Raw genomic sequence first — 54614 nt, forward strand, 5'->3', positions numbered from 1 at the left:
CCCCCCCCCCCCCCCCCCCCCCCCCCCCCCCCCCCCCCCCCCCCCCCCCCCCCCCCCCCCCCCGCGCGAGTGAAGATGGCTCGTCGCGCATGCCCCCACCCCAGCCCTCCCCCAAAGGGGGAGGGAGGAAGGCAGCGAGCCCATCACGCCACCTCTTCCGGCTTCAACAACTCCACCGCCATGTCCCGCGTCAACGCAGCCACATCCTCCCGCTGCTTGAACAGGATGCCGGCGGTGTCGGCGACCACTTCCGGGTCGACCTCGAGCGTGTCGAGGGCCACCAGCGCCTTGGCCCATTCCACGCTTTCGGCAATGCCGGGCGCGCGCTGGAACGCGTTGGCGAACGGCTGGCTGCGCAAGCGGCCGACGAACAGCGCCACCTGCGCCGACAAGCTCTCGCTGGCCTCGGGCACGCGCGTGCGCACGATGGCCAGCTCGCGCTCGCGCTCCGGGTAGTCCAGCCAGTGGTACAGGCAGCGCCGCTTGACCGCGTCGTTCAGCTCGCGCGTGCGGTTGCTGGTGAGGATGGTCACCGGCACGGCGCGCGCGGCGATGGTGCCGATCTCGGGGATGCTCACCTGGTACTCGCCCAGGTACTCGAGCAGGAAGGCTTCGAACGGCTCGTCGGCGCGGTCCACTTCGTCGATCAGCAGCACGGCGCCGGGTTCCGGTGTCTGCAGCGCCTGCAGCAACGGGCGGCGGATCAGGTAGCGGTCCTGGTAGACCTCGCGCTCGATCTGCTCGGTGCTTTCCTTGCCCTCGGCCGCGCGCATGTGCAGCAGTTGCGCGGCGTAGTTCCACTCGTACAGCGCCTCACGCAGTTCCAGGCCGTCGTAGCACTGCAGGCGGATGAGGGCACGCTGCAACGCCACAGCGAGCGACTTGGCCAATTCCGTCTTGCCGACACCGGGCTCGCCTTCCAGCAGGAGCGGGCGCTGCAGCTTGAGCGCGAGGTAGACGGCCGTGGCGAGGCGGCGGTCGGCGAAGTAGCCGGCGCCGGCCAGGGCTTGCTGCAATGCGTCGATGGAGGGGAAGGGAGTGGTCATCGAGGGATGGATGGCTCCCTCTCCCGCTTGCGGGAGAGGGTTGGGGTGAGGGTGCTGGCGCGCGTGCCCCTCACCCCAGCCCTCTCCCCAGAGGGGAGAGGGAGTTTCTCTTGCGTCAGCCCAGCGCCTTCGCCACCGCCCGCTGCGTCATCACGCTCACGAGGTTGGCGCGATATGCGGCGCTGGCGTGCAGGTCGCTGGACATCGTGGCCGGGTCGACCTTCACGGCAGCCGCGGCCTCCGGCGTGAAGCTCTTGGCCAACGCATCCTCCAGCCCCTTGTGCCGGAATACGCCATTGCCGCCGCCGGTGACCGCGACGCGGACGCCGCTGTCGGTCTGCGCGACGAACACGCCGATCAGCGCGAAGCGCGACGCGGGCTGCTTGAACTTGATGTAGGCCGCCTTCTTCGCGGTGGGAAAGCTCACGCCCGTGATCAGTTCGCCATCCTTCAGGGCCGTCGTGAACATGCCCTGGAAGAAATCGTCGGCCGCGATCTTGCGCTGGTTGGTGATGACCGTCGCGCCCAGCGCCAGCAAAGCCGCCGGGTAGCAGGCCGACGGGTCGTTGTTCGCGACCGAACCGCCGATGGTGCCCATCGCGCGAACCTGACGGTCGCCAATGCCGCCGGCGAGATCCGCCAGCGCCGGCAACGCGGACTTGACGTCCGCGTTCGTCGCGACTTCGGCGTGCCGGGTCATCGCGCCGATGACCAGCGCGTTGCCGTCCTTGCGCACGCCGGACAATTCGGCGATGCCGCCCAGGTCGACGAGTTGCTCGGGGTTCGCCAGGCGCAGCTTCATCGAGGCCAGCAGGGTCTGCCCGCCCGCGAGCAGTTTCGCGCCGCCGTTGCCGGCGAGCTTCACCGCATCGGCGGTGGAGGCGGGACGTTCGAAGGTGAATGCGTACATGTGATTTTCTCCTTCTGTTCGTTCAGGGCCGGGCGGCCTGGATGGCTTCCCACACCCGGCTCGGGCTGGCAGGCATGTCGAGGTCTTTCACGCCCAGCGGTTTGAGCGCATCCAGCACGGCATTGATGACCGCTGGCGGCGAACCGATGGCGCCGGCCTCGCCACAACCCTTGGTGCCCAGCGGGTTGTGCGTGCAGGGGGTGCAGACCGTGTCGAGCGTGAACTGCGGCAGGTCGTCGGCGCGCGGCATGGCGTAGTCCATGAAGGAGCCGGTGAGCAGCTGGCCGCTGTCCTTGTCGTACACGCAGTTCTCCATCAGCGCCTGGCCGATGCCCTGCACCAGGCCGCCATGCACCTGGCCTTCGACGATCATCGGGTTGATGATGGTGCCGAAGTCATCGACCGCGGTGAAGCGATCGATGCGGACCACGCCCGTCGCCGGATCCACTTCCACTTCGGCGATGTAAGTGCCTGCGGGGAAGGTGAAGTTGGTCGGGTCGTAGAAGGCCGTCTCGTTCAGCCCGGGCTCGAGCTTGTCCAGCGGGTAGTTGTGCGGCACATAGGCCGTCAGCGCGACCTGCCCGAAAGCCACCTTCTTGTCGGTGCCCTTGATCGTGAACTCGCCGTTCGCGAACTCGACGTCGCCGTCGCCGGCTTCCATCAGGTGCGCCGCGATCTTCTTGGCCTTGGCCTCGATCTTGTCCAGCGCCTTCATGATGGCCGCCCCGCCCACGCTGATGGAGCGCGAGCCGTAGGTCCCCATGCCGAACGGCACGCGGCCGGTGTCACCGTGCACCACGTCGACGTTCTCGACCGGGATGCCCAGCCGCGCCGCCACGACCTGTGCGAATGTCGTTTCGTGGCCCTGGCCATGCGAGTGCGAACCCGTGAACACGGTGACGCTGCCCGTCGGGTGCACGCGGATCTCGCCGCATTCGAACAGGCCGGCGCGCGCACCGAGCGCACCCGCGATGTTCGACGGCGCGATGCCGCAGGCCTCGATGTAGCTGCTGTAGCCCATGCCGCGCCTGAGGCCCTTGGCCTCGCTGGCCTTGCGGCGCGCGTCGAATCCCTTCACGTCCGCCAGCGCGTTGGCCTTGTGCAGCGCGCCGACGTAGTCACCCGTGTCGTACTGCAAGGCCACCGGCGTCTGGTACGGGAACGTCGTGATGAAGTTGCGCTCGCGGATCTCGTCCTGCGACAGGTTCATCTCCCAGGCGCAGCGCGTCACCAGGCGCTCCAGCATGTAGGTGGCTTCAGGGCGCCCGGCGCCGCGGTAGGCATCGACCGGCGCCGTGTTGGTGAACCAGGCGTCGACTTCCACGTAGACCTGCGGCGTCGTGTACTGGCCCGCCAGCAGCGTCGCATACAGGATGGTCGGCACCGCGGTGGAGAACGTGGAGAGGTAGGCGCCCAGGTTGGCGTCGGTCTTCACGCGCAGCGCCAGGAACTTGCCCTGCGCGTCCATCGCCATCTCGGCGTGGCTCACGTGGTCGCGGCCCTGCGCGTCGCACAGGAAGGCCTCGCTGCGGTCGCACGTCCACTTGATCGCGCAATTGAGCTGCTTGGCGGCCCAGGTGAGCGCCACGTCCTCCGCGTACAGGAAGATCTTGGCGCCGAAGCCGCCACCCACGTCGGGCGCGATCACGCGCACCTTGTGCTCGGGCAGGCCGAGCACGAAGGCGGTCATCAGCAGGCGTTCGACGTGCGGGTTCTGGTTGGAGACGTACAGCGTGTATTCGTCATTGGCCCGGTTGAACGAGCCGATGGCCGCGCGCGGCTCCATCGGGTTCGCCACCAGGCGCTGGTTGGTGAGGTCCAGCTTGGTGATGTGGTGCGCTTTCGCGAACACCGCGTCGACGGCGGCCTTGTCGCCGATGGCCCACTTGTAGCAGCGGTTGTCCGGGGCGGCCTCGTGCAACGCGGTCGCTGTCGCCGCGTCGCGCACGCTCACGACGGCGGGCAGCACGTCGTAACTGACATCCACCGCTTCGGCGGCGTTCTTCGCCTGCTCCAGCGTGTCGGCCACGACCATCGCCACGTGGTCACCCACGTAGCGGACCTTGCCCTGGGCCAGGATAGGGTGCGGCGGCTCCTTCATCGGCTGGCCGTCCGTGCTGGTGATCAGCCAGCCGCACGGCAGCCCGCCCATCTTGCCTTCCACGTCCTTGCCGGTGAAGACGCGATGCACACCCGGCATTGCCGAGGCCTTGGCGGTATCGATCGCGGTGATGCTCGCATGCGCATGCGGCGAACGCACGAACACGGCATAGCGCTGGTTCGGCAGGTTGATGTCGTCGGTGTACTGGCCGGCGCCGGTCAGGAAGCGGTAGTCCTCCTTGCGGCGGACCGATTCACCGATGTGCGGCAGCTTGGAGAAGTCGGATGCACCCATGGCGGTTCCCCTTTCAGGCCTTGGCCGTGGCGGCTTGCGCCTGCTGCACGGCCTTGACGATGTTCTGGTAGCCCGTGCAGCGGCAGAGGTTGCCTTCGAGCTGCTCCCGGATCTGGCTTTCGTTGGCGGTCGGGTGCCGTTTGCACAGGTCCACCGCGCTCATCACCATGCCGGGCGTGCAGAAGCCGCATTGCAGGCCGTGGCATTCCTTGAAGGCCGCCTGCATCGGGTGCATGGTGCCGTCGGCGGCGGCCAGGCCTTCGATGGTGGTGATCTCGGCCCCCGGATGCTGCGCGGCCAGGGTGTTGCACGACTTGATCGCCCGCCCGTTGACGAGCACCGTGCAGGCGCCGCACTGGGCGGTGTCGCAGCCGACGTGGGTGCCGGTGAGCCGCAGGTTCTCCCGCAACGCAGTGACCAGCAGCGTGTTGGGCGCGACGTCGACCTGCGACGCCTTGCCGTTGACCTTGAGTTGGACGAGCATCTCTCTTGTCTCCTGGGGATGACCTGGGGGCGTTCATTGTTGAACCCGGTCCGGGGCCCCTCCCTAGGCGAAACCCTAGGTTGCAATCGGGCCGGACAGGAAATTCTCAAAATGGAACAATGCGCCGATGCAAGTGCCCGCCACCACGCCAACGCGCCTGTTGCAGATCGCCACCGCGCGCCGCTCCGTCATGGAGGAAGGGTTGCCAGCCCTTGGTTCACCGCCCTGGATCGAACGCTCCTGGCGCCGCTGCCTGGAGAGCGGCCAGCGCCCGGATGACCGGGTCGGTTTCGACGTGCTGCCGGTCGAGCAACTTCGCCGCGTGAAGGAAGCCAACCACCAGCTGGTGGCCGCGGCGCGGCCGGTGCTGGAGCAGCTCGGCCGTGCGATCGCCAGCAGCCGCTACTTCGCCATCCTCACCAACGAAGCCGGTGTGGTGGTCGATGCGCACGGGCCGATCGACCGCGCCGATCCGCGCGCGACCCTCATCACCCGCATCGGCGTCGACCTGTCGGAGCGCAGCGTGGGCACCTCGGCCATCGGCGCCGCGTTGACCGAACTGCAACCGGTCTGGTTGCACCGCGGGGAACACTTCTACCAGGACACCGGCTGCTACAGCTGCGCCGGCGCGCCGCTGTTCGACCCGGATGGCCGCTGCGCCGGCATGCTGGACCTGACGGGCATCGACGCCGCCGAACGGCCGGAACTGAAGCACCTGGTCGCGCAATCGGCGCGCAGCATCGAGAACGCGCTCACGCTCGCCCGCCCGCACCGCCTGGTGCTGCGGCTCAATTGGCCGGGTCGGCCGTTGGGCGACGACGGCGATGGCCTCGTTTGCCTGGACGGCGACGGTTGGGTGACGGGCAGCAATGCCGCCGCGCGCGAAATGGCGCCGGCCTTGGCGCAAGGCATGCACGCCCCGATCCACTGCAGCGAACTGTTCGCGCAGGCCTGGGAGCCGCTGTTCGACCGCGCCCGCGACGCCGATCCGGCCGCGCTCGAAGTGGCGCTGTGGTCCGGCCTGCGGCTGGCGGCCCTGCCGCAGCCCGCGGGCGAACGGCCGGGCGCTTCCAGGCTGCCGTTGCGCGATGTCGAGATCGCCCTCATCCGCCAGGCCGTCAGCGACGCACGGGGCAACGTGATGGAGGCGGCGCGGGCCCTTGGTATCAGCCGCGCAACGGTTTACAGGAAACTGGCACAAAAGTCGCACTCGAACGAGTGAGAACGGCGCGGCCTCGCATAGAATTCGGCCGAAAGTTCGCAGCCCGAAACGGTGCGTGCGAGCCTCACAAACGCCGGTTCCCAGGCCCCTTGGGAACTCCTTCACCGCTTTCCACGCTGCAGAAATGCAGGACGGCAAGCTGTTGCCCGAGACGCATGTTCGACCTGAGAAAGCTCTTCCTCCGCGAGTTACGCGCCCGCAAGGTGCAAGACCACCAGGACCCGGACAGCGACTACCATCCCTCCGACCGGCGGGGTGAAGGCCTCGAGGTGGAATATCAGACCCTGATCGCGCAGCAATTCCGGCGCTGGGGCATCGCCACCGGCTGCGTCACCATCGAAGTCCGCCAGATCGGACGGGCACCGGACGGCTTCGATGTATTCGTGGGCATGGTGCGGCTGGCGCAGTGGGACCGCCCCTCCGCCTTGCGCGTGCTGCTGGGCCTGCCGCTGCTCGAAGCGAAGGTGCGCAAGACGGTCCGGGCCACGTGGCTGGCCGACTTCAGCCATTTCGGCGGCCTCTGGCTCCATGCCTCGGAGCAGTTGCATCACTCGCCGGCGATGGGTGAATTGCGCGAGCTGATGCTGCAACTGGTGCCGCCGTCGCCTTCGGCCGGCGGCCAGGACGACGGGCCGGCCTCCTCCGGCTACTCGAGCTCCAGCCTGCCACCGCTCACGCCGGTGCCCGTGACCGCTTCGAGCCTGTCGCCAACCTCGGGCGCGATGCCACTGGCCAGCATCAGCGCGGGCGACGACACACCGGCGCCAACCTAGCCCGCCAACGCGATCACGATCGCGGCGTCGCTCACCAGCGCTGCTGCCTCGTCCCCTGGCCGCAACCCGTGCCCGCCCGCGGCGAAGCCGACCAGGCTCTGCCCGCCGTCGAGCGCCAGCGCGAACTCACCGCCGCCCGCTGCGCGTGAGATCCGGGTGACGTGCCCTTGCAAACGGTTCCCAGCCTCTTCGCCGATCGCCAGTCCGACCGCCGTGGCCTTGCACAAGGCCAGCACCGGCAGCCCGGCCGCCAGGCCCAGCAACTGGGCGCTCTCCCGCGTGATTCGAGAATCAAGCGATTGCCCGCCGGGCAGGCGCAACAAGACCCGCATGGCGCCCGCATGCGCCTGCACCTTCTCGACGACGGCTGGCAGCTGGTTGCGCATGCTCGTGCGCAGCGCCAGGCCCGCGACGGCCTGGGCCGGCGGACCCTTGCCCGCCAGCTGCGCCAGCACCTGGCGGCGCGCCTGGCCGACCTCATCGGCCGCCTGCAGGACTTGCAGGCCGGCCGGCGTGAGGCGCGCGCCGCCCCCGCCCGCGCCGCCGACGGCGCGCTCCACCAACGCCGCACCGGCCAGGTTGTTCAGCGTGTCCAGGGCCTGCCAGGCCGCCTTGTAGCTCACGCCGGCGTCGCGCGCGGCCTGCGAGATCGAGCCGGCCTCGGCGACGCGCCGGAGAATCTCCACACGCTTGTCGGCGCCGGCGTGCCCCAGGGCGCCGGCCAGCTGCAGGGCATTCGGTTTGCGGGGCATGCGGCGATTGTGCCGCTCCGTCTATACTTTCGCTATTCCATTTTTGAATAGCGGTCGATGCGCATCTGCCTGCTCCTGTTGCTGTTCGCCGTCGGCACCGCCCGCGCGGCGGAAGTCCAGGTGGCCGTCGCCGCCAATTTCGCGGCGCCCATGCAGAAGATCGCAGCGGCCTTCCAACGCGAGACCGGCCACAGGGCCCTGCTCGCCATCGGTTCCACCGGACGCTTCTACGCCCAGGTGAAGAACGGGGCGCCGTTCCAGGTGCTGCTCGCGGCCGACGACGAGACGCCCGCGAAGCTGGCGGCCGAAGGGCGGGCGGTCGCTTCTTCACGCTTCACCTATGCGATCGGGCGGCTGGTGCTCTGGAGCGCGCAGGCCGGCGTGGTCGACGCAGAGGGGAAAGTCTTGCGCGACGCCGGCTTCGAGCGCCTCGCCATCGCCGACCCCAAGGTCGCGCCCTACGGCGCCGCCGCCATGGACGTGATCACCCGCATGGCGCTGCCCCGCGGCGTGATCGCCCGCATCGTGCAAGGCGAGAGCATCGGCCAGGCCTTCCAGTTCGTCGCCACCGGCAATGCGCAACTCGGCTTCGTCGCGCTGTCGCAGGTGATGGTGGACGGGCGCATCGAGAAGGGCTCCGCCTGGGTCGTGCCGGCCAACCTGCACACCCCGCTCCGGCAGGACGCAATCCTGTTGAACACGGGCCATGGCAACGCCGCCGCGACCGCGCTGCTCGAATTTTTGCGCGGTGATGCCGCGCGCGCGATCATCCGCGCGCACGGGTACCAGTTCCAGGCCAAGTGATGCCCTTCAGCACGGAGGCCCTGGGCGCGATCCGCCTCACGCTGCAGCTGGCGGCGGCGACCACCCTGCTCCTGCTGCTCATCGCCACCCCGCTCGCCTGGTGGCTGGCCCACACGCGCTCGCGCTGGCGCCCGATCGTGGGTGCCGTCGTGGCGTTGCCGCTGGTGCTGCCGCCCACGGTGCTGGGCTTCTACCTGCTGGTGAGTTTCGGCCCGCAAGGCGCAGGCGGGCAGCTGACGCAGGCACTGGGCCTGGGCCTGCTGCCCTTCACCTTTGGCGGGCTGCTGCTGGGCTCGGTCGTGTACTCCCTGCCGTTCGCGGTGCAACCGCTGCAGCACGCGTTCGAGGCCGTGGGGACCCGCCCGCTGGAAGCCGCCGCCACCCTGCGCGCCTCGCCCTTCGACGCGTTCTGGCATGTGGCGCTGCCGCTCGCGCGGCCCGGCTTCGTCACCGCGGCCATCCTCAGCTTCGCGCACACGATCGGCGAGTTCGGGGTCGTGCTGATGATCGGGGGCAACATCCCGGAGAAGACGCGCGTCGTGTCCACCCAGATCTATGGCCACGTCGAGGCCATGGAGTACACGCAGGCACACTGGCTCGCCGGCAGCATGGTGCTGTTCTCTTTCGCCGTGCTGCTGGCGCTCGGCTTGCTGAACCGGCGCACGGCCCGCGTGCTCGGATGAACACGCAGCTGCGCCTGCGGCTCGCGCGTGGCGAGTTCACGCTCGACGTCGACCTGGCCTTGCCCGCCTCCGGCATCACGGCCGTCTTCGGGCCCTCCGGCTGCGGCAAGACCACGCTGCTGCGCTGCGTCGCCGGACTGGAGCGTGCGCCGGCGGGCCGCGTTGAGGTCGAGGGCGAGCTGTGGCAAGACGAATCCCGGGGCCTCTTCGTTCCGACGTGGCGGCGGCCCCTCGGCTACGTGTTCCAGGAGGCCAGCCTGTTCGACCACCTCGACGTGCGGGGCAACCTGGCGTTCGGCGCGCGGCGCGCTGCATCGCGGGAAGCGATTTCTGCCGAAGCGGTCATCGACCTGCTGGGCATCGCACCGCTGCTGGGGCGACGCCCGCACCAGCTCTCGGGCGGCGAACGCCAGCGTGTCGCCATCGCCCGCGCGCTCGCGGCGCAGCCACGCATCCTGCTGCTGGACGAGCCGCTGGCCTCGCTCGACCTCGCCCGCCGCCGCGAGATCCTGCCCTGGCTGGAAAAGCTGCGCGACGAGCTGCGCGTTCCCATGCTCTACGTCACGCATGCGGCCGACGAGGTGGCGCGCCTGGCCGATACGCTGGTGCTGCTGGACCAGGGCCGCGTGGTGGCCGCCGGACCGCTGGCCGGGACCCTCGCGCGGCTCGACCTGCCGCCGCTGTTGGGGGACGACACCGGCGTGCTGCTGCAAGGCACGGTGCGGGCGCTGGACGCCCGCTGGCATCTCGCGGAAGTGGCGTTCGAAGGCGGCGCACTGTGGCTGGCCGACAGCGGCCTCGCGGTGGGCCAGGCGGCCCGGGTGCGTGTGCTCGCGCGCGACGTCAGCATTGCGCTGCAGCCACCCGCCGGCACCAGCATCCAGAACCTCCTGCCTTGCGACGTCCGCGGCATCGCCACCGGTGAGGGGCCCTCGCAGGCGATGGTGCAACTGGCTTGCCGCGGCGGCAGCGCGGGTATCGCAAGCGAGTCACTCCTCCTGGCCCGCATCACGGCGCGCGCCGCCGACCAGCTGGCGCTCGCACCGGGCATGCGGGTGTGGGCGCAGGTGAAATCCGCGGCCCTGGTCCGCTAGGCGACCGTCGACGTGCGTGTAACATTCCGCACATGTTCCGCACATGCGCCATCGTGCTGGCCCTGGCGGTCACCCTCGGCGGTGTCGTGCGCGCCCAATCGGCGGGGGTGTGGTTCACGGTGACGGGCCACCAGGACGACCCGGCCGTCGACACTGTCCAGGTCGACCCGCTGCCGATCGACGCCAAGGGCGACCAGCGGGTGATGCGCATCCGGGTGAGCCGCGCCACGGAACGCAGGAACTGGGAAGGCGTGCCCTATCGCTCCTACGTCGCGCGCGTGCTGATCGACTGCAAGGAGCGCAAGGCACGCTACCTGCAAGGCGAATTCCACCTGCAGCCCCTGTGGCGCGGAACCCCCCACACCATCACGGACTACAGCAAGCCCCCGGTGCGCCAGATGCTGTTTCTCGACGCGCAGCCGAATCCGACGCAGCGGATCATCCGCGCGGCGTGCGGCGGCTGAGGCCGCATCTGCCGGCGCTCACTTCACGGCATTGGGAAAGAACAGCTGCTCCCCGCCGATCTTGTAGGCGGCGATGGTGGCCTGCCCGGCCGGGGAAACGACCCAGTCGACGAAGCGCTGCGCTTCGGCCGTCTTCACGTGCGGATGCTTCTGCGGGCTGACCGCCATCACGCCGTACTGGTTGAAAAGCTTCGTGTCGCCCTCCACCAGCACCACCAGGTCACCCCGGTTGCGGAAGCTGAGCCAGGTGCCGCGGTCCGTGATGGCATAGGCGTTGGACGACGACGCGATGTTCAGTGCCGGACCCATGCCGCAGCCGCATTCCCTGTAGCCGGCGCTCTTGTTCGCCGCGGCGCCGGCCTGGGCCCAGTAGCGAAGTTCGGCGGCGTGCGTGCCGCTCTTGTCGCCGCGCGACACGAAGGGCGCGTTGGCGCCGGCCAGCTTCTTCAGGGCGTCGACGATGTCCTTGCCCTTGGTGGTGGCCGGGTCCGCCTTCGGCCCCACCAGCACGAAGTCGTTGTACATGACGGGGTAGCGTTTGGACGCGAAGCCATCGGCCACGAACTTCTCCTCCGCCGCCTGGTCGTGCACGAACAGCACGTCGGCATCCCCGCGGCGCGCCATGTCGATGGCCTGGCCGGTGCCGACCGCGACGACCTTGATGTCGATGCCGGTGGCCTGCTTGAACGCCGGCAGCAACTGGCCGAAGAGGCCGGACTGCTCGGTGGAAGTGGTCGAGGCCATCGTGATCGATTGCGCCGCTGCACCGGCGGACAGCGCCAGGCCCAGCAGCACAGCTGCACAAACTCTCATCCGATTTCTCCTCTGACGAACAGCTCCGCCTCGCGCGAGGTCGCGCCCAGAGGCCCGTTGAAAAATGCGTGCACCGGCAAATCGGCGAGCACACGGCCCTGCTCCAGGTAGATCACGCGCGTGGCGAGCCGCTTCACCTGCCCGAGGTTGTGGCTGGCGAAGACCAGGGTCATGCCGGCCTGCGCGAACTCCGCCATCAGCGCTTCGACCTCGCGCTTCGCATGCGGGTCCAGGCTCGAGGTCGGCTCGTCCAGCAGCAGCACCTGCGGCTGCAGGCTCCACGCGCGCGCGAGCGCCAGCCGCTGCTGCTGCCCGCCGGACAAGGTGCGGCCGTTGCGCAATGCCACGTCGGCCAGGCCCACCCGCCCCAGCGCCGCCAGCGCCTGCTCGCGCGCCTGTTTCCAGGGCGCGCCACGCAGCCACAGCCCGAGCGCGACGTTGTTCATGGCCGAGAGGCGCAGCATGAACGGCCGCTGGAACACCATGGCCTGGCGCGCGTTGCCATCGCGCAGGACGATGCCTGCGCTGGGCGCCAACAGGCCGTGCAGCACACGGAGCAAGGTGCTCTTGCCGCTGCCATTGGCGCCGATGAGCGCGACCCGTTCGCCGGGAGCGATGCGCAGGTCGACGGCATGCAGGGCGGCGACACCTCCGAAGCGCAAGTCCACGCCCTTGAGTTGGACCCAGGCACTCATGCAGTCGCTCCGCGCATGAGTTCGCCCCGGTCGACCGCCGCGCCGCGCCAGCGCGCCACCGCCGCGATCAGCACGTTCAGCAGCAGCACCACGGCCAACAGCACGATGCCGAGCGCCAAAGCGAGCGGCAGGTCGCCCTTGCTGGTCTCCAGCGCGATGGCGGTCGTCATCACGCGCGTGAAGCCGTCGATGTTGCCGCCCACGATCATGACGGCGCCGACCTCCGAGATGGCGCGGCCGAAGCAGGCCAGCAGCACGGTGAGCAGCGCATAGCGCTCGTCGAACGCCAGCAGCAGGCTGCGCAGCAAGCCGCGCGCGCCGAGGGAGCGCAGCTGCTCGCCGTGCGCGCGCTCGGCGTCCTCCACCACCTGGCGCGTCAGCGCCGTGCAGACCGGCAGCACCAGCACGGCCTGCGCCAGCACCATGGCGGGAAACGAGAAGAGCCAGCCGAGGAAGCCGAGCGGGCCCGAGCGCGACAGCAACAGGTAGACCACGAGGCCGACGACCACGGAAGGGATGGCCAGCAGCGTATTGAGGGAGGTGATCACCGCGCCGCGGCCGGCGAAGCGCGACACGCCCAGCCAGGCGCCGAGCGCCAGGCCAAGCGAACAGGCGATCAGGCAGGCCAGCCCGCTCACCGCCAGCGAGCGCGCGACGATGGACAGCAGCATCGAGTCGGCGCCGGCGATCAACTGCAACGCGCGCGCCGCGCTGTCCTGGAAGGTGTTCATGCTGTTGGCATGCTACTCAGCGAACCACGGTCCCGCCGCTGGGAAAAGCGAGCTATGAAGCGCGTTGCATACGCTGGCGGGACGGGTGCCGGCACATGCCCGATACTCGTCCGCATGCGCCGGGTGGAACTCTCGTACTCATTCGCGGACCGCGCCCGCGGCGGCTGGATCCGCAATGCGCTCATGGACCTGCTGCATGCGGTGCAGGAGCATGGCTCCATCTCGCGTGCCGCGCAGGCGCTGGGCCTGTCCTACCGCCACGTGTGGGGCGAGCTGAAGCGCTGGGAGACCGAGCTCGGCCAGCCGCTCATCGTGTGGGACAAAGGACAGCCGGCGCGCCTGGCGCCTTTCGGCGAAAAGCTGCTGTGGGCCGAGCGGCAGGCGCAGGCCCGGATCGCGCCGCAGGTCGAGGCGCTGCACGCGGACCTGGAGCGCGCGTTCGCGGTCGCCTTCGACGCCAGCGCGCAGGTGCTGACGCTGTTCGCCAGCCACGACGAGGGCCTGTCGCTGCTGCGGGAAAGCGCGGGCGCCCAGGCCGGCCTGCACCTGGACATCCGCTTCTGCGGCAGTGTGGACGCCATCAGCGCGTTGAACGAAGGCCGCTGCACGCTGGCCGGCTTCCACAGCTCGCGGCAACCGGGGCTGGGCAGCCACACGCAGCGCGCTTACCAACCCCTGCTGCAACCGGGACGGCACAAACTCATCGGCTTCGCGCAGCGCAGCCAGGGGCTGCTCGTGGCGCCGGGGAATCCGCTCGGCCTGCGGACCCTCGGCGACGTGGCCCGCCGGCGGGCGCGGTTCGCGCACCGCGCGATCGGCAGCGGCACGCGCTTGTTGTGCGAAGAGTTGCTGGCCGAAGAAGGCGTGGCCGCCGCCGATCTATCGCCGGGCGAAGCGGCGGAACCGTCGCACGGCGCGGTCGCGCACGCGGTGGCCAGCGGCGCGGCCGACGCCGGGCTCGGCATCGCGGCCGCCGCGCAGGCGCGCGGGCTGGACTTCGTTCCGCTGGTGGAGGAGCACTACTTCCTGGCTTGCCTGAAGGACACGCTGGAGCAGCCGGCGACGCGCGCATTGCGCGAAGTCCTGCAGTCCGCCACTTGGCAGGCACAGCTGGGCGCGTTGACCGGCTACCAGCCCTGGCGCAGCGGCGAAGTGCTCAGCCTGCGCCAGGAGTTGCCGTGGTGGGACCTGCCGCCGAAACGGATCAGACCGCGCAAGTCCTGAAGCCGACGAATCCGTCGTCGCGTTCCGGCAAGGCCCATCCCCGCGCCCGCGGATGCTTCATGCGCGCCCGCGTGCCGAACGACGCGCCGCGCAGCACGCGCGCGCTACCGAAGAGCGGCTGAGGATCCATCTCCGCATGCCGGCCCCAGGCATCGGGCCGGTAGCCCGCCCAGGGCTGCAAGGTGCCGGCGGTCCATTCGCGCACGTCGCCCCAACGGAAGCCGCGCCGGTGCGCCACGTGCACCGCGATCTCCCATTCGACCTCCGTAGGCAGCCGCCGCCCCGCCCAACGCGCGTAGGCGTCGGCCTCCCACCAGTTGACGTGCATCGCGCACTGGCCGCCGCCCATGCGCGTGGGCTTGCCGAACAGGTTCTGCAGCACCGCGCCGCTGGCCACGCCGATCTGCTCCACGTGGCGCGGGCCGCGCCGGCCTTCGCCCTGCGCCTCGCGCTCCAGCCACTGCCAGCCCGCGGGCGACCAAAGTTCGGGCCTGTCGTAGCCGCCGTCGTCGATGAACTCGACGAACTGCGCCCAGGTCACCGGCTGCGCGTCGATCTCATATTCGGGCACCGCCTCCGTCTCGTGGCCGCACTCGATGCCGAGCGCGAAGCCGGGGCCGGGCCAGCCCAGCGTCCAGCGCGTGGCGGGCACGGCCAGCGGCTCGCGTGTCCGCGCGCCGGGCGGCAGCGCCAGCGAGAGCGGCACCCCCAGCGTCTGCGCCATGGCCAGGAGTTGTTCGCCCCGCAAGTCTTCGTGAAACAGCGCCATGCGGAAGAAATAGAGCGAGGCATCGCTGTCCTCGGCCTTTTGCAGGAGGTCGAGCAGCGTCTCCAGCGTGTCCAGCAGGTAGGCCCTGACGGCGGCCACGTCGGGCAGGTCCGCCGACCAGCGCTCGTCGTGCGGCAACACCGACGGATCGAACCAGCGGTCGGCCTGCGGCTCCACCGAGCCGATGCGCACGGCATCGGCCGGGCAGGCCGGGCCCAGGCCGCGCTGCGGATTGCGCGCCGTCCAGTATTCGGCCAGCCAGGCGACATGGCCGGCCAGCCAGAGCGGCGGCACGAGATCGGGGGCTTGCGGCACGGCCAAGCCGGGCCCGAGGTCTTGCTCGAACTTGCCCAGGAGGTGCAGGGTGTGGTTGCGCGCATCCATCAGCGCCAGCGAAAGGCGGTCCCGGCCGGCGCACCGCATGTCGGGATCGTCGATGGTGGCGGCGGACTGGGTCATGGCCGCATTATCGGCAGCTCGGCCGGGTACAAACCCCAATGTCCTCCGAGCCCGACCGTCACCAAGCTGTCAGGCTTGCCCGAAAGGCGACTCCTAGAATTTCCTTCTTACTCGCCCAGCCAGTTGGGGGCCTTTCGCTATAGCGGAGACAAAATGCGCGGCTTACTGAAGTTCTCGAATGCGGTGGACTGGCTCAACAGCCAGGTGGGCAAGTGGGTCATCTGGCTGATCCTGGCATCCACGGTGATCAGCGGCGTGAACGCCATCGTCCGCAAGGTCTTCAACGTCAGTTCCAACGCCTACCTGGAAGTGCAGTGGTACCTGTTCGCGGCGGCCTTCCTGCTGGCCGCCGGCTACACGCTGCTGCAAGGCGAGCACGTGAAGATCGACGTGATCTACACGCGGTTCTCCAAGCGCAACCAGATGTGGATCGACGTGTTCGGCTTCATCTTCTTCCTGATGCCGATGTGCGCGGCCATCCTCTATTACGGCACGCCCTTCTTCCTGCAGGGGTTCCGCTCCGGCGAGATGTCTTCCAACGCCGGCGGCCTGATCCGCTGGCCGGTCTACCTGATGATCCCGATCGGGTTCACGTTGCTGATGCTGCAAGGCCTGTCGGAGCTGATCAAGCGCCTCGCCTTCCTGCAGGGCCTGATCCCCGATCCCACGCTGAAGGCCGTGGCCAAGACCGCCGAGGAAGAACTGGCCGAAGAGATCCGCCGCCAGGCCGAATTGCAGGGCAAGGCCTGAGGCCGGAAAGCACACCATGTTCGACCTCATCGCCCACAACCTCGCCCCGATCATGTTCGTGGGCCTGTTCGTCTTCCTGCTGATCGGCTTTCCGGTGGCCTTCAGCCTCGGCGCCTGCGGCCTGGCCTTCGCGGTCATCGGCATCAGCATGGGTGTCCTGCCCGAATCGCTGATGCAGGCCCTGCCCTTGCGGCTGTTCGGCATCATGCAGAACGACACGCTGCTGGCCATCCCCTTCTTCACGCTCATGGGGCTGATCCTCGAGCGCAGCGGCATGGCCGAAGACCTGCTGGACACCATCGGGCAGCTGTTCGGCCCGTTGCGCGGCGGCCTGGCCATTGCGGTGATCCTGGTGGGCGCCCTGTTGGCCGCGACCACCGGCGTGGTGGCCGCCTCCGTGATCTCCATGGGCCTGATCTCGTTGCCCATCATGCTGCGCTACGGCTACGACCGCCGCATCGCCTCCGGCGTGATCGCGGCTTCCGGCACGCTGGCGCAGATCATCCCGCCCTCGCTGGTGCTGATCGTGCTGGCCGACCAGCTGGGCCGCAGCGTGGGCGACATGTACAAGGGCGCCTTCATTCCCGGCTTCATCCTCACGGGGCTGTATGTGGGCTATGTGGTGCTGGTCGCCGTGTTCAAGCCGGCCCACACGCCGGCCCTGCCGCTGGAAGCCCGGGTCTTCCGGGAAACCAACGGAAACAGCGGGACGCCCTCCCTGCTCGTGCTGACCATCATCTCGACGGCCGCGGCCGTGATGTTCGGCAAGAACTACGCGCAGATCCAGACCTGGTGGAAAGGCACCGAGGTCACCAGCGTGGCCACGGACGAGACCATCGTGGTGTCGATGGTCGTCGGCGTCGGCCTGGCATTCATCATCGCCGTGATCAACAAGGTCGCCCGCCTGGGCCTGCTCTCGCGCATCGCCGAACGCGTGACCTTCGTGCTGATCCCGCCGCTGTTCCTGATCTTCCTGGTGCTGGGCACCATCTTCCTGGGCATCGCCACGCCCACGGAAGGCGGCGCCATGGGCGCGCTGGGCGCCTTCGCGATGGCGATGGCCCGCAAGCGCCTTTCGTTCTCGCTGCTCAAGCAGGCCCTGAACACCACCACCAAGCTTTCGTGCTTCGTGCTGTTCATCCTGATCGGCGCCACCATGTTCGGCCTCACCTTCCAGGGGGTCGATGGCCCCAAGTGGGTGGAGCACCTGCTGACCGGTCTGCCGGGCGGGCAGCTCGGTTTCCTGATCGTGGTGAACATCCTCATCTTCGTGCTGGCGTTCTTCCTGGACTTCTTCGAGCTGTCCTTCATCGTGGTCCCGCTGCTGGCGCCGGTGGCCGACAAGCTGGGCATCGACCTGGTGTGGTTCGGCGTCCTGCTGGCCGTGAACATGCAGACGTCGTTCATGCACCCGCCGTTCGGCTTCGCGCTGTTCTACCTGCGCAGCGTGGCCCCCGACAAGCCCTACGTCGACCGCATCACCAAGCAGCCGATCGCACCAGTCACCACGGGCCAGATCTACTGGGGCGCAGTGCCGTTCGTGTGCCTCCAGATCATCATGGTCGGCCTCATCATCGCGTTCCCCGACATCGTGTCGCGCGACAAGGAAGTGAAGTACGACCTGGACAAGGTGAAGATCGAGATGCCGGTGGAAACGCCCCTTGGAACGCCCGCGATGCCAGGTGTGCCGGCTTCCGGCGCACCATCGGTCGACCTCAAGCCCGAACCGCTGCCCGGCTCCGCGGAAGCCGACAAGAGCGCGGAAGAAGAGCAGAAGAAGATCGACGAGCTGTTCAACAAGAAGTAGGCGCCGCAGGCGGCTGACATCTCATGTTCCGGGCATGAATCCAGTCGCGGTCCGTCAGGCAGTCCTGGCCGATCTCGAGGTGGCCGCCGGACTGTTCGATCAGTACCGGCAGTTTCAAGGCAAGGCGGCGGATCTCCCCGCCAGCCGGACCTTCCTGCATGACAGGTTCAACCACGCGGAGTCGGTGGTGTTCCTCGCGACGGTCCAGGGCGAAGCCGTAGGCTTTGCGCAGCTCTATCCCAGCTTCTCGTCGACGGCGCTGGCCCGGGTGTTCATCCTGAACGACTTGTTTGTCGCCAAGGCCGGCCGCCGGGCGGGCGTTGCCTCGGCCCTGCTCGCGGCGGTTGAAGCGTACGCGTGGTCTCTGGGCGCCTGCCGCGTCAGCCTGAATGTCGCTCAGGGCAACGTCTCCGCCCAGGAGCTGTACGACGCCGCGGGTTGGGCGCGGGACGCGGAGTTCTTCATGTACCACCGTTATCCGCCGAAGCCTTGAGACTTGCGCCCTGCGCGCGGCCTCTTTTCCTCAGATCGGCGTCATGGCCGAAAAGTCCGGCTTCACTCCACTCGCGAACCCCGGCGCCGCGAGCGATGCCAAGCGGATTTCGCCACCCGCGATCCGCAGCCGCACCGCCCCGTGGGAGCGCTCATAGACGTCCGGGTGCGCCGCGAGAAACGCATCCTGCTCCGCCGCCGGCAACGCCGCCATCCCGTCGACGTAGTGGTGCCCGTTGCGCTCCACGTGCTGGATGCCCAGCAGGTTCACCAGCGCCAGGTCCTGCTGCACGGAAAGTCCCGCTTGCGTGGTCAAGTCTTCGGCGGACATGAAGTAGCGCGTGCCGCCCTCTTCCCTGTTCCATGCGGCACAGCGGGCGGCATTCAGGACAGACTTGTAGAAGCCCTTGCAAGTCTTGGACGACACGCCCGCGTAGCCGCGCTCACGGGCCTGCACGAAACTGTCCAGTTCGCCATCGGACTCGTCGATGATGACCGGCTTGCCGAAATCGGTTGCGCGCAGGTCGACGTCGAGCGCGACCTTGCGCGCGATGGGCTGCTCGATGAAGAGGATCGATGACCAGAGTCGGGCGAGCAGCGGCCGGGAGCGGATGCCGGCGACCAACGCCAGCACGCCCGCCGCGTCCTGGTATTGCTCGTTGCCATCCAGCGAGGCGAAGTACGGCGCCTCCGCACGATCCAGCACCGCCGCGATCGCTTGCAAACGATCGAGGTCCGCCGCCACGTTGCCGCTCACCTTCAGCTTGAAGTAGCGATGGCCATGCGCGGCGATCACCTCCTCCAGCGTTTCGGGCAAGCCGTCGCCCACGCGCTCACGCAGATCGGCCGCTGTGATCGCATCGAGGAGACCGACGGTGTGGCGCGCATGGATGCTGGCGGCGGGCCGCAGCGCCGAGAGAAACTCGTCGATGCCCAGGCCGTCGAACTCGGCCCTCACCGGCCCGATCCCGGGCAGGTTGCGCTGCATCGCTTCGTAGAACGAAACACCCTGGGCGCGACAGACCGCATCGAGGATGGCACGGTCCAGCAATGCGGGCCCGTAGCTCGCCAGCAGCGGATTGAAGCCCCGCTTCGCACCCTCCACCGCGTGTGCGTCGTGCTGGCGCGCGAAGTGGCCGAATGGGCTGGCACCCGACGCATCGGAGAGATACGCCTCACGGGCCAGCCGCAGCACGGCCCGCAGGTGGTCGAAGTTGTCCTCGTTCGACAACGCCAGGTTCTTGTCGAACCACTTGGGCGCCATCAGTTCCGCAGCGGCACCCCAGTGGCTCGTGCCGTCGGCCGCCTCCACCCGCACGCGCGCGAAAGCCTGCGGGCATTCGGTGAGCGTGACCACGCCGAAGCGGAACGGCAGGCGCAGCTTGACGGGCCGCTCGTACAGCGCGACTTCATGCAGCTTGAATTTCGGCGCCTCAGACACGGTGGCGCAGCCCCGAGACGATGCCGCGCAGGTAGCCGATGGCGCGTGCCGCGCTGCCCGGCCCGTCTGGCACGTAGTCGAAGGGTTCCACGGCCACGATGCCGGGGAAGTAGCCCAGGTCGTGCATCTGCAGCAGGGTGCGCACGATGGGACCGAAGTCCAGCTCGCCCTGCCCTGGCCCGCGCCGGTTGGGGTCGTTCACCTGCACATGACCGATGACGTCCTGGGGCATCCACTTCGACATCAGCGCATGCACTTCTTCCGTCTCAGCCAGCCCGGCGGCGCTGCAGTCGATCATGGTCTTGAACGCGGGGTTGTCCACTTCGCGCACCATGCGGGCGGCGTCCGCGACGGTGTTCAGCAGGTCGGTCTCGCGCTGCGCCAGCGGCTCGATGCAATAGGTGACGCCGCATTCGCGCGCGGTGAAGGCCGCGGTGGCCAGGCACTCGCGCGCCCGGTCCCAGGCTTCGCTGCCGGTCGAGCCGGGCGGCACCGACCTCTGCTTCGGGGAGCCATGCACCAGGTAGCTGCCGCCCAGCAGCTTGCACAGTTCGCACAGGCGCTCCATCACGTCCATCGTGCGGCCGCGCACCTTGTCGTCGGCGTCGACGATCGAGAGGCCCGTCGGTGCCACCAGCAGCCAGTGCAGGCCGAAGATCGCGAGGCCATGATCCGCCGCCGTCTTGCGGAAGGCCGCGGCATCGGCATCGGTCAACGTCATGGGGTCGGCGGCCAGCGTGAAGGGCGCGACTTCCAGGCCGTCGTATCCGAGGTCGGCGGCCAGCTTGCATTGCTGCGCGAACGACAAGGGCTGCAGGACTTCGTTGCACAGGGCGAACTTCAAGCTCATGCGGACTCCGTGGCCGGCCGCCGGGTGAACAGCCGCCGCAGCATCGGCAGCCGCAACAGGACCACCAGCACGATCAGCCCAAACATCACACCGGAGATCGGCCGCGTGAAGAACGGCGAGAGATCCCCGTCGGACAGCACCAGCCCGCGGCGGAAGTTCTTTTCCAGCAGATCGCCCAGCACGATGCCCAGCACCAGCGGCGCCATGGGGTAGCCGAAGCGCCGCAGCACGAAGCCCAGCACCCCGAAGAACACCATGACCCAGATATCGAAAAGGCGCGAGGCGAGCGCGAAGGTGCCTACCGTGCAGAGCACGAGGATGATGGGCACGATGATGGTGGTGGGCACGCGCAGCACCTGCACGAGGAACTTGGTCAGGGTCAGACCATAGATCAGGATGCCGATCGTGGCCAGCATCATCATCGCGACGATGTCGTAGACGAATTGCGGCGACTCGATCATGATCATCGGGCCCGGCTTCACCCCATGGATGAGCATGGCCGCCATCAGCACGGCCGCCGGCGCCGAGCCGGGGATCTGCAGCGTCAGCACGGGAATGATGGCGCCCGGTACGCAGGCGTTGTCACCGGTCTCGGCGGCCATCAGGCCTTCCACCGAGCCCTTGCCGAAGAGCTCCTTCTCCTTGCTGGCGCGCTTGGCCGCCGCGTAGGACGACCACGCGGCGACATCTTCGCCAACGCCGGGCACGATGCCGATGAAGGTGCCGATGACGCCGCTGCGGATGATGGTGCGCCAGTACTGGAACACGTCGCGGATCTTCGGGATCACCGAGTCCAGCGCGTTGATCTTCACCGGCGGCCGCTTCTCACTCATCGCAACCAGGATTTCGGCAAAGCCGAAGGCGCCGACCAGGGCTGGCACTAGGGACACCCCGCCGGCCAGGTCGCGGTTGCCGAAGTTGAAGCGCTCGAAGGCATGGATGCCGTCCTGCCCGATGGTGGCGATGAACAGCCCGGCGAAACCGGCAATCCAGCCCTTGAGGGCATCGCCACCGGTGAGCGTGGCGGAGATGATCACGCCGAAAACCGCGAGCCAGAAGAATTCGTAGGCGCCGAACTTGAGTGCGAACTCGCCCAGCAGCGGCGTGAACAACGCCAGGAAGAACATGCCGATCAGTGTGCCCATGACCGACCCGCTGGTGGCGATGCCCATGGCGCGGCCGGCCATGCCCTGGCGCGCGAGCGCATAGCCGTCCAGGCACGACGCGGCCGAGGCGGGGGTGCCGGGGATGTTGAGCAGGATGGCGCTGCGGCTGCCGCCGTAGATGGCGCCCACGTAGGTGCAGATCAGCACCAGCAGCGCCTGCGACGACGGCAGCTTCAGGGTGAGCGTGGTCATCAGCGCCACACCCATGGTCGCGGTGAGGCCGGGCAGCGCGCCGATGACGACGCCCACGAAGGTGGAGGCCAGCACCAGCCCGATGGCGGACGGGGTGAGGAAGCCGGCCAGCGAATGGCCGAAGGCGACGAGTCCCTGGAACATCAGGGCAGGCGGACGTAGAACACGTTCTGGAACACGAGGGTCACCACGGCGCTAGTGGCGACGCCGCAGGTGAGTGCCAGGACCGCCTGCCTCGCGGTGGTCCGGCCCAGGGCCGTCTGCCGCGCGCGGTCGAAGAAGAAGATGAAGGCCGTGACGAAGGCTCCTGTGGCCAGCCAGAACGGCAGGCCATGGCCGACCAGCACGACGGCATAGAGGAGCATGGCGCCGAGCACGACCAGGATGTAGCGGCGTGCGCCGGCTTCGACGGGCGCCGGCGCGCCGGCCGGCCCCAGCGCACCCCGCGCGATGGAACGGGCAGCCAGTGCCAGCCCCAGCGCGAGGATCGCCGCTCCGAGGAGACCGGGGACCAGGCCCGGAATCTCGTACTTGTTGATGTGGAGCTTTTCCAGCCGGTCCATGCGCCAGGCTCCGACGGCGATGGCACCACCGAACACAACCCAAACCAGCGCGGACACGAAGTCCGCGCGCGGCGACACCTGCCCTTCGGGCCCGGACTCGATGCTCACCGGTGCGTTAAGGCTTGGCGATGCCCACGGTGTCGGGCGCCACCTTGGTCTTGCCCGTCGAGTGCAGCAGCCAGGCGTTGGCCTGGATGGCCGGCATCGCGGCGTTCAGCGCCGCGTCGCCCGCGACCGGCGCGAACAGCGCGCCGCGGTTGACCGCGTAGGCCTTGATCGCGGCGTTGTTGGCGATGTTTTCGGCCCAGACCTTCTGCACGGTCGCCACCACGTCGGGCGGCACGCCCTTCGGGATGAAGATCCCGAAATAATTGGCCGGCGACTTGAAGCCGGGGATGTACTTGCTGATGGGTTCGATGGTGCCGTAGCCCTCGATCTCCAGCGGGCGGTCGCTCACCGTGGCCAACGGCCGGATGCGCTTGCCACGGATCATTTCGGCCTGCTCCACGGCCAGCTGCGTGGTGAGGTCGGTCTCGCCGGACACCGTGGCGACCACCGCGGGGTTGCCGCCGTCATAAGTGACATGGCGGTACTTGACCCCGGTGGCGCGGGAGATCGCTTCCATCGCGTTGTGGCCTCCGGAAGTGACCCCTGCCGTCGCGACCTTGATTTCGCCCGGCTTGGCCTTCATGGCGTCGAGCAGTTGCGTCATGTTCTGGTAGGGGGTGGACGCGCCCACGCCGACCACCGGGATGTTGGCCACCGACAGGAACAGGTGCCAGTCCCTGGCCGGCACATCCAGCATGCCCAGGGCCTGGTAGGTGCCGAGGTCCTGCGCCGCGCCGGCGGCCCAGGTGTAGCCGTCCTTGGCCGCTTCCCAGGCGTTCTTGGTGCCGATGGAGCCGGAGGCGCCCGGCTGGTTCACCACGATGATCTTCTGGCCCAGCACCTTCTCGAGTTCACCGGCCGTCACGCGCGTGATCTGGTCGGTGGATCCGCCGGCGGCCCACGGCACGATCAGGTTGATCGGCTTGGTCGGTTTCCAGGCCTGCGCGGCGGCGGGCAGTGCGAAGCCGGCGGCGAGGGCGGCCGCGGCAGCGGCCTGGAGGAGGAAGCGCTTCTTCATGGTGTGTCTCCGGTTTAATTCCCTAAACGGTTAATTAGCACTTTAGGGTTTGGCGGTCGGGCTGTCAACGCGGGTTGCCCCCAGCATCAAGCCAGCCACCGCTCCCGATGCGCCGCCACGAACCCATCGTCCGCCAGGTGCGGGTAGTCCGCTTGCACCCGCGTGAGCTCGGCCGCCTGCCCGGGGCTCAAGCCCTCCGCCGGATCCAGGCACCACGTGCCCTCCAGCAACCCCTGCCGCCGCAGAACCTCGTGGCAGCCCGCGATGCAGCCGTGGAAATCGTGGGCCACGTCGAACAGGGCCGCATTGCAATCGGTCACCTGCGCGTCGAGGGCCAGCAAGTCGGGCGGCACGCTGCCCTGCTCGATGGCGGCATGGATCCGGTCCAGCAGTTGCACGGCCTTCTGCGTCCACACGCTCCAGTGCCCCAGCAGTCCGCCGCGGATGCGCACCGTCACGGGGTGGCCGCCGCGCATGAAGGTGAAAGGCGAGAGCAGGTCGAGCACGATGTGGTCGTCGTTGCCGGTGTAGAGCGTGACGCGCTCCTCGGCTCGGGCCGCCACCACACCGCGGATCACGTCCAGCGTGCGGTAGCGATGGAACGGCGCCATCTTGATGGCCACCACGTTGTCGATTTCAGCGAAGCGGCGCCAGAACGTCATCGGCAGGTGGATGCCGCCCACGGCAGGCTGCAGGTAGAAGCCGACCAGGGGCATCACCTCCGCGACCGCACTGCAGTGGGCGACCAGTTCGTCTTCGCTCGCACCGCGCATCGCGGCGAGGCTGAGCAAGCCGGCGTGATAGCCGAGCCCGCGCGCGATGCCGGCCTCGCGCATCGCCTGCTGCGTCTGGCCGGCCAGTCCCGCCACCATGAAGAGCGGGCGCTTGCCGCCGATCGGTTCCCATTCGTGCGCGGTACGCATCGCGAGTTCCAGCACCGGCTCGTATAGGCCGACGTCGCGGATCGCAAACTGGGTCGAATGCACGCCCACCGCGACGCCGCCGGCGCCCGCATCGAGGTAGTAGCGGGTCATGGCGCGCTGGCGGCGGGCATCGAGTTGCCGGTTGGCGTCGAGCGCGAGCAAATGCGCGGGGATGCAGGCGCCGCGGCGCAGCACGGCGAAGCTTTCAGAAGGCAGTTCAGTCCAATGCATGTCGATCCTCGTTGCCCTTCCAGTGCCACCGCGGAACCGGCTTTGCCGGGCCGCCGGTGGCGCCCCCTGGGGGGAGGCGCCGCAGGCGCTTCGGGGGGGTCAATATTTCCCGTCGCGGGCTTCATAGTGCGTGGGCTTGCCCAAGGTGGCACCGCCCCTTTGCACCCAGTCCGCCGTCCAGTCGAGCATGGTTTCCAGGGACACCTTGGGTTCACCGAACAGCCGGAAAGCCTCGGCGCAATCCACCAGCCAGGCGGTCTCCGCCTCCTTGCCGGTCAGCACCGGTTCCACGCCCAACCGCCGGCCCAGCGCCTGCGCCACATCGCGGATCGCCACGCGCGGCCCACTCAGGTTCAGCGGGGACACCGGCGTCTCGCAATGCGCGAGCGACCGCAGCGCCCATTCGTTCGCTTCCCCCTGCCAGATGATGTTGGCGTGGCCCATGGCCAGGTCGATGGCCTCGCGCGCCAGCACCTTCCGCGCGACGTCGTGCAGCACACCGTAGCGCATGTCGATGGCATAGGACAGGCGCAGCATGCGCCCGGGCGTCTGGTGCGCATGCGAGAAGTGCTGGAACATGCGCTCGCGCGCCACGCATGAGTTGGCGTATTCGCCCGATGGCGCCGTTGGCGGCAGCGACTCGGGCGCTCCAGGCCCCGTGACAGGCACAAATGGATAAACGCACGCCGTCGAGAAGCTCACGATGCGCGAGCGCGCATAGCGTTCGGCGACCAGGGCGGGCACGTGCGCATTCATGGCCCAGGTGAGCCATTCGCTGCCGGTCGACCCGAATTTGCGGCCGGCCATGAAGACGACGTTGGGCGCATCGGGCAATTTCGCCAGGGCTTCGCGTGACAGCAAGTCGGCCTCGACGCAATCGATGCCCTGTTCTTCCAGCTTGCCGCGCAGGCCAGGCTCGGAGAAGCGCGCGACGCCGATCACGCGACGGCCGGGATCCGCCCGCTTGGCCATTCGGGCCAACGTGGGGCCCATCTTGCCCCCGACGCCCAGCACCAGGACGTCCCCTGGAACGCGCGCCAGGTCGGCCGCCAGCGCGGGCGATGGCCGGCTCATCAACTCCTCGAGGGCTCCGATGTCGGCGATGCGTTCGGGCAGATCCATGGGGCGACTCCTCCAGCGAGGCACTATTCACTATCTGGTGAATTGCCGCAACACGCGAAACCCTTAGAACGGAAGCCTCAAGCTTTCAGGCCTTGCAGCGTGCGAGCACGTGGCGGGTCATCGCCAGCGCCAGTTCGTTTTCACCGACGAACACGCGGCTGTTGATCTCCGCCTCGAAGCGCTGAGCCTCTTCCTCGTTGTGGGAGCGGACCACGATCTCGATGCCAGGGTTGAGCAGCCGGGCGTTGATGGCCATCTGGCGCACCCCCAGCATGTCCGGCGTGGCGATGACGAGCATGCAGGCGCGCGCCACGTGCGCCTGCACCAGCACTTCGGGCAGGCTGGCATCGCCGTACACCGCCGGAACGCCCTGCACGCGCAGGTTCTCCACGATCTCGCGGTTCTGCTCCGCCACGACGAAGGGCACGCCGTCCGCGGCCAGCGCGGCCGCGAGCTTGCGGCCCACCCGCCCGTAACCCACCAGCACCACCTGGCGCGAAAGGTACTTGGGGTCGGTGGTCATCGGCAGTTCGGCCAGCGGATCGTCGCGCGCGGCCAGATCGCGCGCGAGCTGCGAACGCGCCAGCAGCCAGCGCTGCGCCGGCGCGATCGCCTTGAACAGCACGGGGTTGAGGGCGATGGAGATCAGCGCACCCGCCACGACCAGGCTCTGGCCTTCGACCGGCATCACGCCAAGGGCGACGCCCAGGCCGATGAGGATGAACGAGAACTCGCCGATCTGGGCGAGGCTCGCGGAGACCGTCAGCGCCGTGTGCAGCGGATAACGCAGCAGCAGCACCAGGACGGCCGCGGCCAGCGACTTGCCGATCACGATGATGCCGACCACGGACAACACGCGCAGCGGCTGCTCGAGCAGCACCATCGGGTTGAACAGCATGCCGACGGAGACGAAGAACAGCACCGCGAAGGCGTCGCGCAGCGGCAGCGTTTCCTCGGCGGCGCGGTGGCTGAATTCCGACTCGCGCAGCACCATCCCGGCAAAGAACGCGCCCAGGGCAAATGACACGCCGAACAGCTTGGTGGCGCCGTAGGCGATGCTCACCGCGGCGGCCACCACGCACAGCGTGAACAGCTCGCGCGAGCCCAGCTTCTGCACCTGCCACAGCACCCAGGGGAACAGGCGCCGGCCGACCACCAGCATCAGCGCGAGGAAGATGCCCACTTGCAGCAGCGTCTTGCCGATGGACGTGAGCAAGCTCGCGGCGTCGGCCCCCGCATCCCCGTTCATCCACAGCGCCAATGGCGGCAACAACACCAGCACCAGCACCATGGCGAGGTCTTCCACCACCAGCCAGCCGACAGCGACCCGGCCGTTGAAGCTGTCGACCAGGCCCAGGCTTTCCAGGGCGCGCAGCAGCACCACGGTGCTCGCGACCGACAGCGAGATGCCGAACACCAGCGCCGCCGCCAGGCTCCAGCCCCACCAGACCGCGAGGCCCATGCCCATCAGCGTGGCGGCCGCCATCTGCACGATGGCCCCCGGGACCGCGACCTTGCGCACGGCCAGCAAGTCACCCAGCGAGAAGTGCAAGCCGACCCCGAACATCAGCAGCATGACGCCGATCTCGGCCAGCTCCGCCGCCAGCCTGGTGTCCGCCACGAAGCCTGGCGTGAACGGACCGATCAGGATGCCGGCCACCAGGTAGCCGACGAGCGCAGGCAAGCGCAGGCGGGCGGCGATGAAACCAAGGATGAGCGCCAGGCCGAGACCGGCGGCGATGGTGCTGATGAGCGCGACGTTGTGGTCCATGAACCAGTCGAATCTACACGACACCCATGAAAAAAGGCCCCTGAGGGGGCCTTTCGCCAACGAAGCCGGATCAGCGCTCCGATCAGAGCTTCGTCGTGGTGACGTAGCTGTCGTAACGGAACTCGGAGAACCGGCTCCACAGCACCTGGTCGCGCTGGAAGGCGCGCATGTCCTGGTGGATCTTCTTGAACTCGGGCGACTTCGCTTCGTGCGCGGCGAACACTTCCATCGAAGCCTTGAAGCCGGCGTCCATGATCTCCTTGGAGAACGGCTTCAACTGCGTCTTGGCGGCCACGAGGCGCTTGAGAGCCGTCGGGTTCAGGGCGTCGTACTTCGCCGTCATGTCGCGCGCGGCAACGGCGCCGGCGGCCTGCACGATCTCCTTCAGCTCCGCCGACAGCGCGTCATGCGCCTTGGTGTTGATGAAGAACTCGAGCTCGGCGCCGCCTTCCCACCAGCCGGGATAGTAGTAGAAGGGTGCCACCTTGTTGAAGCCCAGCTTCTCGTCGTCATACGGGCCGACGAACTCGGTGGCGTCCAGCGTGCCCTTCTCGAGCGCCTGGTACACCTCGCCGGCCGGCATGTTCTGCGCGACCACGCCCAGCTTGGCCATCGCCTCGCCGAACAGGCCGCCGCCCATGCGCATCTTCAGGCCCTTCAGGTCGGCGACGGTCTTGATCTCCTTGCGGTACCAGCCGCCCATCTGGGTGCCGGTGTTGCCCGCGCTCATGCTCTTGATGCTGTAGGCGGCATAGAACTCGTCCATCAGCTTGCGTCCGTTGCCGTGCTCCATCCAGGCGTCCATCTGCCGCGCGGTCAGGCCGAAGGGGACGGCGCAGCCGAAGGCGAAGATCGGGTTCTTGCCGGTGAAGTAATAGGGCGCGCTCTGCGCCATCTCGATCGTGCCGTTCTGGATGGCATCGACCACCCCGAATGCGGGCACCAGCTCGCCGGCGGCGTGCACGGAGATCTCCATGCGGCCACCCGAGAGCGCCTTGACGGTGCGCGACATTTTTTCGGCGCTGCCGAAGATGGTGTCCAGCGACTTGGGGAAGCTGGAGGCCAGGCGCCAGCGCACGGCGGCCTGGGCGTGCACCGCGGGGGCGATGCCGGTGGCGAGCACGCCGGCGATGCCGGCCTGCTTGATGAGGGAACGACGGTCCATGGGAATCAGTCCTGCGGGTTGCAATTGCGACGGCCCGCATGATGAGCCGCGGCCGCTGCGCACCCTTTCAGAAGACTGGCATCGGTTTCATTCCCGGTGCACAGGAAACGGGCGATGCAAAACAAAAAGCCGCACTTGCGTGCGGCTTTCGTTGTGCCTGAAGACCGTGGTCTTACAGCTTCTGGCTTTGCATGAAGCGGTCGAACGTGGCTTCCGTGAAGCGGAACCACAGGTTCTGGTCGGCGCGGAACTTGGAGTAGTCCGCGTAGATCTTCTTCCAGTCCTCGTTCTTGGCGTTCAGTTCCTCGTACAGGCCGAGCGACTGCTTGAAGGCTTCGGCCATCACGTCTTGCGAGAACGGACGCAGCTTGGTGCCGGCCGCCACGAGCTGCTTCAGGGCAGCCGGGTTGCGGGCGTCGTAGCGGGCCTGCATGGTGACGTGAGCCTCGGCGGCAGCCGCCTGCACGATGGCCTTGTTCTCGGCGGACAGGCCGTTGAACGCCTTGTCGTTGATGAAGAAGTCCAGCTGCGGACCGCCTTCCCACCAGCCGGGGTAGTAGTAGAACGGCGCGACCTTGTTGAAGCCGAGCTTCTGGTCGTCGTACGGTCCGACCCACTCGGTGGCGTCGATGGTGCCCTTTTCCAGCGCCGCGTAGATCTCGCCGCCGGGGATGTTCTGGGGCACGCCGCCGAGGCGCTCGAGCACCTTGCCGGCGAAGCCGCCGATGCGCATCTTCAGGCCCTTCATGTCCTTCAGCGACTTGATTTCCTTGCGGTACCAGCCACCCATCTGCGCGCCGGTGTTGCCGCCGGGGAAATTGACGATGTTGTACTTGGCGTAGAACTCGCGCATCAGCTTCAGGCCATTGCCGTCGTACATCCACGCCGTCATCTGCCGGCTGTTCAGGCCGAACGGGATGGCGCAGCCGAGCGCGAAGCATTCGTTCTTGCCGAAGAAGTAGTAGGGCGCGGTATGCGCAACTTCCACGGTGCCCTGCTGCACGCCATCGACCACGCCGAAGGGGGGCATGAGTTCGCCGGCCGCGTGCACCGAGACTTCGAACTTGCCGCCCGACATGGCCTTCACCTGGTTGGCGAAGACTTCGGCCGCGCCGAAGATCGTGTCGAGCGACTTGGGGAAGCTCGAGGCGAGGCGCCAGCGCACGGCCGCCTGCGCGTGCACGGCGGGGGCGATGCCCGCGGCGAGCACCCCGGCGATGCCGGTGGTTTTGATGACTGAACGACGGTCCATGGAACGCTCCTCTGGTGGGAAATGCAGGTGACGAATGTAGGGATCGCGGTCAACTTAAGTGTTGACCTTTTCCGCTGCACATTCTCGGGACTGCATCCACTTTGGTATTCAGGGGTTTTCCCTTGCGGCACGCATTGAAACCTTCGTACGCGCGGTCTTCGTCAGCATTCCTTCAGCTTCGAACGAAGAGGAAATCAACTCACCACTTTGAGGCTGGGTGCGTTGCGTTCCAGGTGCTGCGCGAAGCGCGCCTGGATCGCGGCTTCGATGCCCGCCGCATCGAGCCCCTGGAGCGACAACAGGCGCGCCGGATCGCCATGCGGCGCGAACTCGTCGCGCAGCCCGAGTTGCAGCACCGGCTTCGCGATGCCAGCGGCCTGCAAGGCCTCCAGCACCGCGCTGCCGGCGCCGCCCATCACCGCGCCCTCCTCCAGCGTCACCAGCGCGTCGTGCGAGGCCGCGAGCTGCAGCAGCAGCTCGGCGTCGAGCGGCTTGACCCAGCGCATGTCCGCCACGGTGAGGTTCAGGCGCTCCGCCGCCTGCAACGCCGGCTGCAGCAGCGTGCCGAAGGCAAGCACCGCGACGTGCTTGCCCTCGCGGCGCAGCTGGCCCTTGCCGAGCGGCAAGGCATCAAGCCCGGGTGCGATCGTGGCACCGGCGCCCGCACCGCGCGGATAGCGCACGGCCACCGGGTGGTCCTGCCGGTAGGCGGTGGTCAGCAACAGCCGGCACTCGTTCTCGTCGGACGGGCAGGCGATGCTCATGTTCGGGATGCAGCGCAGGTACGGAATGTCGTACGCGCCCGCGTGGGTCGGCCCATCGGCGCCCACCAGGCCCGCGCGGTCGAGGGCGAACACGACAGGCAGGTTCTGCAGCGCGACGTCGTGGATCAACTGGTCGTAGGCGCGCTGCAGGAAGGTGGAGTAGATCGCCACCACCGGTTTCAGCCCTTCGCAGGCCAGGCCGGCAGCAAAGGTGACGGCGTGCTGTTCGGCGATGCCGACGTCGTGGTAGCGGTCGGGGAAGCGCTTGTGGAACTCCACCATGCCCGAGCCTTCGCGCATGGCGGGCGTGATGCCCACCAGCCGCGGGTCGGCCGCCGCCATGTCGCACAACCACTGGCCGAAGACCTGCGTGAAAGTGGGCTTGGCCGGCGCCGTTGATTTGACCAGGCCGACGGCGGGATCGAACTTTCCGGGGCCGTGGTAGGCGACGGGGTCGGCCTCGGCCAGCTTGTAGCCCTGGCCCTTCTTGGTCACCACGTGCAGGAACTGCGGGCCACGCAGCTGCTTGATGTTCTCCAGCGTGGGGATCAGCGACTCGAGGTCGTGGCCGTCGATGGGGCCGATGTAGTTGAAGCCGAACTTCTCGAACAGCGTGGCCGGGGCGACCATGCCCTTGGCGTGCTCCTCGAAGCGCTTCGCCAGCTCGAACAGCGGAGGCGCCACCTTCAGCACGTTCTTGCCGATGTCCTTGGCCGCCGCGTAGAAGCGGCCGCTCATGAGCTGCGCCAGGTAGCGGTTCAACGCGCCCACCGGCGGGCTGATCGACATGTCGTTGTCGTTCAGGATCACCAGCAGGTCGGTCTCGGCCACGCCGGCGTTGTTCAGCGCTTCGAAGGCCATCCCGGCGCTCATGGCGCCGTCGCCGATGACGGCGATGGCGCGGCGCTGCTCGCCCTTCTGCTTGGCCGCCACCGCCATGCCGAGCGCCGCCGAGATGCTGGTGGATGAATGCGCGGTGCCGAAGGTGTCGTATTCGCTTTCGGCGCGCTGCGGGAAGCCGGCCAGGCCCCCCAGTTGCCGCAGCGAATCCATGCGGTCGCGCCGGCCGGTGAGGATCTTGTGCGGATAGGTCTGGTGGCCGACGTCCCACACGATGCGGTCGTGCGGCGTGTTGAACACGTAGTGCAGGGCGATGGTGAGTTCCACCGTGCCCAGGTTGGAGCTCAGGTGGCCGCCGGTCCGCGCGACCGATTCGAGCACGTAGGTCCGCAGCTCCTCGGCCAGCGGGCCCAGCTGGAGACGCGACAGCCGGCGCAGATCGGCCGGATCATTGATGGATGCTAGCAAGGTGGGCATGGCCATGGGATCCCTGGTTTCTCTAATTGTCTCGATGCACGACCATCTCGGCCAGTGCCAGCAGCGCGCGCGTGTCGGCCAGGCCGCTCGCGGCCAGCGCCACGCGCGCCTGCTCCAGGAGTTCCGCGGCGTAGCCGCGGGCGCGCTCCAGCCCCAGCAGGGACACGTACGTCGGCTTGTCCTGCGCGGCGTCCTTGCCGGCCGTCTTGCCCAGCGTGGCGGAGTCGGCGGTCACGTCCAGGATGTCGTCCACGACCTGGAAGGCCAGGCCGAGCGCGGCGCCGTAGCCGGACAGGCCCTCGGCCGCGAGGTGCGAGGGCTCGCCGCAGGCCGCACCCATCATCACGCTGGCCTGCAGCAGGGCGCCCGTCTTCAAGCGGTGCATGTGGCGCAGTTCATCCTCGGTGAGCGAGCGGCCCACGGCCGCGAGATCGATGGCTTGTCCGCCGGCCATGCCGGAATGGCCGGCAGCCTGCGCGAGCAGGCGGCACAGACGGGCCTGCACCGCGGCCGGGATCGCCGCGTCGTCAGGCGCCAGCAGCTCGAACGCAAGCGCCTGCAGCGCGTCGCCCGCCAGCAGGGCGGTCGCCTGGCCGAATTGCACGTGCACCGTGGGCTTGCCCCGGCGCAGCACGTCGTTGTCCATGCAGGGCATGTCGTCATGCACCAGCGAATACGCGTGGATGAGCTCGACGGCGCAAGCCGCACGCAAGGCCGCGGCCGCGTTGCCGCCTACAGCGTCGCAGGCAGCCAGCACCAGCAGCGGGCGCAGCCGCTTGCCGCCGTCCAGAACGGCGTAACGCATGGCGTCGCCGATGCCCGCGGGCGCCTGTGCCGGCACCCACGCCGACAGCGCCTGTTCCACCGCGGCGGCGCGTTCGCCGGTCCAGCCTTTCAAGTCGAATGTCATTCGCCAGTCCACGGTTTCAGCACGCCGGCGTCCAGCACCTTGATCTGGTCCTCCACGGCCTGCAGGCGTTCGCGGCAGAACTTCAGCAGTTCGGCGCCGCGCTCATAGCCGGCCAGCAGCTGGTCCAGCGGCAACTGGCCCGACTCGATCTGGGCAGTCAGCCGCTCGAGCTCCTCCATGGCGGATTCGTAGCTGGCGGGGGATTGGGAACGTGGTTCGGTCATTCAAATACTTCGGGGCAAGCGCTGGATTTTAGGGGTGCGGCCCCCAGGTACCCCCCGGGGGTTAGAATCCCCTCCCCTGTCGCGCTCCCAAGCGCGGCCCTGCCCCTTCATAGGGGGAGTCTCTAGGTCAGGTGAAATGTCTGATTTAAGTCTTCAACTGCAGCAGGCCGCAAGCCAACTTCCAGTTTCCAGCTACTTCGACCCGGCGCTCTTCTCGCGCGAGATGGAGCTCATCTACCAGCGCGGCCCGCGTTATGTCGGGCATGAGCTGGCCGTGCCCGAAGCTGGCGACTACCACGCACTGCCCCACGAAGGTGAGGGCCGCGCGCTGGTGCGCACGCCTGCCGGCGTCGAGCTCATCTCGAACGTCTGCCGGCACCGGCAGGCGGTGATGCTGCGCGGGCGCGGTTCGACGAAGTCCAACCCGGCCTCAGGCGGCAATATCGTGTGCCCCCTGCACCGCTGGACCTACAGTACCGGCCAGAATGAACAGGCCGGTGTGCTGCTGGGTGCTCCGCACTTCAAGGTGGACCCTTGCCTGAACCTCAACAACTACCCGCTGCAGAACTGGAACGGCCTGCTGTTCGAGTCGGCCAACGGCTTCGACGTGAACCGCACGTTGGCGAAGCTGGGGCCCAAGGCGGACCTGGATTTCTCCGGCTACGTGTTCGACCGGGTCGAGCTGCACGAGGTCGACTACAACTGGAAAACCTTCATCGAGGTCTACCTGGAGGACTACCACGTGGGGCCCTTCCATCCGGGCCTGGGCAACTTCGTCACCTGCGAAGACCTGCGCTGGGAATTCGGCCGCGACTACTCGGTGCAGACGGTGGGCGTGGCCGGCAAGCTGGGCAAGGCCGGCTCGGACGTCTACCGCAAGTGGCATGACGAAGTGCTGCGCTACCAGGACGGCCAGCCGCCCAAGCACGGCGCGATCTGGCTCACGCTGTACCCGAACGTGATGGTGGAGTGGTACCCGAACGTGCTGGTGGTCTCGACGCTGCACCCGCGCGGCCCGCAGAAGACGCTGAACGTCGTCGAATTCTTCTACCCCGAGGAAATCGCCGCGTTCGAACGCGAGTTCGTGGAAGCCCAGCAGGCGGCCTACATGGAAACCTGCGTCGAGGACGACGAGATCGCCCTGCGCATGGATGCCGGCCGCAAGGCACTGATGGACCGCGGCGACAACGAGGTCGGCCCCTACCAGAGCCCCATGGAAGACGGCATGCAGCATTTCCACGAGTGGTACAGGGGAGCCATCGGCGCGGACGACCCGGCTCTCCGCTAAGGAATGCAAGCGCTCTGGATGCTGGCGGCATCCTTTTTCTTCGCCACCATGGCGGTGTGCGTGAAGATCTCCTCGGCCTGGTTCAACGCGGCCGAACTCGTGTTCTACCGTGGCCTCATCGGCATGCTGCTGATGTGGCTGTGGGCGCGCTCGCGGCGCGAATCGCTGGCCACCCACTACCCGGGCATGCACGCCTGGCGCAGCATGGTGGGCGTGCTCTCGCTTGGGGCCTGGTTCTACTCGCTGGCTTTCCTGCCGCTGGCCACCGCCATGACGCTCAACTACATGAGCAGCGTGTGGGTCGCGGCTTTCCTGGTGGGTGGCGCGCTGGCCGCGTGGAACCCGCGCAGCGGCGCGCCGCTGCCGGAGCGGCAGGGGCTGCTGGCCGCGACCGTGCTGGCCGGCTTCGTGGGCGTGATCCTGATGCTGCGGCCGACCATCGCGCAGAACCAGATGTTCGCCGGCACCGTGGGCCTGCTCTCGGGGATGATGGCCGCCTTCGCCTACCTGCAGGTGATGGCCCTGGGCAAGCTGGGCGAGCCTGAGTCGCGCACGGTGTTCTATTTCGCCGTGGGCTCGGCCGTGGCGGGCGCCGCCGGCATGCTCTTCACCGGCCTTTCACCCTGGGACTGGATGCACGCCCTGTGGCTGCTGCCCGTCGGGCTGCTCGCTTCCCTGGGCCAGCTCTGCATGACCCGCGCCTACAGCCAGGGCGCCACGCTGGTCGTCGCCAACCTGCAATACTCGGGCATCGTGTTCGGCGCCTTCTACAGCCTGCTGCTGTTCGGCGACCAGATCCCCATGGTCGGCTGGATCGGCATGGCGCTGATCGTGGGCAGCGGCATCGCGGCGACCGTGCTGCGCTCACGCGCGGCGCCGGACGCGCCCGGGGAAGAGCACTAGGAGTTCGCCAAGCATCAGGAGTCCGCCATGGCCAGTTACAGCACACTGATTTCCGTCGCCGAACTGCAGGCGTTGCGCGCGGCCGGCGCGCCGCTGATGGTCTTCGACTGCAGCTTCGAACTGATGAACCCTGCCGCGGGCGAGGAACAGTACCGCGACGCGCACATCGCCGGCGCGGTCTACGCGCACCTCGACCACGCGCTGAGCGACAAGGGCACACCGGACGGCCAGGGCAACTACGTCCCGCATCCCGATGCCGCTTCAGGCGGCCGGCACCCGCTGCCCAGCCGCGAGAAATTCGCGGTGTGGCTGTCCTCCGTGGGCTTCTCCAACGAGATGCAGGCGGTGGTTTACGACCGCCAGGGCGCCAACTACTGCGGCCGCCTGTGGTGGATGCTGAAGTGGGCGGGCCATGAGGCCGTCGCGGTCCTCGACGGCGGCCTGCCGGCCTGGCAGGCCATGGGTGGTGACGTGCGCTCCGGCACGGAACCGTCCCATTTCCAGTCGAACTTCGAACTGGGCGAGCCGCTGCGCCGGCTGGCCACGACGAAGGATGTCGCCGGGCGCCTCGGCGGCCCGGGCCAGACGCTGATCGATGCGCGCGCCAATGCGCGCTTCAAAGGGGACGTGGAGCCGCTCGACCCGGTGGCGGGCCACATCCCCGGCGCGCTGAACCGCCCGTTCGCCCTGAACATCGGGCCCGACGGCAAATTCAAGCCGGCCACGCAGTTGCGCGAGGAATTCGAGCAGTTGCTGGGCGGGCGCGATCCGGCGACGGTGGTGCATCACTGCGGCAGCGGCGTGAGCGCATTGCCCAACGCCATCGCGATGGAAGTCGCGGGGCTCGGGCCGACAGCGTTGTACGCGGGAAGCTGGAGCGAGTGGTGCCGGGACACCAGGCTGCCGGTGGAGCGCGGTTAGCTTTTCTTCCGGGCCGGCAGGACATGCTCCGGCCGCGCCCCGATACCGACGGCATAGGCGGGCAGCGCGCGCAACGCCGGAAAGCGGTTCAACAACTTCAGCGCGGCCGGCATCCGCGGCGCCTGCGTGCTGTCCAGCAAGGGGTTGATCAGCCGGTTCTGGGCGGCCACCTGCACCGCCTGCGTCACGCGGGTCGGGAACAGGCGGCGCTGCTGCACCCGCGGCAGCAATGCATCCAGCGCCGCAGGGGTGCAAGCCGGGTCGGCCAACGCAGGGCCCAGGATGTTGCCCGCTGCCACGGCGTCCTGGATCGCCAGGTTGATGCCCACGCCGCCGATCGGTGACATGGCGTGCGCGGCATCTCCGATGCACAGCAAACCCGGCTTCCACCATTGCTCCAGCCGGTCCACGCTCACGCTCAGGAGCTTGATCGCTTCCCAGTCGGGCAGGTCGGCTGCCAGCCGCCCGGCAAACCGCGGCACGAGCGCCGCGAAGTCAGCCAGGAACGCCGGCAGGCCGCGGGCCCGGATCGCCTCGATGCCGCCCTTGTGGATGACGAAGGCGCATTGCCAATAGCTGCCGCGGTCGATGAGGGCCACGAAGCGGCCGGTGCCGACGCGCCCGCCGCTGCCGCTGACGTCCGTCGGCAGTTTCGTGACGCGCATCCACAGCACGTCGATCGGCGCACCGAGGTCGCGCACCGGCAGGCCCGCCGCGCCGCGCAGCGTCGAATGCCGGCCGTCGGCGCCGACCACGAGGTCAGCGCGAATCTCGAGCGGCCCGTCGCTGCCGGCGGCGCGCACGCCCACGACGCGTCCGCCCTCGTCGATCAAGCCCTCGGCACGCGTACGCAGCAATGCGCGGAAGCTCGCGTGCCGTTCGCCCTCGTCGCGCAGGAAGTCGAGAAACTCCCATTGCGGCATCATCGCGATGAAGCCGCAGCGCGTCTTCAGGCGGCGGAAGTCTGCAATGTGGGCGCGCTCGCCCCCGATGTCCACGTGGATGTCGTAAGCCTTGTCATGCGGCCGCGCGAGAAAGTCCTCGAGCAGGCCGAGTTCGTGCAGGACTTCGAGCGTGGAGGGATGGACCGTGTCGCCGCGGAAATCGCGCAGGAAATCCGCGTGCTTTTCCAGGACGAGCACGTCGACGCCGGCGCGCGCAAGCAGCAGTCCCAGCATCATGCCGGCCGGCCCGCCGCCGGCGATGCAGCAACGGGTGTGCAACGTGGCCATGGCGCGCAGTGTCACCGCGCGCTGGCGGGAAGGCAACAGCGATGCGGGCGCGTTCTGCGCCGCCTAGGCTCCTAGCGCGCGCCGACCTCGCTGCGGGAGTTCGAATCCGGGCTGCCGCGCGCCGCGCCCATGGCGGACGCATCGGCGGCGGGGGCCGGTGTCGTGGCAGGGGTGGCCGCGCCGCCCGCATCCGCTGCCGCGCCCAGCCCGCCATGCAGGCCGGACCCGGCCTGCGTGGAATGCGCCGCCGGGGAAGTCCCGGGATCCGTGCTGCCGCGGCCGGTCGTGCCCGGCACGACGTCGGCGCCCGAAGCGCCGGTGTGCGGCGCCGAGCCCTTGATTCCGGACGGGCCGCCAGGCGGGCCGTCGGGAGCTTGCGGCGCGGCGACCTGGGCCGGGTTCCCCGTGCCCGGGCTACCCGGGGCATTGGCGTTCTGCGGCGCCCGGTCGCAGCCGGCCAACGCCAGCGCGAATGCCGCCGCCAGGGGCCCTGTGATCCAGGCTGCCGCGCGCTTCATGGTCAGCGGGTCGTCGAGGTGGAGCCGGTGCCCGTCGTGCCGGACGTGCCCGTCCCGGAGGCGCTGCCCGTCGTGCCCGAACCCATGGTGCCGGAGCCCGTCGAACCGGTGGCACCCATGGTCGAGCCGCTCGTGGCCGGATCGGTCGTGGTGGTGCCGGACGCGCCCATCGACGTTCCGCTGCCGGTGCCGGTGGTGCCGGTGGAAGCCGTGGTGTCGGTGGAACCGGTGGTGCCCGTCGTGCCCGTGGAACCCGTGGTGCCGGTGCTGGCGGTGGAATCGGTCGAGCTCGTGCTGGGGCTGGTGGTGGCGGTGCTGGGCGACGTCGTGCTGGATGACGGCGTGGTGGTGGTCGATGACGACGTCGAGGTGTCGGTCGCATTGCGTTCGCCGCAGGCGGCGAGTGAGAGGGCGGCCATCAGGGCCAGGGCGGCGCAGCGCGCCATCGGAACAGTGTTCATGGTTTACTCCTTGGGTGATTTGCTTGAGTGTCCGGACAGCGTTTCGCGCCGTCTGATGCAAACTCTAGGGAACCGGGGTACCGGCGTTGTCGGCCTCAACTGTCGACACCTGTAGGACAAGGCACAGGCGCCAGGCAACCAGTTACGTCGCCGCGTTCGAAAGCGTCTCCTCGCGTAACGCTTCCGCCACCGTGCGCAACTCCTCCCTGCGCGCCGTGATCGACGTGGCGAGCGCGTGGAGGTCGAGGCCGGAAGCCAGCAGGCGATTGAAGACCTGCTCGCGTTCCTCGCGCACGTGGCGTTCCACGTAACCAGCCAGCACCGCGACCTTCGCGTCGTACAGCTCGTCGTCAGGCGACCCCGTGAGGATCTGCGCGATGAATTCGCGCGCGCTCCCATGCTGCTCCTCGGACTCGTCCACCAGGTCGTCGTCGCGCAGCGCATCGCGGACGGCCGGATAGAACAGCTCCTCCTCCAGCTTCGCATGGATCGTCAGCTCCATGCAGATTTCCTCCGCCAGCGCGCGCCGCTGCGGCGCCGCCGCCTTGGTGCGCACCAGCTCCCGGTAGCGCTCGAACAGCTCGTGCGCGAGCAAGTGGTCGGCATCGAGCAGGTCGATGGCGTCGGGCGCCTTCTTGCGCTTCATGGCCGTTCGCTCAGCGCTGCCGGCCGCCGCGTTCCGCATCCGTCTTCGAGAACTGCTTCATCACGGGTGTGGCAGGCGTGCCGGTGTTGCCGCTGGCGGGCGTGCCCGCGTCGGCCGGTTGCACGTCGGGGCCGGGCGTGCGCTTCTGCGCGGCGCTGGGCCTGGCGTCGTCGTCGCGCTCGCGGGCCGGGGGATCGGATTGGGGCATGTCGGTCTCCTTGAACTGAGGCCTACTCTAGAGAAGCCGCGTGCGCACGTTGTCAGCACCGCGGCGACAGCCCTGTAGGAATTGCGCCTTTCAGCGCTTGCGCGACCGTGCCACCGCCCGCTCGTACGCCGCCATCATGGGCGTGACGGAAATGCCGTGGACCACGATGGACGTCACCACCACCGACAGCGTCAAGGCAGTCAGCGTCTGGGCGAGCGCGGGGTCCAGGCCATGGTTGGCCGCGTACATGAGGTAGTAGACGGAGCCGACACCTCGGATCCCGAACCAGCCCGTCAGCCAGCGCTGGCCCGACGATGCTGCGCCACCCGCCAGGCCCACCGCGACGGACAGCGGCCGGACCACCAGCAGCAGCAGCGGCACGAACCACCAGGCGCTGGCATGCCAGTCGACCGCCCAGAGCAGCGCACCGATGGTGACGACGATCGCCACCTCGCCGATGCGCTCCAGCTGTTCGTTGAAGCCCAGCACGGCCTGCGCCATGAAGGCCGGGGCATGCTTCGGGTCGGCAGCCATGTTCTCCGCGACGCTGCGGTCCGGGTTGCTCAGCGCTTTTTCCACCTGGCGCGCCGAGGCGGGCCCGGCACTCTGGTTCTCCACCAGGCGCCGCAATGCCACGCCCGCCGCGAAGACGGCGAGAAAGCCGTAGGCGTGGGCCAGCAGCGCGCACCCATACGACAACGCGATCAGGCCCAGCGCAAGAAAGTCATCGAGGCCGATCGCTTCCTTGTGCTCGCGCCGGAGGTACAGCACCAGGCGGCCGGTGGCCAGGCCCAGCAGCCAGCCGATGCCCAGGCCGCCCGCGGTGGCCCAGAGAACATCGACCAGCATCCAGCGGACACCATACGGGCCCAGTTCGTGCAGGCCGAGCAGGCCCAGGCCCAGCATGACGAACGGGAACGCCGTGCCGTCGTTGAGGCCGCCCTCCCCCGTGAGTGCGAACCGCAGCTTGTCCTGGTCGCCCGGCTCCTTCAGTTGCACTTCCGACGCCAGCACCGGGTCGGTCGGCGCGAGGATGGCGCCCAGCAGGACGCAGGCGCCCAGCGGAAGGTCGAGGAACATCCAGGCGACGCTGGTGATGAGGCCGATGGTCACCACCATGGAGACCGTTGCCAGGCGCACGGGCAGCGCCCAGCGCCGCTCCTTGAGCCCCGTGCTCAATTTCAGGCCCGCCGTGAACAGCGAGATGAGCACCACCACCTCGGCCAGGCGCTCGAGGATGGTCATGTGGTCGAGCGGCCTGGCGGCCATGAGGCCGGCGCCCCAGGGGCTGACGGCCATCCCGACCAGCAGGTACAGCATGGCAGTCGAAAGCGGCAGGCGCTTCAGCACGGTCGTGGCAAGTGCCATCGAGACCATCAGCAAGCCGACGATCACGGCCCAGAGCGCAAATTCCATCGCCCCATTGTTGGGGATGGCAAGCTCAGCCGGTGTGGGGGAATGCCGCGTTCGGCGTCCTGCGCCGCGCCGCCTGAACTTGCCTCAGAGCCGGCCGAGGGCCGACGCCAGCGCCTTGCGCACGGTCGGGAACAGGTGTACGTCGCTGTGGCCCGCGCCCGTCACCCGCAGCAGTTGCGGCTTGCACTTGCCCTTGCCCATGGCCGTGCAGAGCTCCTCGCTGTGGCGGATCGGGATGAGTTCGTCCTTGTCGCCGTGAATCAGCATCACCGGGCCCAACAGCTTGGCCGCGTGCTCCAGCGTGTGCAGCGGATAGCGCAGCACCTGCAGCGGCACCCACGGATAGAGTTCCGCGGCGAGCGCCCGCATGCTGCTGTAGGGAGAGACCAGCATGGTCAGGTCGGGCGTCCGGCCGGCGGCGCTCAACTGCGCGGACAGGCCCGCAGCCAGCCCGGTACCGAGCGACTGGCCGGCGATCACCACACGCTTGCCCTCGTACATGCCGGCGAAATGTTCCCACACGGCTTTCACGTCGGCGTGCAACTGCTCCTCGCTCTCGATCTGGCCGGAGCTCTTGCCGAAGCCGCGGTAGTCGAACATCACGACATCGAAGTTGGCCTTGCGGAAGGCGTCCAGTTCGACGAACCACTTCTTCAGGTTGCCTGAATTGCCGTGCAGGAAGAAGAAGACGCCGCGTGATTTCTCGTTGCGGAGCTGCGCGACGGACAGCCGGGCACCTGGAACTTCGATGAAGAATTCCCGCGTGTCCGGGTCGGCGCAGATCGGCTCGTCGTGCGCCAGCAGATCGGGCTCGAACAACAGCCGCTCCTGCCGGAACCAGAGCCAGCCGACGGCACAGGCATACACCGCGCCGATGGCGGCCACCACCGAAGCTGTGAAGATGGCGTAGACCATGTTGTCGTCCTCCCTGTGGCGCGGCTTCAGCGCGTCTTTTTGTTGTCGGGATCGCTGGGCCCGTTGCGGTCCGAGAGGCCGGCCCCCGGCGGGCCCAGGTCCCCGGCGTCGCTCGGGTTCTTGTCGTCCCAGGTGCGCCCGGCGCCCGTGATCTTGCCGCGCGGATGCACCATGTCGTCATCGTCGAAGTTCAACGCGCCGCCGGCCATCGGCTTGTCTTCGGCCGCGCCATGGTCCCGCTCGTTGACGCCGGAAGGCGAGACGAGATCGGGCTGCTCGTCGCTGGTGAGGCCGATCTTTCCGGGGCCATCACCACGATAGTCGTTCGCGGAAGCGGTTTCGGCTTCGCGTCCGGCCCGCCCGACGTCGGGCGAGGGGCGATCCTGGTCCTTGCGGGGCACCCCGTCGCGGGATTCTTCCTGGTTGGGCATCGCCTGACTCCTTGTGTGCCTGCAAGCCTGGTGGCCTGCTGTTGCATCGGAGTGTTGCCCCACGAGCCAGCGCGACCTGTAGTCGGCGCGCAGCGCGTGGCGTAGGAATGCGGCGCGGGGCGGGATCAGCCAACGCGGTTGGCGCGGGTCAGCCCTCAGGCGAGGTAAAGCCCGCGCAGGTGCTCGCGCTGCGGGTCGCCCACACCAAGTGCTTCGCGCAGGTAGCCATCGACCGAACCATGCGCAGCAGCCGCCTCGTCGAAAGCCGCCTGCAGGAAATCCGGCTGCACCCGCCACAGCACCGCCATCACTTCGCCGGGCAGGCCGTAGCGCGAAACAGAGGGCATGGCCAGGCGCTCGTTCGTGAGCAGGTAGTCATGCATCACCTCGTCGTCCGGTGCCCCGAGCGCATGCAGCACGAGGGCGGCCGCGAAGCCGGTGCGATCCTTGCCGGCGGTGCAGTGAAACACCGTGGGCTCGCCGGACTCGAGCAGGTGGCCGAAGAACTCGGCGAAGCGATGCGTGTTCTCGCGCACGAAGCCGCGGTAGGTCTCGCGCATGTGGTGCGCGACGACCTCCTTGGTCAGCGTCTGGCCCGCCGCCACCAGCGAGTTCAGAGCCTGCACGACGGTGGGTTCGATGGGCAGCGAATGCACGGTCACGTCCGGCAGGGCGCAGACCGCGGATTCGCGTTCGTCGACCCCGCGGAAGTCGAGCACGCGCTGGATGCCCAGCGCCTGGATCTGGCGCGCGTCGTCGGCGTTGAGTGCGCCGAGGTGGTCGGAGCGGTAGAGGGTGCGGGGGCGCAGGCCGGAGACGGGGCGGAAGTTGGTGGAGCCTGTGAGTTGCATGAGACGGATTGTCCCGGATTGGTGTGACTCCGGCTGTCCACTCGCCAACCTCCTGACTACCGCCCCTTCACCCCCGCCGTGCAACAGGCATCGCGGACGGCCGCAGGAACAGTGCTCTTGAGCCAGCAGCGCGCATGCTCGTTCTGGAACCCCGGGCGCACGAAGGTCCAGGACTTGCAGCGGCCGTCGGCGTCGCAGGCCGCCCGGCACTCCTGCGGCTCGGTGCCGGTCAGGTCGAAGTTCCGGTAGTCGCCGCCCGGCAGGTTCGTGCCGGCACCGGGACTCACCGGCGCGGCCGGCGCCTGGCGCGGGGGCACCGGCGCAGCGGCGCGCGGCCGGTCGCCATCGCGCGAATCGTTGCCGCGCCGGTTGGAATCGTCGTCGCGTCCGCGGCGCTCCGGGCGGTCGTCGTCGCGTCCACGCCGCTCAGTGCGGTCGTCGTCCCGCCCGCGGCGACCACCACGATCGGCATCGTCGGAGCGCAGGCCCGACACGCAACACTCGTCGTTGCGGCGGCGCGGCACGCTATCCTTGAGCCAGCAGCGCGCCCGGGCGCCCTGGACGCCCGGCTTCACGTAGGTCCAGGCATCGCAGCGCTTGTCGCCGTCGCATTCGGCCTGGCAGGCCTGCGGGTCGGCCCGGCGCAGCTCGAAGTTGCGGTAATCGCTGCCTGGCCGGTTCGAATCCCTTTCATAGGCCGCGGCGGGCGCCGCGAAACTTCCCAGCAGCAGGGAAAGCATGAGTCCAGCGGCGGCAATCATTGTTCTCATGCGGTCTCCATCGTTTTTCAGGGCAACCTAGCGCTTCAGCTCGGTCTTGCGGTCGATGATGCGCCCGACCAGGCCGTATTCGATGGCCTCGGCCGCGGACATCCAGCGGTCGCGCTCGATGTCCTCCAGCACCTTCTCGAGCGACTTTCCCGTCTCGCGCGAAATGGTGCGGGCGATCCGTTCGCGCGCCTTGATGATTTCCTGCGCGTGGATGGCGATGTCGGTCGCCTGGCCGCCGGCGCCACCGGACGGCTGGTGGATGAGGAAACGCGTGTTCGGCGTGCAGAACCGGCGCTCCTTCGGCACCGAGAGGTACAGGTGCGTGGCGGCGCTGCCGACCCAGCCGGTGCCGATCATGTTGACCGGCGCGGCGATGAAGCGGATGAGGTCGTGGATCGCGTCGCCCGATTCGAGGTGGCCGCCCGGCGAGCTGACGATCATGTCGATGGGGGCGTTCGAATCGGCGTCCAGCGCGATCAGCCGGCGCGCGATGTCGCCGGCGCTGCTGTCGGAAATGGCACCGAAGAGCAGGACGGTGCGGGACTTGAAGGCCTTTTCTTCCAGAAAGGCGTTGCGTGGCTCCGCGGTGGCGGCGGCGGAGGAATCGTCGGGGTCGGTGAGTTGCATGTGGATCTCCTGCGCCAATGATGCATCAAGCCGAGGCTCGGCCGTCCGGACCGGCCGCTTGGCCCCGCGCAAAGTCCGGAATGCGGAAACGCTTGCGGTAGGCGCCGGGCGCCATTCCCGTCGTGCGCTTGAACAGCCGCCGGAAGAACGCCGGGTCTTCATAGCCGACGCGCCAGCTGATCTCGTCGACCGGCGCCTCGGTGCGCTCGAGGCGCCGCTTGGCGTCCTCGATCCGCAGGCGCTGCACGTAGTCGATGGGACTCAGCCCCGTGGCGGCGGTGAACCGCCGCTTGAAGGTGCGCTCGGCCAGCGCGGAGCGCTTGATCATTTCATCCACCGGATTCGCCACGCCGAAATGGCTGCCCAGCCACTGCTGCGCACTCTGGATCTCGCCGTCCCCATGGTCGCTCTTGCCTTCGAACACGATGAAGGGCGCCAGGCCGTCCTGGTGCCATTGCAGCGCGAACAGGCGCGCCACCTCCTGGGCCGTGGTGGCGCCGGCGTGCCGCGCCGTGAGATAGAGGACCAGGTCGTGCCAGGTGGTCGAGGCGCCGGAACAGACCAGTTCCTGGCGCAGGCCCGAGATCACGAGCACCCGCTCCGGATGGATCACCACCTCCGGGTAAAGGTCCTTGAACGCCGCGGCGTACCAGAAGTGCACCGTGGCGTCCTTGCCATCGAACAGCCCCGTTTCGGCGAGCAGGAAGATGCCCGAGCAGGCCGAGCACAGCATGGCGCCGCTGGCATGCATGCGCCGCACCCAGTCGAGCAGCCGCGGATAGCGCCCGCGCTGCCAGCCGCCGGGGCCGAGCACCACCGACGGCACGATGACGATGTCGGTCGAAGCGATCTCGTCGAACGACCGCTTCACTTCGAACGGGACGCCGCCCGCGAGCGGCTGCATGCCCTTCTTTTCGCCGACCACTTCCACCCGGAAGGGCGCCGGCGCACCGGGACCGACCAGGCCCATCAACGCGGGCGCGTTGAGCACGTCGAAGATGCCGGCGAGCGTGGAGACCGCGGCCTCGGGCACCGCGATGAGGCTCACGTGCAGCGGCGTGGATTCGGCGGGGAGTTCGGGTCGGGCCATGGTGCTTGGACCCCAAGCATAGCGGCCGGCGGGACGCCCGGAGTGGCACGAAACGACCGGTCCCGGGTGATTCCGGCTCTGTGCGCGGGCACCGCCCCCAGGAATGATCCAGTCATCGCAACAACGCCTTCAAGGACCCGATCATGGACGCATCCACCACCGCTCCCCCCGCCATCGACATGGAGAAGCTGCAGGCCTTCTCCATGCGCACGATCACCGACATCGCCGCGGGCTATGTTGGCGTGATGGTCAGCCTGGGCACCAAGCTGGGGCTGTACAAGGCGCTCGCCGGCGCCGGTCCGTTGAGCGCCAAGGAAGTTGCCGGCCGCGCGGGCTGTGCCGAGCGTTACGTGCGGGAATGGCTCAACGCGCAAGCGGCTGCCGGCTACCTGGGCTATCACCCGGTCAGCGACACCTACGAACTGTCGCCGGAGCAGGCCATGGTGCTGGCCGACGAAGACAGCCCCGCCTACATCCCGCACGCCTGGAACGTGCCGGCCTCCATGTGGTTCGACGAGCCCAAGGCGCTCGAGGCCTTCCGCACGGGCCGTGGCGTGGCCTGGGGCGAGCACCACGAACGCATGGCCTGCGGCATCGCCGCGTTCTACCGCAACGGCTACAAGGCGAGCCTGGTGCCGCAATGGCTGCCGGCACTGCAGGGCGTCGTGGGCCAGCTCGAAGCCGGCATCGACGTGGCCGACATCGGTTGCGGCCATGGCCACTCCACGCTGCTGATGGCCCAGGCCTTCCCCCATTCTCGCTTCCACGGCTTCGACACGCACGCGGCATCGATCGTCGAAGCGCGGCGCCTCGCGGACGAGGCGGGCGTGAGCCACCAGGTGCGCTTCGATCTCGCGCGGGCCACGGACTACCCGGACAAGCGCTACGGCCTCATCTGCTTCTTCGACGTGCTGCACGACCTGGGCGACCCGGTCGCCGCAGCCCGCCACGCGGCGAGCGTGCTCGCGCCGGGCGGTACGGTGATGCTGGTGGAACCCTTCGCCAACGACCGGGTGGAAGACAACGCCGGCACCGTCGGCCAGCTGTACTACACAGGTTCCACCCTGATCTGCTGTGCCCACGCCATCAGCGAGGGGGGCAAGATGGTGCTGGGCGCGCAGGCCGGGCCGGCGCGGCTGGCGGACGTGTTCCGCAAGGCGGGCTTCAGCCACTTCCGCCAGGCAGCCGCGACGCCCTTCAACCTGATCTTCGAGGCCCGCCGATGATCCGGCAGCTCGCGGATCCGGCCTCGTTCGTGGCGCTGTGGGCCTGGGCGTCCGCCGTGGGCATGGCCGCGGCGGCGCTGATCCTCATCGCGGCCTGGGGCCCGGATTGAGGAACGGTGGCATGCCAACCAAAAGCTAGGGAACACCCTCGTGCCAGTTGGCGGCCGTCTGCGGCGTAATCCATCGCATCGCTCCCCCAACAAGACGAAAAAGGACCCTGCCATGCGCCACGCCCGAACCCTCATCGCCGCCGCCGCGGCCGTCGCCCTCCTCAGCAGCTGCGCGATCTTCACCCCCACCAGCGGCGGCTCGCCGAGCTTCTTCATCACCAGCGCCGGCAGCGGCAAGGGTGCCGACCTCGGCGGCCTCGCGGGCGCGGACGCGATCTGCCAGCGGCTCGCCACCGCCGCGGGCACGGGCGGCAAGACCTGGCGCGCCTACCTGAGCACGCCCCCGACGCTGCCCTCGGCCAACAACCCGGGTGTCGCTGCCGTGCACGCGCGCGACCGCATCGGCAACGGCCCCTGGTACAACGCCAAGGGCATGCTGATCGCGCGCGACCTGGACCACCTGCACAACGGCAACAACATCAGCAAGGAAACGGCGCTCGACGAGCGCGGCAACGTCGTCAAGGGCCGCGGCGACACGCCGAACGAACACGACATGCTGACCGGCACCCGCTCCGACGGCACCGCGTTCGCGCCGCAAACCGACACGACTTGCAAGTCGTGGACCAGCAGCACCGACGGTTCCGCCATCGTCGGCCACCACGACCGCATCGGGCCCAACGCCGACGCCTGGGCGAAGGCGTGGAGCTTCTCGCACCAGTCGGCCGGCTGCTCGCAGGAGGCGCTGGTCCGCACCGGCGGCGCGGGGCGCTTCTACTGCTTCGCGTCGAACTGAACGCAAGCCATCAGGCAGGCTGGCGGCCGCGCGCCGCCACCCGCCACAGCACCCACGCGCAGGCGGCCGTGGGCAGCGCGAGGGCCGCGAAGCCGGCCCGGTAGCTGTCGAACGCACCGGACACCACGCCGAACAGCATGGGACCGAGCACCACCCCGAAGAAGGTGACCGCGAGCGTCCCGCCGGTGGCGGCGCTCGCCTGCCCGGGTGGTGAACAGCGCGCGACCTCGGCCAGGTACACACCGTTCCAGCCGATGGCCGAGGCGCCGAAAGCCATCAGCAGAAACACAGTCAGCGCCTGCGGTGCGCCCGCCTGCAAGACCGCCGTTCCGGCCGCGCACAATGCCATGGCTCCCGCCAGCCAGGCCAGCATCCGATAGGCCCCCAGCCACCGGTCCGCGACCCAGCCCCATGCGATGCGGCCAGCCACGCCACCAGCCTGCGCGGCCGAGAGCAGCACGCCGGCGGCCACCAGGGTGTAACCCAGCGACGCCGTCAGGTAAGTCACGAGATAGGTCGAGAAGCTCATCTGCGCGATGGAAAAGACGAACGACACCAGCGCCAGCCGCTTCAGCGCCGGCTCCGCGGCCACCAGGCGCAGGCCGCGCGTCACGCTGCCCATCCGCAGGGGTTGACCGGGATCACGGTCGCCGTCGAGCGCTGCCCGAAAAGGCTGGGCCACCAGCGCGCAGGCCAGCGCCGCCCCGGCCACCGTGAGCAGCGCCGATGGCGCCCCGCCCGCCAGCGCCAGGCCGGGCACGAACACACCGGCCAGGACGCCGCCCAGCGGGACACCGGTCTGCTTGATCGAGAACACCAGTGACGCGCGGTGCGGGGGCGTGGTGCGCGCCAGCAGGTGGGAACTGGCCGGCGTCACCGGCCCATATCCCAACCCGGTGAGGAATGCACCGACGGCCGCGGCGGGCAGTGAAGGCCATAGCGCCGGCAAGGCCATGCCGAGCGCACAGAGCACCAGCGCCGCCTGGCTGGTGCGCAGCGCCCCGAAGCGCAGCACCAGCGGCGCGGCGGCCAGGCTCGCGGCCATCGCCCCCAGGTAGACAACCCCGATGTAGGCGCCCAGCAGCGCGGGCGGCGCCCCCATGGCCTGCGCGAAGGCGGGGCCCATGGCGGGCACGGCCAGCACGGCCATCGACACCAGCGCCTGGATCGCGAGCGTGACCAGCAGCACGCTCCAGTTGCCCGCGGGAGGCGTTGCGGCGACGGCGTCGAGGTCCGGGGATGGCTGCACGGCGGCTGCGAGCTTACCCGCATTCCGTTTGCACGCTAACATCGCCGGTCTCATGCCTCCCGCCGTTCCCCGCGTCGCCCTGATCCATGCCACGGCGCTGGCCGTGCAGCCGGTGCGGGACGCCTTCGAGCGCCATTGGCCCGAGGCCGTGCGCATGAATTTGCTGGACGACAGCCTCTCCGTCGATCACGCGGCCGCCGGCGCATTGACGCCGGCGATGGTGCAACGCTTCATCGACCTGGCCTGCTACGCCAGGGACACCGGCTGCTCCGGCATCCTCTACACATGTTCCGCCTTCGGCGCGGCGATCGAGGCCGCCGGGAGCGCCACCGGCCTGCCCACCCTGAAGCCCAACGAGGCCATGTTCCGGCAGGCATTGGCGATGGCGCGGGGCCGTGGCGCGCTGCGCGTCGGGCTGCTCGCGACCTTCCAGCCTTCCATCACTTCGATGGCGGCGGAATTGCAGGCCATGGCCGCCGGCCGCGGCATCGAGGTGGACGTGCGCAGTGCCTTCGTCCCCGAAGCCATGAATGACCTGGCCCAGGGACGTGCCGGCGAGCACGATCGCAAGGTCGCGGATGCCGCGCAGGCGCTGCGGGCATGCGACGTGGTCCTGCTGGCGCAATTCTCGATGGCCGCAGCGCGGGATCCCGTGCAGGCCACCCTGGACGCGCCGGTGCTGAGCAGCCCCGACTGCGCCGTGCTCGCCCTCAAGCAGGAAGTCGCATCGCATGCCTGACCCTCGCATCCCGCCTGCGCAGTTGAACCGCTTCATGGCGGCCGCGCTGCGCCAACTGGGCCTGCCGGAATCCGACGCCACGACCGTGGCGCAGCTGATGACGGAGGCGGAGACGCAAGGCTCGGACGGCCACGGCGCGATCCGGCTGGCACCCTACGCGCGGCGCATCCGTGCGGGCGGCTACAACTTGCGGCCCGACATCCGCGTGGTGCAGGACCGCCCGGGCATGGCGCTGCTGGACGGCGACAACGGCTTCGGCCACCTGGTGATGAAGAGAGCCGCGGAACTCGCCATCGAGAAGGCGCGCCAATGCGGCGTGGCCTGGGTCGGCGCGCACCACTCCAACCATGCCGGCCCGGCTTCGATCTATGCGCGCATGCCGCTCGCCCACGACATGCTGGGCCTCTATTTCGCGGTCGGCAACGCCAATCACCTGCCGCCCTGGGGCGGTCTCGACATGCTGCTGTCGACCAACCCGGTCGCGGTGGCGGTACCAGCCGGCGAGGAACCTCCCGTGGTCCTGGACATGGCGACCACGGTGACGGCCTACGGCAAGGTCAAGGCCAAGGCGCAGCGCGGCGAAGAGATGCCGATCGGCTGGATGATCGACCGCCTGGGCCAGCCGCTGACCGACCCCAAGCGCGCGGACGAAGGCTTCCTGCTGCCCATCGGCGGCTACAAGGGGTATGGCCTGGCACTGATCGTGGGCCTGCTCGCCGGCACCCTGAACGGCGCGGCGATGGGGCGTGACACCATCGACTTCAACAAGGACGACGCGACCACCACCAACACCGGGCAGGCCATCCTGGTGATCGACCCCGCCGCGTTCGGCGACGTCGCCGCCTTCAAGGCCCGCGTGGACCAGGTGATCCGCGACATGCGCGGCAGCGAACGCATGCCGGGCGTGGACCGCATCTGGTTGCCGGGCGAACAGAGCCACGAGCGCCGCATCGCCAATGAGCGCGATGGCCTGGCATTGCCGGACGCGCTGCGCGCCCAGCTCGACAAGCTGGCCGGCGAGCTCGGCCTGCCACCACTGAGCGAACACTGAACGAACACCGAAGGAGACTTCCATGCGACCGCCCCGCCGTTCCACCCTGCTCGCCGCGCTGTCGGCGCTGGCTCTCGCCCTCCCGCTCGTGGCCGAGGCCCAGGCCTGGCCGGCGAAGCCGGTGAAGATCATCGTGCCCCTGGCGGCCGGCAGCGCGGTCGACAACGCCGCGCGGATCGTCGCCGAGAAGCTTTCGCAGGACCTCGGGCAGTCGTTCGTGATCGAGAACCAGGCCGGCGCCGCCGGCCTCATCGGGGCGGGCAACGTCGCCAAGGCGGCGCCCGACGGCTACACGTTCGGCGGCTTCAACGACAGCATCATGACCATGGTGCCGCACCTCCAGGCGCGCATGCCCTGGGACATCCTGAAGGATTTCGAACCCGTGTCCCTCGTCGCCACGGTCGAATGGGGCCTGGTCGTCAACGCCGAGGCGCCGCAGCGCACCGCGGCTGACCTCATCGCCACGGCGAAGCAGGCCCCCGGGAAGGTGAACTACGGCTCGGGCGGCAACGGCAGCCCGCAGCACATCGCGATGGCACTGTTCGCGTCGCAGTCCGGCGTGCAGATGACGCACGTGCCGTACAAAGGAGCGACCCAGGCCGCGATGGGCGTGGCGGGCAACGAGGTGCAGGCCGCTTTCCAGGGCATCGCCACCGTCAATTCGCTCGTCAAGGCGGGCAAGCTGCGCCTGGTCGGTGTGACGACCGCGCGACGCATGCCGCAGTTCCCGGAGGTGCCGACGGTGTCCGAGTCGGGGCTGGCCGGGTTCGAGTTCAACTCGTGGTTCACGCTGATGGCGCCCGCCGGCACGCCCCGGCCCATCGTGCAAGCGCTCGCCGCCGCCGTGCAGAAGGCGTTGGCCGACCCCGGCGTGAAAGAGAAGCTCTATGCGCAGGGCCTGACGCCGCGCGGCTCCTCGCCCGAGGAACTGGCCGCCGCCACGCGGGCGCAGCTGGCCAGGTACGGCGCGCTGATCAAGCAGAACGGGATCACGGCGGAGTGAGACCCCGGCCCCACGAGTCAGCAAGAAACGACGGTCCCGGTGCGACTTCGTGACGAATGTCCGCACGGCGTGTGGGCACTTCGTGACGAATGCCCGCGCGGCGTGTGCGCGAACCGCAATAGTTCACAGGCCTGAAACGGCACCTTGTGCAGAATGGGCCCGTGGTTTTCAGATCCGTCCGCCCCTCCCCGCTTCTCACGCCCGTCGTTTCGGCGATGCTTGCGCTGGCGCTCTGGGCGCTCGCACCCTTCCTGCTGGGCCGCGACTTCCGGACCAGCGAGCTGCTGCTCGTGGCGGCCTTGGCCGTCCCGTTGCTCGAGTGGGCACGGCGCCGCTGGCTGCGCCGCGAGCGCGAAGCGATCGAGAGCCTGCGCGACTCGGCGCTCTGGTAAGCGCCAGCGCGGCGGTGCCTGCGCGCCGGGTGGGGCACATTGGGGTTTTCACTCAACCGTTACAGCTTGAAACATCGCGTCCGACAGCGCAGCATCCGCGTTGTTGTTCCAAGCAAAGGCTCCCAGTGCGCGACCTGAAACTTTCCACCCGGCTGGCCCTGTTCGTCGCGTTCGTGGTGGCCATCGCGCTGGCGATCGGCGGCGTGGGCCTTCTGTCGCTTCGATCCGCCCAGTCCGGCACGGCGAGCAGCCTCCAGCAATCCGCCGAACTCCTGGCCGCGGTGGACTCGGCACGCCGCGCGCAAGTGGCCTCGCAGAACCAGGTGCAGGAATTCAAGAACATCCTGTTGCGCGGGCAGGACACCAAGGACCTGGAACGCTACTCGACCGCGTTCCGCAAGCGCTCGGACGAAGTCACGGCCGAGCTCGCTGGCACGCGCGCGGCGTTCCAGGCGCTGCGGCTGCCCCTGGCCCTGGTCGATGACGCCACGAAGCTGCACGAGGGCATCGTCGAAAACTACTCGCGGGCCCTGCGCCAGTTCGACCCCTCTTCGCCCGCCAGCGCCCAGGCGGTCGACCGGGCCGTGCGCGGCAAGAGCCGGCCGCTGGAAGACAAGATCGAGGAGATCGTGCGATTGGCGCAGCGGCACGCGCGCCAGCAAGGCGCCGCGATGCGCGCCCAGGCGGCGGGCGACACGGCCGCCGCCCTGCTGCAACTGGCGCTGCTCGTTGCCGTGGCGTGCGGCGTCGCCATCACGTTCGGCTGGTGGCTGGTGCGCAACCTGCTGCGCGACCTGGGTGGCGAGCCGGCCTACGCGCGCGACATCGCGGCGCGCGTCGCCGCGGGCGACCTCACGGTCGAAGTGCTGCTGCGCGCGGACGACCGGCGCAGCATCCTCTATGCGATGCAGCTGATGGCGCAGAACCTGCAGGCGCTGATGGCCGAGGTGGCCGCTTGCGCCGGCGGCGTCGCCGACAGCACCAGCCAGATCGCGCACGGCAACGCCGACCTGTCGCAACGCACCGAGCAGCAGGCGGGCACGCTGGAGGAGACGTCCAGCCACATCGAGCAGTTGACCGCGACCGTGGTGGAGAACGCGCAGCGGGCCCGCAGCGCGAGCCAGCTCGCGGTGGGCGCCAGCGAGGTGGCGCGCAAGGGCGGCCAGGCCGTGGGCGAGGTGGTGGCCACCATGGACGACATCAGTGCCTCCTCCGCGCGCATCCATGAGATCGTCGGCGTGATCGACGGCATCGCTTTCCAGACCAACATCCTGGCGCTGAACGCGGCGGTCGAGGCGGCCCGCGCGGGAGCCGAAGGCCGCGGCTTCGCGGTCGTCGCCGCCGAAGTGCGCAGTCTCGCCCAACGCAGCGCGGCGGCGGCGCGGGAGATCAAGGGCCTGATCGCCGATTCGGCCAGCAAGGTGGAGACGGGCGCCAGGCGGGTCGCGGCCGCCGGCAGCACCATGCAGGAAATCGTGGACTCGGTCAGCCGCGTGTCCGGCTTGCTGGGCGAGGTGGCCATGGCCTGCCAGGAGCAGAGTGCCGGCATCGAACAGGTGAACAGCGCCGTGTCGCAGATGGACCACGCCGTGCAGCAGAACGCCTCCCTGGTCGAAGAGGCGGCGGCGGCCACCGAGAGCATGAAGCAGCAGGCCGCCACCTTGCTGCAGCTGATCGGGCGCTTCCGGCTGCGCAAGGACCACGATGCGGCCCAAACCGCCGCCAGGCCATCGCGCGACGAAGGACGTTCCCCGGCGCGCTTGCGGCCCACGCCGCTCGCGCCACAGCTCGCACGGTAGCGGGCAACCCCGCCACCTCGCGGCGCGCGCCCGGCGTATGAGGGATTGCCCGCTGCCCCGCTGCAGCTCGGCCGTTCTACAAAGGAGCCGACGCGCTGCCGCGCCACCCGAGGGGGATCCCCGATGCTGTCGCAGACCGACCGTGAACGCCGCCACCAGGCCCGCCTGGCGCAGATCAACCGGGTGCAGGTCGTCGTTGGCCGGGCCGACCGCTCGCGCATCGACCACGAAGGCACGCTGCTGGAACGCGCGCGACTGCTGTCGCAAGAGGTGGATGCGCACGCGGCCACCGAACGCGGCCTGGATGCTTTCGCGCGGCTGCTGCGGCTGGCCGAGGAGGAGCCGCACTCGCGGGCCGGCCAGCACGTCGTGCCGTTCCTCGCAGCCGTCTGGAATGGCCAGCCCCTGCCGATCGCCGCGCTGCGAGTGCCGGCGCCGGCCGTGGCCGACGACATGCTGGCCGTGCTGGATGCCTACCGGCACGCCCGCCTGAACATCGCCGACCAGGTGGAAGGCGGGGCGGAGCGCGTGGCCCGGCTGCTCAGGCGGCAGCGCGAGCGCTGAACCGCTTCAGCGCTGCCGCGCGCTCGC

General features: G+C 69.0%; 57 protein-coding genes (1 of these 57 running past the window's edge). 21 read left to right on the forward strand and 36 right to left on the reverse strand.

What is annotated here, in order from left to right; translation table 11 throughout:
• Positions 1–143: 143 nt before the first annotated feature.
• The 4 genes from FN976_RS22415 to FN976_RS22430 all read right to left on the reverse strand — a co-directional run bounded on the left by FN976_RS22415 (position 144) and on the right by FN976_RS22430 (position 4835).
• On the reverse strand, positions 144–1046 hold the full coding sequence (locus FN976_RS22415; RefSeq protein WP_145895305.1) for an AAA family ATPase: 903 nt from the start codon (positions 1044–1046) through the stop codon (positions 144–146).
• Between the two features lie 115 nt (positions 1047–1161).
• A complete protein-coding gene (locus FN976_RS22420) occupies positions 1162–1956 on the reverse strand; it encodes an FAD binding domain-containing protein (RefSeq protein WP_145895306.1) in 795 nt (264 codons plus the stop codon).
• A 22-nt stretch (positions 1957–1978) separates the two neighbouring features.
• Positions 1979–4351 (reverse strand): xanthine dehydrogenase family protein molybdopterin-binding subunit, encoded by a 2373-nt coding sequence (locus FN976_RS22425; protein ID WP_145895307.1) that lies wholly within the window; start codon positions 4349–4351, stop codon positions 1979–1981.
• 13 nt (positions 4352–4364) lie between these two features.
• Entirely contained in the window at positions 4365–4835 is a 471-nt protein-coding gene (locus FN976_RS22430) for a (2Fe-2S)-binding protein (protein WP_145895308.1), read from the reverse strand.
• A gap of 127 nt (positions 4836–4962) precedes the next feature.
• Here FN976_RS22430 and FN976_RS22435 point away from each other — a divergent pair, with 127 nt between their 5' ends.
• Together FN976_RS22435 and FN976_RS22440 are read left to right on the forward strand one after the other, a co-directional pair.
• Entirely contained in the window at positions 4963–6057 is a 1095-nt protein-coding gene (locus tag FN976_RS22435; RefSeq protein WP_145895309.1) for a sigma-54-dependent Fis family transcriptional regulator, read from the forward strand.
• Positions 6058–6212: 155 nt separating this feature from the next.
• Complete coding sequence (locus tag FN976_RS22440) at positions 6213–6830, forward strand: hypothetical protein (RefSeq protein ID WP_145895310.1); 618 nt, start codon at positions 6213–6215, stop codon at positions 6828–6830.
• On the opposite strand, the gene FN976_RS22445 is transcribed toward FN976_RS22440, so the two are convergent.
• Positions 6827–7582: a TOBE domain-containing protein gene (locus FN976_RS22445; RefSeq protein ID WP_145895311.1), complete on the reverse strand. Its 756-nt coding sequence runs from the start codon at positions 7580–7582 to the stop codon at positions 6827–6829. The two genes, FN976_RS22440 and FN976_RS22445, sit on opposite strands and share 4 nt — an antisense overlap.
• Before the next feature lie 57 nt (positions 7583–7639).
• On the opposite strand from FN976_RS22445, the gene modA reads away from it, so the two are divergent.
• Genes modA through FN976_RS22465 form a run of 4 tightly spaced genes read left to right on the forward strand, consistent with a single transcriptional unit; the run spans position 7640 to position 10627 of the window.
• Entirely contained in the window at positions 7640–8386 is a 747-nt protein-coding gene (gene modA / locus FN976_RS22450; protein ID WP_145895312.1) for a molybdate ABC transporter substrate-binding protein, read from the forward strand.
• Complete coding sequence (gene modB / locus FN976_RS22455) at positions 8386–9069, forward strand: molybdate ABC transporter permease subunit (RefSeq protein WP_145895313.1); 684 nt, start codon at positions 8386–8388, stop codon at positions 9067–9069. The genes modA and modB overlap by 1 nt, the downstream gene beginning before the upstream one ends.
• Positions 9066–10163, forward strand: coding sequence for a molybdenum ABC transporter ATP-binding protein (gene modC / locus FN976_RS22460; RefSeq protein WP_145895314.1), 1098 nt, complete (start codon positions 9066–9068; stop codon positions 10161–10163). The genes modB and modC overlap by 4 nt, the downstream gene beginning before the upstream one ends.
• A 32-nt stretch (positions 10164–10195) precedes the next feature.
• A complete protein-coding gene (locus FN976_RS22465) occupies positions 10196–10627 on the forward strand; it encodes a surface-adhesin E family protein (protein ID WP_145895315.1) in 432 nt (143 codons plus the stop codon).
• An 18-nt stretch (positions 10628–10645) separates the two neighbouring features.
• Here FN976_RS22465 and FN976_RS22470 read toward each other — a convergent pair whose 3' ends face one another.
• Genes FN976_RS22470 through FN976_RS22480 form a run of 3 tightly spaced genes read right to left on the reverse strand, consistent with a single transcriptional unit; the run spans position 10646 to position 12866 of the window.
• Positions 10646–11440: an ABC transporter substrate-binding protein gene (locus FN976_RS22470; RefSeq protein WP_145895316.1), complete on the reverse strand. Its 795-nt coding sequence runs from the start codon at positions 11438–11440 to the stop codon at positions 10646–10648.
• A complete protein-coding gene (locus tag FN976_RS22475; protein ID WP_145895317.1) occupies positions 11437–12135 on the reverse strand; it encodes an ABC transporter ATP-binding protein in 699 nt (232 codons plus the stop codon). The genes FN976_RS22470 and FN976_RS22475 overlap by 4 nt, the downstream gene beginning before the upstream one ends.
• Complete coding sequence (locus tag FN976_RS22480; protein WP_145895318.1) at positions 12132–12866, reverse strand: ABC transporter permease; 735 nt, start codon at positions 12864–12866, stop codon at positions 12132–12134. Before FN976_RS22480 ends, FN976_RS22475 begins: the two co-directional genes overlap by 4 nt.
• Positions 12867–12980: 114 nt before the next feature.
• Between FN976_RS22480 and FN976_RS22485 the strand changes: the two genes are divergently transcribed.
• A complete protein-coding gene (locus FN976_RS22485; RefSeq protein WP_145895319.1) occupies positions 12981–14090 on the forward strand; it encodes a substrate-binding domain-containing protein in 1110 nt (369 codons plus the stop codon).
• Here FN976_RS22485 and FN976_RS22490 read toward each other — a convergent pair.
• Positions 14071–15318, reverse strand: coding sequence for an SUMF1/EgtB/PvdO family nonheme iron enzyme (locus FN976_RS22490; protein WP_255440730.1), 1248 nt, complete (start codon positions 15316–15318; stop codon positions 14071–14073). The two genes, FN976_RS22485 and FN976_RS22490, sit on opposite strands and share 20 nt — an antisense overlap.
• 153 nt (positions 15319–15471) lie before the next feature.
• On the opposite strand from FN976_RS22490, the gene FN976_RS22495 reads away from it, so the two are divergent.
• Genes FN976_RS22495 through FN976_RS22505 form a run of 3 tightly spaced genes read left to right on the forward strand, consistent with a single transcriptional unit; the run spans position 15472 to position 18368 of the window.
• Positions 15472–16068: a TRAP transporter small permease subunit gene (locus tag FN976_RS22495; protein ID WP_145895320.1), complete on the forward strand. Its 597-nt coding sequence runs from the start codon at positions 15472–15474 to the stop codon at positions 16066–16068.
• Positions 16069–16084: 16 nt separating this feature from the next.
• Complete coding sequence (locus tag FN976_RS22500) at positions 16085–17875, forward strand: TRAP transporter large permease (RefSeq protein ID WP_145895321.1); 1791 nt, start codon at positions 16085–16087, stop codon at positions 17873–17875.
• 34 nt (positions 17876–17909) lie between these two features.
• Positions 17910–18368, forward strand: a complete 459-nt coding sequence (locus FN976_RS22505) for a GNAT family N-acetyltransferase (RefSeq protein ID WP_145895322.1) — start codon at positions 17910–17912, stop codon at positions 18366–18368.
• A gap of 30 nt (positions 18369–18398) precedes the next feature.
• Here the strand turns inward: FN976_RS22505 and FN976_RS22510 are convergent, their stop codons facing one another.
• The 13 genes from FN976_RS22510 to xseB all read right to left on the reverse strand — a co-directional run bounded on the left by FN976_RS22510 (position 18399) and on the right by xseB (position 33384).
• Positions 18399–19808 carry an enolase-like domain-containing protein gene (locus tag FN976_RS22510; protein ID WP_145895323.1) on the reverse strand — a complete coding sequence of 470 codons (1410 nt, stop codon included), beginning with the start codon at positions 19806–19808 and terminating at the stop codon, positions 18399–18401.
• Positions 19801–20658 (reverse strand): sugar phosphate isomerase/epimerase family protein, encoded by an 858-nt coding sequence (locus FN976_RS22515; RefSeq protein WP_255440733.1) that lies wholly within the window; start codon positions 20656–20658, stop codon positions 19801–19803. Before FN976_RS22515 ends, FN976_RS22510 begins: the two co-directional genes overlap by 8 nt.
• The gene (locus tag FN976_RS22520; protein ID WP_145895324.1) at positions 20655–22160 is read right to left on the reverse strand and encodes a tripartite tricarboxylate transporter permease; all 1506 of its coding nucleotides are present in this window, start codon (positions 22158–22160) and stop codon (positions 20655–20657) included. Before FN976_RS22520 ends, FN976_RS22515 begins: the two co-directional genes overlap by 4 nt.
• Positions 22160–22687: a tripartite tricarboxylate transporter TctB family protein gene (locus FN976_RS22525; RefSeq protein ID WP_145895325.1), complete on the reverse strand. Its 528-nt coding sequence runs from the start codon at positions 22685–22687 to the stop codon at positions 22160–22162. The genes FN976_RS22520 and FN976_RS22525 overlap by 1 nt, the downstream gene beginning before the upstream one ends.
• Before the next feature lie 7 nt (positions 22688–22694).
• Complete coding sequence (locus tag FN976_RS22530) at positions 22695–23705, reverse strand: Bug family tripartite tricarboxylate transporter substrate binding protein (RefSeq protein WP_145895326.1); 1011 nt, start codon at positions 23703–23705, stop codon at positions 22695–22697.
• Positions 23706–23791: 86 nt separating this feature from the next.
• Positions 23792–24859 carry a dihydrodipicolinate synthase family protein gene (locus FN976_RS22535; protein WP_145895327.1) on the reverse strand — a complete coding sequence of 356 codons (1068 nt, stop codon included), beginning with the start codon at positions 24857–24859 and terminating at the stop codon, positions 23792–23794.
• A 99-nt stretch (positions 24860–24958) separates the two neighbouring features.
• On the reverse strand, positions 24959–25981 hold the full coding sequence (locus tag FN976_RS22540; protein WP_145895328.1) for an NAD-dependent epimerase/dehydratase family protein: 1023 nt from the start codon (positions 25979–25981) through the stop codon (positions 24959–24961).
• A gap of 85 nt (positions 25982–26066) precedes the next feature.
• Positions 26067–27752, reverse strand: coding sequence for a cation:proton antiporter domain-containing protein (locus tag FN976_RS22545; protein WP_145895329.1), 1686 nt, complete (start codon positions 27750–27752; stop codon positions 26067–26069).
• Between the two features lie 82 nt (positions 27753–27834).
• Positions 27835–28917, reverse strand: a complete 1083-nt coding sequence (locus FN976_RS22550; protein ID WP_145895330.1) for a TRAP transporter substrate-binding protein — start codon at positions 28915–28917, stop codon at positions 27835–27837.
• Between the two features lie 172 nt (positions 28918–29089).
• The gene (locus FN976_RS22555) at positions 29090–30169 is read right to left on the reverse strand and encodes a TRAP transporter substrate-binding protein (protein WP_145895331.1); all 1080 of its coding nucleotides are present in this window, start codon (positions 30167–30169) and stop codon (positions 29090–29092) included.
• A gap of 194 nt (positions 30170–30363) precedes the next feature.
• On the reverse strand, positions 30364–32250 hold the full coding sequence (gene dxs, locus FN976_RS22560; protein ID WP_145895449.1) for a 1-deoxy-D-xylulose-5-phosphate synthase: 1887 nt from the start codon (positions 32248–32250) through the stop codon (positions 30364–30366).
• A 22-nt stretch (positions 32251–32272) separates the two neighbouring features.
• Positions 32273–33160, reverse strand: coding sequence for a polyprenyl synthetase family protein (locus FN976_RS22565; protein WP_145895332.1), 888 nt, complete (start codon positions 33158–33160; stop codon positions 32273–32275).
• A complete protein-coding gene (gene xseB, locus FN976_RS22570) occupies positions 33157–33384 on the reverse strand; it encodes an exodeoxyribonuclease VII small subunit (protein WP_145895333.1) in 228 nt (75 codons plus the stop codon). The genes FN976_RS22565 and xseB overlap by 4 nt, the downstream gene beginning before the upstream one ends.
• Positions 33385–33520: 136 nt before the next feature.
• Here xseB and FN976_RS22575 point away from each other — a divergent pair, with 136 nt between their 5' ends.
• Genes FN976_RS22575 through FN976_RS22585 form a run of 3 tightly spaced genes read left to right on the forward strand, consistent with a single transcriptional unit; the run spans position 33521 to position 36496 of the window.
• Complete coding sequence (locus tag FN976_RS22575; RefSeq protein ID WP_145895334.1) at positions 33521–34672, forward strand: aromatic ring-hydroxylating oxygenase subunit alpha; 1152 nt, start codon at positions 33521–33523, stop codon at positions 34670–34672.
• A gap of 3 nt (positions 34673–34675) precedes the next feature.
• Complete coding sequence (locus FN976_RS22580; RefSeq protein ID WP_145895335.1) at positions 34676–35575, forward strand: DMT family transporter; 900 nt, start codon at positions 34676–34678, stop codon at positions 35573–35575.
• A gap of 27 nt (positions 35576–35602) precedes the next feature.
• Positions 35603–36496 carry a sulfurtransferase gene (locus FN976_RS22585; RefSeq protein ID WP_145895336.1) on the forward strand — a complete coding sequence of 298 codons (894 nt, stop codon included), beginning with the start codon at positions 35603–35605 and terminating at the stop codon, positions 36494–36496.
• On the opposite strand, the gene FN976_RS22590 is transcribed toward FN976_RS22585, so the two are convergent.
• The 12 genes from FN976_RS22590 to FN976_RS22645 form a co-directional block, all read right to left on the reverse strand.
• Complete coding sequence (locus tag FN976_RS22590; protein WP_145895337.1) at positions 36493–37728, reverse strand: FAD-dependent oxidoreductase; 1236 nt, start codon at positions 37726–37728, stop codon at positions 36493–36495. The genes FN976_RS22585 and FN976_RS22590 overlap by 4 nt on opposite strands.
• 71 nt (positions 37729–37799) lie before the next feature.
• Positions 37800–38246 (reverse strand): hypothetical protein, encoded by a 447-nt coding sequence (locus FN976_RS22595; RefSeq protein ID WP_145895338.1) that lies wholly within the window; start codon positions 38244–38246, stop codon positions 37800–37802.
• Between the two features lie 2 nt (positions 38247–38248).
• Positions 38249–38707, reverse strand: a complete 459-nt coding sequence (locus tag FN976_RS22600; RefSeq protein WP_145895339.1) for a hypothetical protein — start codon at positions 38705–38707, stop codon at positions 38249–38251.
• Between the two features lie 142 nt (positions 38708–38849).
• Positions 38850–39353 (reverse strand): hemerythrin domain-containing protein, encoded by a 504-nt coding sequence (locus tag FN976_RS22605; RefSeq protein ID WP_186511102.1) that lies wholly within the window; start codon positions 39351–39353, stop codon positions 38850–38852.
• 10 nt (positions 39354–39363) lie between these two features.
• Positions 39364–39561 carry a hypothetical protein gene (locus FN976_RS22610; protein WP_145895341.1) on the reverse strand — a complete coding sequence of 66 codons (198 nt, stop codon included), beginning with the start codon at positions 39559–39561 and terminating at the stop codon, positions 39364–39366.
• Positions 39562–39651: 90 nt separating this feature from the next.
• Entirely contained in the window at positions 39652–40977 is a 1326-nt protein-coding gene (locus FN976_RS22615; RefSeq protein WP_145895342.1) for a cation:proton antiporter, read from the reverse strand.
• An 84-nt stretch (positions 40978–41061) separates the two neighbouring features.
• Positions 41062–41892 carry an alpha/beta hydrolase gene (locus FN976_RS22620; protein ID WP_145895343.1) on the reverse strand — a complete coding sequence of 277 codons (831 nt, stop codon included), beginning with the start codon at positions 41890–41892 and terminating at the stop codon, positions 41062–41064.
• A 26-nt stretch (positions 41893–41918) separates the two neighbouring features.
• Positions 41919–42323, reverse strand: a complete 405-nt coding sequence (locus FN976_RS22625; RefSeq protein WP_145895344.1) for a hypothetical protein — start codon at positions 42321–42323, stop codon at positions 41919–41921.
• A gap of 155 nt (positions 42324–42478) precedes the next feature.
• Positions 42479–43174, reverse strand: coding sequence for a tyrosine-protein phosphatase (locus FN976_RS22630; RefSeq protein ID WP_145895345.1), 696 nt, complete (start codon positions 43172–43174; stop codon positions 42479–42481).
• A gap of 56 nt (positions 43175–43230) precedes the next feature.
• The gene (locus tag FN976_RS22635) at positions 43231–43944 is read right to left on the reverse strand and encodes a PAN domain-containing protein (protein ID WP_145895346.1); all 714 of its coding nucleotides are present in this window, start codon (positions 43942–43944) and stop codon (positions 43231–43233) included.
• A 27-nt stretch (positions 43945–43971) separates the two neighbouring features.
• Positions 43972–44571, reverse strand: coding sequence for an ATP-dependent Clp protease proteolytic subunit (locus FN976_RS22640; RefSeq protein ID WP_145895347.1), 600 nt, complete (start codon positions 44569–44571; stop codon positions 43972–43974).
• Between the two features lie 25 nt (positions 44572–44596).
• Positions 44597–45661 (reverse strand): GlxA family transcriptional regulator, encoded by a 1065-nt coding sequence (locus FN976_RS22645; RefSeq protein WP_145895348.1) that lies wholly within the window; start codon positions 45659–45661, stop codon positions 44597–44599.
• Positions 45662–45804: 143 nt separating this feature from the next.
• Between FN976_RS22645 and FN976_RS22650 the strand changes: the two genes are divergently transcribed.
• Entirely contained in the window at positions 45805–46887 is a 1083-nt protein-coding gene (locus FN976_RS22650; RefSeq protein ID WP_145895349.1) for a class I SAM-dependent methyltransferase, read from the forward strand.
• A 222-nt stretch (positions 46888–47109) separates the two neighbouring features.
• Positions 47110–47790 (forward strand): hypothetical protein, encoded by a 681-nt coding sequence (locus FN976_RS22655; protein ID WP_145895350.1) that lies wholly within the window; start codon positions 47110–47112, stop codon positions 47788–47790.
• Positions 47791–47800: 10 nt separating this feature from the next.
• Here FN976_RS22655 and FN976_RS22660 read toward each other — a convergent pair whose 3' ends face one another.
• Complete coding sequence (locus tag FN976_RS22660; RefSeq protein ID WP_255440737.1) at positions 47801–49039, reverse strand: MFS transporter; 1239 nt, start codon at positions 49037–49039, stop codon at positions 47801–47803.
• A 52-nt stretch (positions 49040–49091) separates the two neighbouring features.
• Between FN976_RS22660 and FN976_RS22665 the strand changes: the two genes are divergently transcribed.
• The 6 genes from FN976_RS22665 to FN976_RS22690 all read left to right on the forward strand — a co-directional run bounded on the left by FN976_RS22665 (position 49092) and on the right by FN976_RS22690 (position 54587).
• The gene (locus FN976_RS22665) at positions 49092–49778 is read left to right on the forward strand and encodes an aspartate/glutamate racemase family protein (RefSeq protein ID WP_145895352.1); all 687 of its coding nucleotides are present in this window, start codon (positions 49092–49094) and stop codon (positions 49776–49778) included.
• Complete coding sequence (locus FN976_RS22670; RefSeq protein WP_145895353.1) at positions 49771–50829, forward strand: Ldh family oxidoreductase; 1059 nt, start codon at positions 49771–49773, stop codon at positions 50827–50829. The genes FN976_RS22665 and FN976_RS22670 overlap by 8 nt, the downstream gene beginning before the upstream one ends.
• 22 nt (positions 50830–50851) lie before the next feature.
• A complete protein-coding gene (locus tag FN976_RS22675) occupies positions 50852–51832 on the forward strand; it encodes a Bug family tripartite tricarboxylate transporter substrate binding protein (protein WP_145895354.1) in 981 nt (326 codons plus the stop codon).
• Positions 51833–51993: 161 nt separating this feature from the next.
• Positions 51994–52224 (forward strand): hypothetical protein, encoded by a 231-nt coding sequence (locus tag FN976_RS22680; RefSeq protein ID WP_145895355.1) that lies wholly within the window; start codon positions 51994–51996, stop codon positions 52222–52224.
• A 125-nt stretch (positions 52225–52349) separates the two neighbouring features.
• Positions 52350–54023 (forward strand): methyl-accepting chemotaxis protein, encoded by a 1674-nt coding sequence (locus FN976_RS29660; RefSeq protein ID WP_284699200.1) that lies wholly within the window; start codon positions 52350–52352, stop codon positions 54021–54023.
• Between the two features lie 123 nt (positions 54024–54146).
• Positions 54147–54587 (forward strand): DUF7673 family protein, encoded by a 441-nt coding sequence (locus FN976_RS22690; RefSeq protein WP_145895356.1) that lies wholly within the window; start codon positions 54147–54149, stop codon positions 54585–54587.
• Positions 54588–54593: 6 nt separating this feature from the next.
• On the opposite strand, the gene FN976_RS22695 is transcribed toward FN976_RS22690, so the two are convergent.
• Positions 54594–54614, reverse strand: the end of a protein-coding gene (locus tag FN976_RS22695; protein ID WP_255440740.1) for an IclR family transcriptional regulator. The gene runs 786 nt beyond the window's last position; the window shows 21 of its 807 coding nt (coding positions 787–807); its start codon lies off the right edge, out of view; it ends in the stop codon at positions 54594–54596.

The sequence above is a fragment of the Caenimonas sedimenti genome, from assembly GCF_007833165.1.
Taxonomy (GTDB): domain Bacteria; phylum Pseudomonadota; class Gammaproteobacteria; order Burkholderiales; family Burkholderiaceae_C; genus Ramlibacter; species Ramlibacter sedimenti.

Excerpts from the sequence above, each read along its gene's own strand:
- FN976_RS22650 (WP_145895349.1), top strand. The coding sequence starts at position 45,805 with ATGGACGCATCCACCACCGCTCCCCCCGCCATCGACATGGAGAAGCTG.
- FN976_RS22555 (WP_145895331.1), bottom strand. The coding sequence starts at position 30,169 with ATGGACCGTCGTTCAGTCATCAAAACCACCGGCATCGCCGGGGTGCTC.
- FN976_RS22640 (WP_145895347.1), bottom strand. The coding sequence starts at position 44,571 with ATGCAACTCACCGACCCCGACGATTCCTCCGCCGCCGCCACCGCGGAG.
- FN976_RS22615 (WP_145895342.1), bottom strand. The coding sequence starts at position 40,977 with ATGGAATTTGCGCTCTGGGCCGTGATCGTCGGCTTGCTGATGGTCTCG.
- FN976_RS22535 (WP_145895327.1), bottom strand. The coding sequence starts at position 24,859 with ATGCATTGGACTGAACTGCCTTCTGAAAGCTTCGCCGTGCTGCGCCGC.
- FN976_RS22430 (WP_145895308.1), bottom strand. The coding sequence starts at position 4,835 with ATGCTCGTCCAACTCAAGGTCAACGGCAAGGCGTCGCAGGTCGACGTC.
- FN976_RS22480 (WP_145895318.1), bottom strand. The coding sequence starts at position 12,866 with ATGAACACCTTCCAGGACAGCGCGGCGCGCGCGTTGCAGTTGATCGCC.
- modA (WP_145895312.1), top strand. The coding sequence starts at position 7,640 with ATGCGCATCTGCCTGCTCCTGTTGCTGTTCGCCGTCGGCACCGCCCGC.
- FN976_RS22655 (WP_145895350.1), top strand. The coding sequence starts at position 47,110 with ATGCGCCACGCCCGAACCCTCATCGCCGCCGCCGCGGCCGTCGCCCTC.
- FN976_RS22505 (WP_145895322.1), top strand. The coding sequence starts at position 17,910 with ATGAATCCAGTCGCGGTCCGTCAGGCAGTCCTGGCCGATCTCGAGGTG.
- FN976_RS22415 (WP_145895305.1), bottom strand. The coding sequence starts at position 1,046 with ATGACCACTCCCTTCCCCTCCATCGACGCATTGCAGCAAGCCCTGGCC.
- FN976_RS22465 (WP_145895315.1), top strand. The coding sequence starts at position 10,196 with ATGTTCCGCACATGCGCCATCGTGCTGGCCCTGGCGGTCACCCTCGGC.
- FN976_RS22545 (WP_145895329.1), bottom strand. The coding sequence starts at position 27,752 with ATGGACCACAACGTCGCGCTCATCAGCACCATCGCCGCCGGTCTCGGC.
- FN976_RS22580 (WP_145895335.1), top strand. The coding sequence starts at position 34,676 with ATGCAAGCGCTCTGGATGCTGGCGGCATCCTTTTTCTTCGCCACCATG.
- FN976_RS22605 (WP_186511102.1), bottom strand. The coding sequence starts at position 39,353 with ATGAAGCGCAAGAAGGCGCCCGACGCCATCGACCTGCTCGATGCCGAC.
- FN976_RS22495 (WP_145895320.1), top strand. The coding sequence starts at position 15,472 with ATGCGCGGCTTACTGAAGTTCTCGAATGCGGTGGACTGGCTCAACAGC.
- FN976_RS22595 (WP_145895338.1), bottom strand. The coding sequence starts at position 38,246 with ATGAAGCGCGCGGCAGCCTGGATCACAGGGCCCCTGGCGGCGGCATTC.
- FN976_RS22565 (WP_145895332.1), bottom strand. The coding sequence starts at position 33,160 with ATGACATTCGACTTGAAAGGCTGGACCGGCGAACGCGCCGCCGCGGTG.
- FN976_RS22445 (WP_145895311.1), bottom strand. The coding sequence starts at position 7,582 with ATGCCCCGCAAACCGAATGCCCTGCAGCTGGCCGGCGCCCTGGGGCAC.
- FN976_RS22420 (WP_145895306.1), bottom strand. The coding sequence starts at position 1,956 with ATGTACGCATTCACCTTCGAACGTCCCGCCTCCACCGCCGATGCGGTG.
- FN976_RS22475 (WP_145895317.1), bottom strand. The coding sequence starts at position 12,135 with ATGAGTGCCTGGGTCCAACTCAAGGGCGTGGACTTGCGCTTCGGAGGT.
- FN976_RS22645 (WP_145895348.1), bottom strand. The coding sequence starts at position 45,661 with ATGGCCCGACCCGAACTCCCCGCCGAATCCACGCCGCTGCACGTGAGC.
- FN976_RS22675 (WP_145895354.1), top strand. The coding sequence starts at position 50,852 with ATGCGACCGCCCCGCCGTTCCACCCTGCTCGCCGCGCTGTCGGCGCTG.
- FN976_RS22435 (WP_145895309.1), top strand. The coding sequence starts at position 4,963 with ATGCAAGTGCCCGCCACCACGCCAACGCGCCTGTTGCAGATCGCCACC.
- FN976_RS22600 (WP_145895339.1), bottom strand. The coding sequence starts at position 38,707 with ATGAACACTGTTCCGATGGCGCGCTGCGCCGCCCTGGCCCTGATGGCC.
- FN976_RS22530 (WP_145895326.1), bottom strand. The coding sequence starts at position 23,705 with ATGAAGAAGCGCTTCCTCCTCCAGGCCGCTGCCGCGGCCGCCCTCGCC.
- FN976_RS22590 (WP_145895337.1), bottom strand. The coding sequence starts at position 37,728 with ATGGCCACGTTGCACACCCGTTGCTGCATCGCCGGCGGCGGGCCGGCC.
- FN976_RS22550 (WP_145895330.1), bottom strand. The coding sequence starts at position 28,917 with ATGGACCGTCGTTCCCTCATCAAGCAGGCCGGCATCGCCGGCGTGCTC.
- FN976_RS22490 (WP_255440730.1), bottom strand. The coding sequence starts at position 15,318 with ATGACCCAGTCCGCCGCCACCATCGACGATCCCGACATGCGGTGCGCC.
- FN976_RS22500 (WP_145895321.1), top strand. The coding sequence starts at position 16,085 with ATGTTCGACCTCATCGCCCACAACCTCGCCCCGATCATGTTCGTGGGC.
- dxs (WP_145895449.1), bottom strand. The coding sequence starts at position 32,250 with ATGCCCACCTTGCTAGCATCCATCAATGATCCGGCCGATCTGCGCCGG.
- modB (WP_145895313.1), top strand. The coding sequence starts at position 8,386 with ATGCCCTTCAGCACGGAGGCCCTGGGCGCGATCCGCCTCACGCTGCAG.
- FN976_RS22540 (WP_145895328.1), bottom strand. The coding sequence starts at position 25,981 with ATGGATCTGCCCGAACGCATCGCCGACATCGGAGCCCTCGAGGAGTTG.
- xseB (WP_145895333.1), bottom strand. The coding sequence starts at position 33,384 with ATGACCGAACCACGTTCCCAATCCCCCGCCAGCTACGAATCCGCCATG.
- FN976_RS22440 (WP_145895310.1), top strand. The coding sequence starts at position 6,213 with ATGTTCGACCTGAGAAAGCTCTTCCTCCGCGAGTTACGCGCCCGCAAG.
- modC (WP_145895314.1), top strand. The coding sequence starts at position 9,066 with ATGAACACGCAGCTGCGCCTGCGGCTCGCGCGTGGCGAGTTCACGCTC.
- FN976_RS22665 (WP_145895352.1), top strand. The coding sequence starts at position 49,092 with ATGCCTCCCGCCGTTCCCCGCGTCGCCCTGATCCATGCCACGGCGCTG.
- FN976_RS22520 (WP_145895324.1), bottom strand. The coding sequence starts at position 22,160 with ATGTTCCAGGGACTCGTCGCCTTCGGCCATTCGCTGGCCGGCTTCCTC.
- FN976_RS22670 (WP_145895353.1), top strand. The coding sequence starts at position 49,771 with ATGCCTGACCCTCGCATCCCGCCTGCGCAGTTGAACCGCTTCATGGCG.
- FN976_RS22585 (WP_145895336.1), top strand. The coding sequence starts at position 35,603 with ATGGCCAGTTACAGCACACTGATTTCCGTCGCCGAACTGCAGGCGTTG.
- FN976_RS22620 (WP_145895343.1), bottom strand. The coding sequence starts at position 41,892 with ATGGTCTACGCCATCTTCACAGCTTCGGTGGTGGCCGCCATCGGCGCG.
- FN976_RS22625 (WP_145895344.1), bottom strand. The coding sequence starts at position 42,323 with ATGCCCAACCAGGAAGAATCCCGCGACGGGGTGCCCCGCAAGGACCAG.
- FN976_RS22515 (WP_255440733.1), bottom strand. The coding sequence starts at position 20,658 with ATGAGCTTGAAGTTCGCCCTGTGCAACGAAGTCCTGCAGCCCTTGTCG.
- FN976_RS22690 (WP_145895356.1), top strand. The coding sequence starts at position 54,147 with ATGCTGTCGCAGACCGACCGTGAACGCCGCCACCAGGCCCGCCTGGCG.
- FN976_RS22425 (WP_145895307.1), bottom strand. The coding sequence starts at position 4,351 with ATGGGTGCATCCGACTTCTCCAAGCTGCCGCACATCGGTGAATCGGTC.
- FN976_RS22635 (WP_145895346.1), bottom strand. The coding sequence starts at position 43,944 with ATGAGAACAATGATTGCCGCCGCTGGACTCATGCTTTCCCTGCTGCTG.
- FN976_RS22485 (WP_145895319.1), top strand. The coding sequence starts at position 12,981 with ATGCGCCGGGTGGAACTCTCGTACTCATTCGCGGACCGCGCCCGCGGC.
- FN976_RS22610 (WP_145895341.1), bottom strand. The coding sequence starts at position 39,561 with ATGCCCCAATCCGATCCCCCGGCCCGCGAGCGCGACGACGACGCCAGG.
- FN976_RS22630 (WP_145895345.1), bottom strand. The coding sequence starts at position 43,174 with ATGCAACTCACAGGCTCCACCAACTTCCGCCCCGTCTCCGGCCTGCGC.
- FN976_RS22470 (WP_145895316.1), bottom strand. The coding sequence starts at position 11,440 with ATGAGAGTTTGTGCAGCTGTGCTGCTGGGCCTGGCGCTGTCCGCCGGT.
- FN976_RS22575 (WP_145895334.1), top strand. The coding sequence starts at position 33,521 with ATGTCTGATTTAAGTCTTCAACTGCAGCAGGCCGCAAGCCAACTTCCA.